The sequence below is a fragment of the Sorangium sp. So ce176 genome (assembly GCF_051519835.1).
In the GTDB taxonomy this organism is placed as follows: domain Bacteria; phylum Myxococcota_A; class Polyangia; order Polyangiales; family Polyangiaceae; genus Sorangium; species Sorangium cellulosum_G.
Genome location: NZ_CP150371.1, coordinates 1,838,301 through 1,895,210 on the forward strand (window position 1 = coordinate 1,838,301; position 56,910 = coordinate 1,895,210).

Here is a 56,910-nt window from a genome sequence, read left to right on the forward strand (position 1 = left end):
CGATCTCAGCGCGAGGACGCGGAGACCGCCTGCGTCGCGCCCCGCGCCGTCCCGCGGCGGAGCGCCTCCGTGACGCCTGGCAGCTCCCGGAGCCAGTCGCGCCTCGGGCTGTTGCGCATCATCCAGGCGACAGCGTCGTTCACGGTGCTGAAGACCTCGTAGCGCAGCCGCGAGCGGCTCAGCAGGATGAACTCGATGGCCACGTTGCGCACGAGCGACGCCTTGAAGCCGTGCCCCTCGAACACCAGCGCGGCGTACATCCCGTGGGCCGCGAGCTCCCTGGAGAGCTCCGCCAGCGAGAGCCGGGCCTCCTTCCCGACCGGGATCATGTTCTCCTCGAGGAGGACCAGCGTCGCCTGCAGCCCGCCCCCGTGCTCGCGCAGGACGCTGCGGACCCCGCGCACCGCCGCCGGCGTCGTGTCCCGGTGCCAGATCTGGAAGAGGACGCCCTTCCACGTGGCCACGCAGTGATCGTCATCCATCGCGTGGAGGATCGGCTCCGTCGCCCCGCCGCTGCCCTGACCGCGGTACAGCGCCGAGCTCGCGGGGGGCGCGGGGTAGGCGGACTCCGGCCGCGCGCGCTCCGCATCCCCGGGCCGCCGCTCCGCGGCGCGGGTGTCGTCCGGCGCCGCCGGTCGGCCCGCGCCGTCGAGGGGGTCGGCGTCCGGCGCCGCGCGATCGCCGTGGTCCTGAAAGCACGAGACAGCGACGGTCTTGCTGTGGGCGTGGCTCGGCGGCGGCGTCGGCGCCGCGTCCGCGCCGTCGAAGGAGGCTCCCGGTTGCGGGGGCCCGCTGCGGCGGCGTGCCTCCGCGGCGCCGGGCGGGGGCGGCTCGGCCGGTGGCGCGAGCGAGGCGGCGTCGAGGAGGCGCTCGAGGGCGGGCCACATCGTGGAGGCGCCGGTGAACCGGGCGAACGGCTCGCGCGCCACGCACCGGGCGAACCACGCGTCGAACCCGGCGAGGAGCGGCGGCAGCCCGAGCTCGGCCGCGCGCCGGCTCGCAACCGGGATGGGGTCGAGCGCGATCTCCCGGAGCAGCGCCGGGAGCCCGCGGCCTTCCCAGAACACCTCGCCCGTGAGGACGAAGAACGCGAGGAGCCCGTAGGCCCAGACGTCGCTCTGGGGGAGCGCCGCGTGGCTCATGCCCGCCTGCTCGGGGGCCATCCAGAGGGGCGTGCCGACGGCGCCCGTCATGGAGTCGCGCGCCTGGTCGATGATCTTGGCGATGCCGAAATCGAGGAGCTTGACCCGCGGCGGGGCGCCGTCGCCGACGTCCTCGAGGAAGACGTTCTCGGGCTTGAGGTCGCGGTGGACGATGCCCGCGTTGTGCGCGGCCTCCAGGGCGCGCCCGAGCTGATCGAGGACGCGGCGCGCCTCGGGGATCGGGAGCGGGCCTCTCCGCGCGACGCAGGCCGAGAGGGTCTCGCCGTGGAGGAGCTCCATCGCGAGGTAGGGCAGGCTCGACGCCGGGTCGACGCCGGCGATGAGCACGTCGACGATGTGCGGCGACCCGATGAGCCCGGGGGCCAGCGCCTCTTGCTCGAAGCGGCGGCGCTGCTCGGGGTCGCCGGCGCGCATCGGGTGCATGACCTTCACGGCGCGCTGGCGCGCTGTGCTGCGCTGGCGGCAGAGATAGACGCTGCCCATCCCGCCCGAGCCGAGCGGACGCACGACCTCGAAATCGCCGCCGATGATGCTGCCAGCGTGCAGGCCGTAAGGGGAGTCCATGGCGCAGGTCGAAGAGATCGCGTAGCGGAGCTCTCCGCGCGCGTCACGCGGCGATGTGGGCGATCCAGCGCTATCGGTCGCCGCCTGAGAGGTTGATCACGCCGTGCGAGCTGTATTGTTGCAGTGGTGTCGTCATGGTCCGACCTCGCCGCAACGATGCATGGCAGTCGCTCGAAGCGTGCTTCGCTGTTGCTCCGGGTGGACATAAGAGGTGGGCGAGGGGCGTGGGCGGCGCGCGATGCGGCCCGCGGGCGCGCCGCGACGGCGCGGCGCGTGGGATCAGGCGAGATCGGCGACGACGGCGTTGTGATCGGAAGCGGCGCCCACGTCGATGACGTCGGCCATCGAGAGCCGCCCGGACAGCCGCGGTGAGAGCAGCACATAGTCGGTCCGCGTCTCCACCTGCGCGCCGGCGGGCCCGCGCAGCGCGGTGGCCCAGCGCGAGGAGCTCGGCCGGAGGAGCAGGGCGTCGGTCCAGCCGAACGCCTCGAGGGTGTCCATCGTGTCGAATCGCGGCGGGCTGCCGTACTTCTCGATGCCGGCGGTCGCGAGGCGCGCGTCGAGGTCGGCGGGGTAGGGGTCGCGCCGCGACAGCGCGTTGAGGTCGCCGACGAGCGCCCAGAGGCCCGCGGCGAACCGGGCGGGCGGCACGAGGGAGAGCAGCCAGCGGGCCTCGCTGATCCTGCGGTCCTCGCTGCCGGCGTTGAGGTGGGTGCCGAGCACAACGAGCGGCTCGCCGGCGAGCGAGAGCTCGACCTCGACGAGGCAGTGGGCGAGCGTCTCGGGCGCGTGCACGCGCGCCTGCGCGAGCGGCGCCCGGCTGACCACGACGACGTGGTTGCGCCGGCCGTTCGGCCGCGGGTTGGCGCGGCCGAGCACCGCGTGCCGCTCGCCCGCCGGCGCGCCGACCGCGTCGGCGACGGCCCGGAGCCGGGCGCCGTCCTCCCAGCCCACGCACTCCTGGAGGACGAGCAGGTCCGGCCGCGCGGCGGCGACGATCGCGAGGATCGCGTCGAAGCGGTCCTCGCCGCCGAAGAGGATGTTGAAGGTCATGATCTTCATGTCGCGATCAGGCTAGCTCGTCGTGGTAGAGCGGCTCCAGGGCCTGCTGAATCCGGTGGACGCGGCGTTCGTGACAGCGCACGAAGCGCCCGCGGCCCGAGCGCGGGGCCGCCTCTGGGCTGTAGGACGTGCGTCGGACGTACGTGATGTAAATGGAGCCGAAGAGATGAGCACCGAGATCGTCCCGATCCGCAGCGACTCTCCGCTGTACGCGGGCGCGCTGCGCCTGCGCCACGAGGTCTTCGTCGTCGAGCAGGCCGTGCCGGCGGACATCGAGGTCGACGAGCTCGACGAGGGCGCGCAGCACTACGTGGTCCTGGAGGGCGAGGAGGTCGTCGCGACGATGCGGATCGTGCCGTACGGGGGCGCGCTCAAGGTGGGCCGCGTCGCCGTCCGGAAGGACCTTCGCGGCGCCGGCCTCGGGCGGCGCCTGCTCGAGGAGGCGATCCGCATCGGGGCCGCGCAGGGCGCGCGCGCGCTGGTCCTGAGCGCCCAGGTCGTCGCCGCGCCGTTTTACCGCAAGCTCGGATTCGTCGAGGAAGGGCCGATCTTCGACGAGGCGGGCATACCGCACACGCGCATGGTCCGGGTGATGGCCTGAGCCTGGAGCGGCCTGCGGCGCGCGGGCGGCGCGCCGGCCGGCGCCGCGGTGAGACCCGCCGGTGCCCGCGGCCCGCGCGCGCCTTGACGTCGACGCGGACATGCTCGAAGGCTTGTCGCGGCGGGGCAGGCGCGTGGCGGGGCGCTCCCGGGCGTCGCGCGAAAGGAGCGGTGAATCGATGACTGTGCAGCGGATCCTCCTCGCCGGCGCCACCGGCGCGGTCGGCCTCGAGCTCTTGCGCCTGCTCCGCGCGCGAGGGGGCTTCGTGCGCACGCTCTCCCGCGCCGAGGGGAACGCCGCGCGCGTCCGCGGCCTCGCCTCCGAGGTCGTCGTCGCCGACGCCGCGGAGCCGGGGGCCGTCGCCGGCGCGCTCGACGGCATCGAACTCCTCGTGTCGTGCCTCGGCGCGAATGTATCGATGTCGCTGCGCGAGCGCAGGAGCTATCATGAGGTCGACGTGGTGGCGAACACGCACCTGCTCGAGGCCGCGAAGCGGGCGGGGACAAAGCGCTTTGTCTACCTCTCGGCGCACCCGGGCCCGGGTTATGCCCACACCCGTTATCTGTCCGCGCACCTCCAGATGGAGGAGCTGATTCGCGCCTCGGGCATCTCGTTCTCGTTCGTGCGCCCCACCGGCATCTACACCTCGCTGAGCGACATGATCACGATGGCCCGCGCCGGCCTCGGCGTGGTTGTCGGCGACGGCCTGGCGAGGACCAACCCGGTGCACCCCGTCGACGTCGCGGAGGCGCTCGCCGAGGTGCTCACCGGGGGCCCTGACGTGGTGCCCGTGGGCGGGCCCGACGTCATGACGCGCGACGAGGTGATGCGGCTCGCCTTCGACGCCGTGGGCAAGGAGGGGCAGATGGTCCATGTCCCGGCGGGGGTGTTCCGGGCGACGAGCGTGCTGCTCGCCGGGATCCATCCGCGGCTATCGGATCTGCTCGAGTTCGTGGCGGCCGTGACGGCGTCCGACTCGGTGGCTCCCGCGCGCGGGACGCGCCCGCTGCGGGCCTGGTTCGAGGCGCTCGCGGGCGTGCAGGCGGGCCGGCAAGGCGACGGTTGATCCAGCGACGACCGGATCCACCCCTGTCGCCGCGCCCCGGGGGCCGGGCCCCGCCGGGTCACCCCTTCTGCCGGACGCCCTTCGACTTGCGATACTGCTCGAGCTCCTCGCGCCCCGCCTTCCCGCTCCGATCCAGCGTCTCCAGCCATTCGTCGCGGTGCTCCCGCATCGCCTCGGCCACCGTCTCGGCGACGACGATGTTGCGGTACCACTTGGCGTCCGCCGGGACGATGACCCACGGCGCGTGCTTGGAGGCGCAGCGCCGGAAGACGTCCTCGTACGCCTCCGTGTACTCGTCCCAGTGCTCCCGCTCCTTCCAGTCGTTCACGTTGAGCTTCCAGGCGGTCGAGGGGTTCTCCTCGCGCTCCAGGAGGCGCTTCTCCTGCTCCTTCTTGCTGATGTGCAGGAAGAACTTGATCACGATGGTCCCGTGCTCGGCCAGGAGCTCCTCGAAATCGTTGATGTGGTCGTAGCGCTCGCCCCAGCGCGACTTCGGCTCCAGATCGTGCACGCGCACGACCAGCACGTCCTCGTAGTGGGAGCGGTTGAATATGGCGAACTCCCCTGCGCGCGGCGCCTGCCGGTGGATCCGCCACAGGAAGTCGTGCTCCCGCTCCTCCTTCGTGGGCACGCCGAACGAGCTCACCGAGACGCCGCGCGGGTTGAGCGCGCCGACAACGTTCTTGATCGCGCCGTCCTTGCCGGCCGCGTCGCGGCCCTGGAGGACGATGAGCACGCTGTGCGTCCGCGCCCCCCACATGAGCTCCTGCAGCTCGAGCAGCTCCTTGCCAACATCGTGGAGCCGCTCGGCCGACTCCTGCTTGCTCGCGTCGCGGGGCGGGTCGGTCGAGACGTCGTCCAGGCGAAACTTCGAATCGGACTTCGTGAGTCGCGTGATGGGCATGCGCGTCAGCGTACACCATCCCTCCGCACCCTTCGCCGGCGCGCGTCCCGGGCGCGCAGGCGAAGGGCGCGCTCGGCGTCACGCCGCCCGCTCACGCCGCCCGCTCACGCCGAGCGCAGCGCCGCCGCGCTGACGAGCCCGCCGCGCCGCGCCGCGAGCTCCCGGAGCAGCGCACTCCACGCCCGGGGATCATCGAGCGTCAGATCGGGCTGGACCCGCGGCGCCGGCCGCTCCGACGAGGCGACGTACACGCCCACGCCCCCGTTCGCCCGGGCGTGGGCGATCGCCGGCTCGTCCGTCGTGTCGTCGCCCGCATAGACCACCAGCGTCCCCGGCGGCAGCCGCGCGAGCACGAACGCGAGGGCCCCGCCCTTGTCGTGCGCGGCGTCGCGCGCCTCGTGGATGCTGCGCCCCTCCATGACAACGAGCCCCCTCCGCCGCGCGGTGCCCGCCCACGCCTCGAGCGCGGCGAACGCCGCCGGCCGGTCGTCGGCCGCGACGAGCCGCCAGTGCAGCGCGATCGAGCAGCGCTTGCGCTGGACCCAGAACGCCGGCACCCGCCGCGCGATCTCGTCCGCGTCGCGCTCCAGCGCGTCGAGCAGCTCGACCGGCGCCTCCGCCTGGTACACGAGCGCCCCGCCCGGCGCCGCGATCTCGGCCCCGTGCTCGCCCACGAGCCATACCGCATCGAGGGCCGCCGTGCGCGCCGCCACGTCGTGGATCGTCCTGCCCGTGACGACCGCCACGGCCGTCCCCGGCGCGCGCGAGAGCGCGTGGAGCGCCTGGAGCGCGACCGGCGCCGCCGCCGCCCCGCCCGAGACAGCGGTGATCTCGGCGATCGTCCCGTCGAAGTCGGTCGCGAGCAGCAACGACGGCGCGGCCGCCGCGCGCTCGATCAACTGGATAACGTCCATGCTGTCCCGGATCGTACCGCCAGCGGCCGGGGGAAAGCGATTTCAAGCCGCCAGGTCCGGAATTATTGTAATTTGAATTACTTAACTAGGGCCAACCTTCGGCCCTCCGCGATGTCGTGGAGCGTTGCGCTGGCGCTCGTGTCCTGGGGGGCGCGCCCCGACCGCGGCGCTGCGGCGGGGGCCTGCTCGTGACGGAGCAGCGGATCATCACCGGCTGTTGCCAGGGCAGCAGCGAGCCCGCGCGAGGCGCCGCCGTCGCGCGAGGGACGGCGCGGCATGCGTGTTGCTGCGCTGGGAGCTGCTGCGGTTGGAGCGCTGCGCGCCGCGCGCGAGGCGCCGGCGCGACAGGCCTGATCCGAGCCGCCTCCCGAGGTCCAACTGCGATCCTTCATCGACAAGAACCGCTTTCTTCTGGTGTTCGCGGCGCTCTCCTCGGTCATGGGCATCAGCGTCGGCGTGGCCAAGGTGACCACGACGCTGTACGCGCTGGACCTCGGGGCGAACGAGGCGCTCCTCGGGCTGATCGCCGGATCGCAGAGCATCGGGGTGCTGCTCATGAGCATCCCCATCGGGCTCCTCGTCGATCACCTCGGGCCCTCGCGGCTGTTCGTGCTGGGGAGCCTCGTGGCCGGGGCGCTCTACATGGCCTTGCCGGCGGTCCCTTCGCCGGTGTTCCTGCTGATCTTCACGACGGCGATCAGCTTCTTCATGCCGATGCGCTTCGTGTCGCTGAGCACCGTGTTCATGCAGCAGCTCGAGACGGTGGGCGAGGGCAAGGCCGGCTGGTACCGCGCGACCCACATGATCGGCATGTTCCTCCTCGGCCCCATGCTCGCGGCCGGCCTCACCAGGGTGCTGGGCTTCCCGGGCACCTACCGGCTCATCGGGCTCTCGTTCCTGGTCACCGTGCTGATGTCGCCGCTCGTCTTCGGCCGCTACGCGGCGTGGTCCACGCCCGCGCGAGCGCTCCGCCTCTCGGGCGTCCGGTCCGATCTCGCCCTGCTCGCGCGGGACGTCGAGCTCCGCGGCGTGTGCCTCATCGAGTTTGCGGCCCAGTCGGTCAACTCGTTCTTCATGTTCTTCATCATCCCCATCGGCGTCACCGTCGCTCATCTGACGGCGGCCGACGCCGCCGGGCTGCTCGCGTGGCAGGGCGTGACCTATATCTTCGCGCTGTTCTCGCTGGGCGGCCTCGTGGGCCGGGTGGGCCACGAGCGCGTCTATCTCGCCAGCCTCGTCCTCGTCCCGGGCGCGCTCCTCTTGCTCGGCCTGTCGCGCGATCTCGCCCCGCTCCGCGCCGGCGGCCTGATCCTCGGGCTCGGCCTGGGCCTCCTGCAGATCGCGAACCTCACCCGCATCGCCCGGATCGGCGCGCGGGCGGGGCGGGGGAAGGTGGCCGGCCTGCACGCGCTCGTGGGGCCGTCAGGGGGGCTGTTCGGCAGCACCGTCGGCGGCCTCGTGGGCCGGACCCTGGGGCTCCAGGCCATGTTCCTCCTCCTGTCCGTGATCTTCGGCGCCCTCCTCGCCATGGCGCGGAGGACGTCGGGCGCGGTGGCGGTGCCCTCGACATCGACCGAGCCCGCGGCCGCCGAATAGCGACTCAAGAGAAGACGCGAGGAGCAGAGGTCCCGAGTCATGCGCGATTCCCACACGACAGCTCGTTTCACCGTCGCCCGCCGCTCGCTCGTGGCGGCGCTCTGCGCGGCGCTCTCGCTCGCGGCCTGCGCGAAGGCCGAGCCGGGCGGCGGCCCGGGCAACGGCGACGGGGCCGCCGGCGGCTACGAGGTGCTGGAGCTGCGGTATCAGGGGTTCGTCGGCGCGGTCTCGGTGCTCGAGCTGGCGGAAGACCTGGGGTATCTCGCCCCGATCAAGCTGAATTACGTGGGCAACACGATCAGCGGGCCGCAGGACATCCAGACGGTGGTCACCGGCGACACCGATGTAGGGCACGCGTTCAACGGCGCGGTGATCAAGCTGATCGCCGCCGGGGCGCCGCTCCGGGCGGTGGTGGGCAGCTACGGGGTCGACGCGAAGCGGTGGAGCGGCTTCTACGTGACCGAGGACAGCCCGATCAGGAGCGCGCGGGATCTCATCGGCAAGAAGGTCGCCATGAACACGCTGGGCGCGCACCACGAGCTCATGCTGAAGGAGTACCTGTCGCGCCAGGGGCTGACGAGCGCCGAGATCGCGCAGGTCACGCTGGTGGTGCTGCCGCCCGTGAGCACGGAGCAGGCGCTCCGGCAGAAGCAGGTCGACGTCGCGGTCCTCGGCGACGTCCTGCGCGACAAGGCGCTCGAGCGCGGCGGCATCCGGGCGCTGTTCTCGGACTTCGAGCTGTTCGGCGAGTTCACCGCGGGCAGCTACGTGCTGACGACGCGCTTCTTGAGGGAGAACCCGAACAGCACCCGCAAGCTCGTGGAGGCCGCGGCGCGCGCGATCGAGTGGGCGCGCGCCGCCCCGCGCGACGAGGCGGTGGCCCGCCTGCGGAGCATCATCGAGCGCCGGCAGCGCAACGAGGACGCGTCGGTGGTGAAGTACTGGACCAGCATGGGCGTCGCCGGCAAAGGGGGGCTCCTGTCGGCGAAGGAATACAAGATCTGGATCAACTGGCTGGTGAAGGACGGCGAGATCAAGGCGGGGCAGATCAAGCCGGAGGACCTGTACACCAACCAGCTCAACCCGTTCGCGGCGACGCCGGCCCAGTGACGGCGCGTCAGCGCCCGCGCGCGTCCGCCGCTACCATTTGCGGTAGGGCAGGAACTTGCCGTGCATCTCGACCCTCACGCGATCGCCCTTCGGATCAGGCATCCTCTCGATGCTCATCTCGAAGTCGATGGCGCTCATGATACCATCACCCATCTTCTCGTGGATCAGCTCCTTCAGCGTCGTGCCGTACACCTGAACGATCTCGTGAAAGCGGTAGATGAGCGGGTCCGTGGAGAGCGCCGGGCCGAGTGACCCCTTGGACGGCGGCACCTGGAGCAGGAGCACCGCCTCCGCGGACAGGCCGAGCAGCTTGCCGGCCGCGGCCGCCTCGTCGGCGCTCATGCTCTGTTGCCCGAGGAGCGCCGAGGTGGTCCACACCTCGCTGCGCCCCACCGCCTCGGCGAGCTGCCTCCACGTCAGCTTCCGCTCCAGCTTCGCCGCGACGATCTGCTCGACCAGCTCCATGCGCGTCATGGCGCCACGGTAGGAGGGGCCAGGTTTCGCGGAGCGCTCCGGACGATGAACTTTCGAGGAGCGCCGCGCCGGCTCACCGCGCGCGCGCCGGAACGCCGGGACGAGCCCTGCCGCTCATGGCCGCGGAGATGCCCGATTGCAAGGTGCTGTAGGTGGCGATGCCGCCCAGATCCACGCCGAGCTCCACCAGGACCTGCGCCATCGACGGCTGGATGCCGGTGACCAGCACGCGGGCCCCGAGGAGCCGCAGCGCCTGCGCGGCGCGCGCCAGGGCGTTCGCTGCCTGCGTGTCGATCGTCTCCACGCCGGTGACGTCGAGGATCACCATCGAGGCGCCCACCTTCGCGACCCCCTGGAGCAGCCCCTCCAGGATCTGCTCGGAGCGCCGGCTGTCGATCGGCCCGATCAGCGGCATCGCGAGCACGTCGTTCGCCAGCGGCAGGAGGGGCGTGCCCAGGGCGCGGATCGTCTCCTGCTGCGCCGCGATCAGCTCGGCGCTCTTCCGCAGCTCGTCGGCCTTCGCCTCCGCCGCCTGCCGCGCCTGCACCTGCTCGGTGATGTCGACGCCATAGTGGCACACGCCGACGATGGCCCCCGTCCCATCGCGGACGGGCGCGTACACGGCGTTGAACCAGCGCTGCTCCTCGCAGCCTCTCTCGGCGTTGTACACCTTCACGGGCAGCTCGCTGCCGATGAACGGCTTGCCGGTGCGGTAGACCTCGCCGAGCAGGCCGAGGAACCCTTGCTCCACCGCCTCGGGGAGCACCTCGCCGAGCGGGTTGCCCAGGAGCTGACGCTCAGGGAAGAAAGCGCAGTAGTTCTCGTTCACGAGGGTGAACACGAAGTCGTCGCCCCGCCACATGCAGATCGGTGTGCGTGCATGCATGAGCATGTCGTGAAGGCTCTGGTAGGTCGACCTCATGTCCGCCAGCTCGGCCTGCGCCTTCGCGAGCGCCCTCTCCAGCGCTTCTATCCGCTGCTCCGTGCTCTCGGACGAGGAAGCACCTGCAGGAGCCGTCTCTTCAACCATGCATTCACCCATGACGCTGACGCGAACTCTGATGCCGTGAGGCGCCGGTGCTCCCTCGCTTGCCGTGAGAAACGAGCGCTGCTCAGGCCAGCGGTGGCGCTGCTGCGGGGGAGCGTAGGCGAGCGCCCGCTCGGAGTAAATTGGCGCTACAGGCGCAGGGTGGCGTGTCCTGCCCGGGCGATGACGCGCCGCGACCCCACAGCGCGACGCCTGAGCCACGCGATGCGCGCGGCAAAGCGCCATCGGTTTCCGCTCGACGGTGAACTGCAGAGCTTGCTAAACTGCTTCAGTTGGCCGGCGAGCGCCCAGGGCGCTCGTGAGCGCGAGAGCCCGTGCGGACTGGACAGCGCGCGTGACGCCAGGGACGCCGCGCCGACGAGCGAAACGCCATCTCCCCAGCATACCGAGAGGAGCTTGAAATGAGAGCAACCACGAGCCTTTCCATCGCCCTCGCGGGCTGCATGGCCGCGCTGCTCTGGACAGGCAACGCGGCCGCAAACGACCGAGCGCCGGGCGCGGGCGACAACGCGGCGCGCAAGGTCGCCTGCCACGAAGACACAGAGAGCGTGTTCGTGCTCGCGCCCATCGGAGAGGACCAGGTCCTGAGCTACCAGCGGGTGCTGATCGACGCTCCGATCGGCGAGGTCTGGCCGGTGCTCCGCGACGTCGAGCGGTTCGTCGATGCCGTCCTCCCCGACCTCGCGCCGACGTTCATGTGGCTGGACGGCGGAGGCCCGGAGACGATCCCGTCGCGCTTCCAGTTCAGCGCGGGCGCCGACACGCTCGTCGAGGAGATCATCTATCGCTCCGAGACGGAGAAGCAGATCCTCGTGCGCCTCGTGGAGCCCGTGCTCGGGATGCAGGAGTATTACGCGTTCGGGGACCTGACCCGGGCCTGCGGCAACAAGACCGTGCTGGAGTACACCCGGTATCTCGCGCTGGAGCCCGGCACCGACATCGAGTTCTTCAGGGCGCTGTTCACCCAGGAGTTCATCGACATTCCGGCGTACTTCGCCGACTAGCGGGTACGAGAGCCCGACTCGAGACGCCGCGAGAATCGGCGATCGTCTCCTTCCGCCCTGGCATTCACGCTCTCCTTGCCGCGCCCCCCCCGCGCGGCGGCGGGCGATCACGGAACGACCTCGACGGCCATCCCGTCGGCGAGCTCGGCGCTCGCGAGCTTCACGATGCGCTCGCTCCCGTCGAGCCCGGTCGCGATGTGGAGGGTCGCGCCTGTGTCGCGCTGGATCGTGATGGGCACGAAGCGGATCTTGTCCCCGGGGTCCACGACGGCCACGCGGAGCCCCTTCGCGTCGTTGTAGAGCGACGTCGCCGGGATCTCGAGCGCGCGGTGCGGCGTGGGCAAGGTCAGCGCGACCTCCGCGTACATGCCCGCGAGGAGCTTGCCGTCGGGGTTCGGCACCCGCACCTCGGTGTTCATCGTCCGGGTCGCCGCGTCGAGCGCGCCGGCCGTTCGCGCGACCGTGCCCTGGAACGGATGCGCCGCGAACTCGCGCACCGTGACCTTCGCGGGCGCGTCGACGCGCACGCTGGGCGCCACGTCCTGCGGGACGCCGACGAAGACGCGCACCGGGTCGGTGGCCGAGATCTTGAAGAGCGGCGTCGCGTTGCCCGCCGTGACCAGGGCGCCGCGATCGATCGTGCGCGAGGTGACCGTCCCGGCGAACGGCGCGGCGATCTTAGCGAACTTCTTCAGGTCGAGGAGGCGCTGGATGCTCGCCTGCTGCGCGGCGATCGCCGCCTGCGCCACCGTGACGCTCGCCTCGGCGACGTGCGCCTGCCCCTGCCGCTGCTCGAGCTCCTCCTGCGGCGCCACGCCCGCGGGCACGAGCTGCTCGTAGCGCTTCACGCTCGACATCGACAGGTCGCGGTTGGCCCGGGCCTGCACGAGGCCCGCGTTCGCCTGCACGAGCTGCGCGCGCGCCTGCGCGAGCTCCTGATCGAGCTCGGGCGTGTCGATCTCGGCGAGGACCTGGCCCTCCTCGACCCTGTCGCCGATGTCGACGAGCCACTTGCGCACGTAGCCGCTCACGCGCGGGTAGACGACCGTCTCCTCGAGCGGCTGGACGCTCCCCGGGAGGACGAGCGCCCGGTCGCTCGACACGGGCTGCGCCGCGATCACCGCCACGCGCGGGGCGGCGCCCTCGCCGGCGCGCACGCCCTCCTCGAGCGCGGCGCGGGCGCTCCGGCGGGGCAGGTAGGACGAGGCGAACGCCGCGCCGAGCACGACGAGCACGCCCACGCCGAGGGCGACGCCGCGCGCCCGCGTCATCACGGCGGGCGGGGGGAGCTGGAACCCGAGATCGTCGGCAGGAAGGCCCGGGGGCGGAGCGGGGAGGGGATCGGGGGGGCTCATAGGTCCTCTGCGAGCGGGTCTCTGGCCGGCGCCTTGTTCCGGAGGATGCTGTACATCACGGGCACGAAGAAGAGCGTGCTGCTCGTCGCGACGATCAGCCCGCCGACGACAGCGCGGCCCAGCGGGGCGTTCTGCTCGCCGCCCTCGCCCAGGCCGATCGACATGGGCAGCATGCCGAAGATCATCGCGAGCGCGGTCATGAGCACCGGCCGGAGGCGCGTCATGCCCGCGGCGAGCGCCGCGGAGCCCGCGTCGCGGCCGATCTTGCGCTGGTCGTTCGCGAACGTCACGACGAGGATGCTGTTCGCTGTCGCGACGCCCACGCACATGATCGAGCCCATGAGCGCGGGCACGCTCAGCGTCGTGTGCGTGATGAAGAGCATCCACGCGATGCCCGCGATCGCGCCGGGGAGCGCCATCAGGATGATCAGCGGGTCGAGCCACGACTGGAAGTTCACGACCATCAGCAGGTAGACGAGGACGACAGCGAAGAGCAGCCCGTAGCCGAGCCCCCGGAACGAGGACTCCATGCTCTCCGCCTGCCCCTTGATGGTGACCCTCGTCCCGCGCGGCAGCTCGGGCCGGAGCTCGTCGACGACGCGCGCGACGGCGTCCGCGACCGACCCGAGGTCGGTGCCGTCGACGTTGGCCTGGACGTCGAAGGTCCGCGCGACGTTGTAGTGGGTGATGTTGGCCGGGCCCGTGCTGCGCGACATCGAGGCGACGTTGGACAGGAGCTGGGGGCGGCCGTCGCCGGTCGAGAGCGGCGTGGCGTTCACGTCGTCGATCGACCCGATCGCGTGCTGGGGGGTCTGCACGGCGACGAGGTACTGCACGCCGCGCTTGTCGAGCCAGTAGGTCGGCGACGTCTGACCGCTCGACGAGAGCGAGACCAGGACGTCGCTCGCCACGTCGCGCTGGGTGAGCCCCAGCTGGTCGGCCATGGTGCGGTCGACGTCGATGCGGAGCTGCGGCCTCGCCGGCACCTGCGCGAGGTGGACGTCCACCGCGCCCGGGATCTTCTCCATGCGATCGGCGATCCGCTGCGCCACGGCGAGGGTGTCGTCCTCCTTGCCGATCGGGCCCACGACCTGGACGTTGATCGGCGCGGCGAGGCCGAAGTTCAGCACCTGCGTCGAGATGTCGGGGGCGAGGAAGAAGAACGTCGTGTCGGGGTACGTCGCGTTGAGCTTCGCCCGGAGCCGCCGGACGTAGTCGGCCGTCGGCCGGTGGTGCTCCTCGAGCGCGATGAAGATCTGCCCGTCGGCCGACGAGATCTGCGCGCCCTCGCTCAGCGACAGGTTGATGCCGCTCGCCGGGATCCCGATGGTGTCGAGCATCGTGCGGATCTCGTCCGGCGGGATCACCTCCCGGATGGTCTGCTGGATCCGGGCGAAGCGCCGCTCGCTCTCCTCGAGGCGGGTGCCCGGCGCGCCGCGCACGTGGAGCTTGATGAGCCCCGCGTCGACGCTCGGGAAGAAGTCGCGGCCGAGCAGCGGGACGAGCGCGACCGAGGCGGCGACGAACGCGAGGAACACGCCGACGAACCCGGCGCGGTGCGCGAGCGCCCACGCGAGCCACCCGCCGTAGGCCGCCCGCAGCCGGTCGAAGGCGCGGTTGAACGCGGCGAAGACGCGCCCGAACAGGCTCTTCGGGGCCTCCGCATGGCCGTGCGCGTGCTCCGCCGCCTCGCGCTCGAGCAGCAGGCGCACGAGGGTCGGGACGAGCGTCCGCGACAGGAAGTACGACATCAGCATGGCGAAGACGACCGCCAGGGCCATCGGCACGAAGAGCGACCTCGCGGCGCCGGTGATGAACGCCACCGGCACGAACACGATGCAGATGCAGAGCGTGGCGACGAGCGCCGGGACGGCGATCTCCTGCGCCCCGTCGATGATGGCCCGCAGGAACGGCTTCCGCTGCCCGAGGTTGCGGTGGATGTTCTCGATCGCCACCGTGGCGTCGTCGACGAGGATGCCGACCGCGAGCGCCATCCCGCCGAGCGTCATCACGTTGAGCGTGTAGCCGAGCGCGTTCAGGGCGATGATCGAGACGAGGATCGAGAGCGGGATGCTGATGACGACGATGAGCGTGCTGCGCCAGCTCCCGAGGAACAGCAGGATCATCAGCGCGGTGAGCCCCGCGGCGATGAGCGCCTCGTGCACGACGCCGTCGACCGCCGCGCGCACGAAGATCGACTGATCGAAGAGCAGCGAGACCTTGAGCTCCTTCGGGAGCTTCTCCAGCGTGGCCGGCAGCGTCGCGTGGATGCGCGAGGTGACGTCGAGCGTGCTCGCGTTCCCGTTCTTGAGGACGCTGAGGAGCACGCTGCGCTTGCCCTCCACGTGCACCATGTTCGTCTGCGGCGCGCTCCCGTCGCGGACGCTCGCGACGTCGCGGAGGTACACCGTGGTGCCGTTGACGGTCCTGAGCGGCAGCTTGCCGAGCTCCTCGAACGCCTCGGGGCTGCTGTTCATGATGACGGGGTACTCGTTCTCCCCCATCTTCGCCGTGCCGGAGGGCAGGATGACGTTCTGCATCCCGAGGGCGGCGTTCACGTCGCGCGGCGACAGCCCCCAGGCGAAGAGGCGCTGCGGGTCGATGTCGACCATGATCTGGCGCTGCTTCCCGCCGTAGGGCCACGGGATCTGCGTGCCGCGGATCGTGGCGATGTCCGCGCGGATGAAGTTGACCGCGTAATCGAAGAGCTGCTGCTCGCTCAGCGACTCGCTCTCGAGCGCGGCCTGCAGGATCGGCACGTTGGAGGCGCTGTAGCGGATGATGAGCGGCGGGCTGATGCCGGGCGGCATCATGCGGATCGCCGTCTGCGAGACCGCCGTGACCTGCGCCGTGGCGGCCTCGATGCTGGCGCCGGGCTGGAGGAAGATCTTGATGATCGAGATGCCCGTGAGCGACTGGCTCTCGATGTGGTCGATGTCATTGACGGTGGTCGTGAGGAAGCGCTCGTAGTTATTGACGATGCGCTTCTCCATCTCCTCGGGGGGGAGGCCGCCGTAGTTGAAGATGACGGACAGGACCGGGATGTCGATGTCGGGGAAGATGTCCGTCGGCATCCGGGTGATCGTGAACACGCCCAGGATGACGATCAGCATCGACATCACGATGAACGTGTAGGTGCGTTGAAGCGCGATCCGGACGAGCCACATGGGCGACTTCCCGTCCCCCTCCGGAGCGCCCCGGCCGGGGGACGAAGCCTGGGGCAGGCTCCGCTTTTAGGGTGCCCCAGACGTTCGTCCAATCTATTATTTCGTATCACACGATACCTTCAAGGTATGGATCTACGCCACCTCCGGTACTTCACGGCCGTCGCCGAGGAGCGGCATTTCGGCCGCGCGGCGCGGCGGCTGGGCATCGCGCAGCCCCCGCTGAGCCGGCAGATCCAGGATCTCGAGTCCGAGCTCGGGTTCTCGCTGTTCGACCGCTCGCGGCGGCGCGTCGAGCTGACGCCCGCCGGCGCTGTGCTCCTCGCCCACGTGCGGCGGGTCTTCGACGCGATCGAGCTCGCGGTGCACGAGGCCCGGCGCGCGAGCGTCGGCGAGACCGGGCGGCTCGTCGTCGGGTACCTGTCGTCGCTCGCCTACAGCGGCATCACCGAGCTGGTTCGCGGCTTTCGCACGGAGTTCCCGTCGGTGGAGCTCGCGCTGCGCGAGATGGCGCCGCAGGAGCAGATCGAGGCGCTCAAGGACGGGCGCATCGACGTCGGCTTCGTGAGGGCGCCGCTCGACGACGCCAGGCTCGCCTCCGAGCGCGTGCGGCGCGAGCCGCTCGTGGTCGCCCTGCCGGCCGATCACGCGCTCGCCGCGCGCAAGCGCATCCCGCTCGAGCTCCTGTCGCGCGAGCCGTTCGTCGTGTTCCCGCGCCAGCGCGGGGCGGCCTTCTTCGACCTCGTGATGGGGCTCTGCCGCGAGGCGGGCTTCTCGCCGCGCGTCGTGCAGGAGGCGCTGCACCTCGACATCCTGAGCCTTGTGGCGGCGGGCTTCGGCGTCTCCATCCTGCCGGAATCCATCAAGAACATCCGGCGCTCGGGGCTCGCGCTGCGGCCGATCGTGGGCGCGCCGTCGACCGACCTCCTCATCGCCTGGCGCGCCGACGACGCCTCGCCCACGCTCGGGCAGTTCCTTGCGTTCGTGCGGCGCGTCGGCGTCGACAAGCCGCGCGCCGCGCGCCGCGCCGCGCGCCGCGCCCACGGAGCGGCCGAGGCGCGGCCGGGGACCGAGGAGTAGAGGCGCCGCGCGCTCCGCCGAGGTGCCTCTCTAGCCGCGCTTCGCCCGGCGCTGGCGCAGCGCCGAGAGCGCCCTGCCGAGGGTCGAGTGGAGCGTCATGCCCTCGAGGTCGACGCCGAGCTGGGTGAAGCCCTGCGCTACCTGCGGCCGCATGCCCACCACGATGACCTCGGCGCCGAGCAGGACGGCGGCGCGCGCCGTCTTCATCAGCGACTCGGCGACCTGCATGTCGGCGAAGGGCACGCCGGTGATATCCATCAGCAGGACGTCGGCTTCCTGGCGGCTGATCTCCGTGAGCACCACCTCGAGCACCTGGCGCGCGCGCCCGAGGTCGATGGCGCCGACGAGCGGCACGAGCAGCACCCCGCCGTCGAGGGGGATGACCGGGCACCCGAGCCGGCGCACGGCGTCGGCCAGGGCGCGCTCGCGCTCGTAGGCGGCGCGCGTCTGCCGCTCCTGCTCGACGAGCGACGAGATGAGCGACGCGCGCTCGAACGCCGCGGTGAGCATCGCCACCCACACGGCCATGTCCCGGTGATCGAGCCCGAGCGGGCTGCTCACCGGAGCGCAGACAGCCATCACGCCGCGATCCTCGTCCTCGCTGCGGAGCGGGATGAGCCGGAGCACATGGTCGCCGTCGTACTGGACCGCGGCGGGCAGCCAGTCGCCGCGCGGGAACTCCGCCGCGGCGACGCGCGTGCCCGGCGCCGGCGAGGCGGCCTTGTCGCCGGGGCAGGAGCTCTCGACGATCCGCAGCACGGGGCCGGCGTCTTCCGGCGCCTCCCACACGGCGAGGCAGCCCCAGCTCATCTGCACGGCGGAGAGCCAGCTCAGCTTGCTCCCGCCGCCGCCCGCGTGCTCCAGCAGCGTCTCCCGGATGACGAGGTTGATGTCGAGAAGGCCGTTCAGGTAGTCGGCGCGCGCCGTCTCGACAGCCACCCGGCTCCGCATCATGGCGCGCCGGGCCTCCCGGACGTACGCCGCGACGCGCGCCGCGGCGGCGGCGTCGGCCGCGCCGGCGAGCATCGTCTGGCCTGCTCGCTCCAGCCTGTCGACCATCGCGAGGAGCAGGTCGATGTCCGGCATCTGCTCCACGGCCTCTCGCCACGCCCGCTCCAGCGCCGCCGCAGCGGGGCCGGGCCGGCCCTGGACGGCGGCCTGGAGCCCGAGGACCACCTCCGTCACCCCGGGCCAGGCGTCCGCTTCCGAGGGCGGCGCCGCGCTCCGGTCGAGCGTCGTCGAGAAGCTCGCGAGGGCGACCAGGTCCCGGGCCAGCGCGTCGGCCTCGCCGGCGGCGCCCCCGGGCGGCGCCGGCTCTGCCTGCGCCAGCGCGGGCGAGCAGCCGCAGGAGCGGCGCACGACCAGGGTCGTCGGCCCGATGTGCCCCGCGCTCGGGACATCCCGGCCGGCGAGCCGATCGATGAGGAGCTGGGCGGCGGTGCTGCCGAGCCAGTCGAACTGCTGGCGGACGGTGGTGAGCGGCGGGGAGGCGTACCTGGCCGCCTCGATGTCGTCGAAGCCGACGAGGGCCATGTCCTCGGGGACGCGGACGCCTGCCTCGGAGAGGGCGTCGAGGGCGCCGAGCGCCCCCTGGTCGGTGGCCATGAACAGCGCGGTGCAGGAAAGCCCCGCCTCGAAGACGCGCTGTACGGCGAACCGCCCGCTCGCCCTCTCGTTGCTCGGAAGCTCGATGACGAGGGCGGGATCGAAAGCAATCCCGCCCTCGTCCAGCGCGTCCCTGTACGCCTGGAAGCGCTGCCTGATGTCGTCATGGGCCATGTGGCCCGCGAAGAGGATCCGCCGGTGGCCGTGCTGGATCAGGTGACGGACGGCCGCCAGGGCGCCGCCGTGGTTGTCGGGCAAGACGTGGGGGCAGCGCGCGTCTCTCGCGCAGGTGCTTAGGGTCACGACCGGCCGGCCGTCGTCGAGGAAGCGCTCGATATCCGTGGGATCGATCAGGGCGATCCACCCGTCGATCTGGTCTCGCGCGAGCTTCAGCTCGTGGACGTAGCGCGGGGACGCCTTGATGGCGATCACCCGGTATCCGGCGCGCCCGGCGGCCGACTGGATACCGCCGAGGAGCTCGCAGAAATACGTGCCCCAGATGTCGGGGCACATGATGCCGATGGCTCTGTCGAGCGACATGGTGGCAGGATCCTCGGTGGTCCTCGGCGCCAGGGTCACGCCGCGCCGGGGTCACAAACACACAAATCTAGCATGGGATATGCGCGCGGTCACCCCCACCCGGCCCGGCGGCGCGCGCGCGTCGGCTTCTCCGGTCATCAGAGCAATGCATATCTCCGGACGGCGGCGGAGCCTACTCTTCTGCGCCCTTCGGGTCGGGCGTCAGCCACTCCCGTCGTTCCGGCGTTTGCGCAGCGCCTTGGCCAGGCGCGCCGCGCCGCGCGCGTTGTGTGGCGCCTCGCCGGGGCTCACGCGCCGTGCGGCGGGCGCTGATCGGCGTCGCTCGCGAACGGGAGCGCCTGCTGCTCGACGACCACCCGCCCCCTGCGCTTCGCCCGGCGCGGCGCACCGGCCTCGGCCGGCTCGTTCTCGGGCCGCTCGGCTGCCTGCTCCGTTGCCCGTCGGGCGTGTCGCTCGGTCGCCCGCTGGGTCGCCCGCTCGGCGCAGCGCGGGCACACGGCCGGCGGCGGCTCGCCCGGCTCGGGCGACGCGGCGGCGGGCGGGGGCGGCGCGGGGGGCTCCGGCGCCGCCTCGGGCTGCGGCGGCTCGACCGGCTCCGGCTCGGCCCTCTCCAGCTCGGCGCGGCCGCGCGCGTGCTCGGCGGCCACCAGGGCGCGGAGGGCGCGGGCCGCGGCCCGGTGCTCGGCGGCGGCCCGGCGCAGGCGCGCGACGAGCTCGAGCGCCGCCCGCGAGGGCGCCTGGAAGCGGGCGCGCTCGCTGTGCGCGCAGCCGTCGTGCCCGCCGCCGCCGCTGCTGCCGCAGTCGACGCAGATCCGATCGAGCGAGAGCGGCCCGCCCCCGGAGGAGAACGCCTCGTCCGCCGCGGTGTCGTCGGGCGGGAACGCGTCGACCGGATCCTCGGACGGCGGCAGCTCTTCGACGACGACGGCGGCGGCGGCCTTGCGGGAGCGCATGCACGTCGGCTAGCAGATGAATGAACGGATGTACAGTGCTGGCCTGCGCGCGATCGCGAGGCGACAGCTCGCCGCAGGGTCAGCTCAGGGGCACGCTGTCTCGTCGCTCGCGGTGCCGCACTCGAGCGGGCCGGCGGCGATGGACTCGAACTGGTTCGTGCACCACGCCGCCGTGTCGCACTCTCCGCTGGCCTTGATCGCTGTCCCCTCGCTGTGCCGGAACACGCTGTTCGTGATCCGGGCCGACGGCGGCACCCAGAGCAAGGTCGGCTCGTTCGAGCCCAGGCAGCCCTGACCGTTGCCGCCATACTCGATGACGGCGTGATCGATCGTCGGCGTGAGATCGCTCGCGCTGCTGTAGACCACGCACCCCCAGTCCCCGGCCTGCGGCTCCGGGTGAGCCGACGTGATCACCACGGGCTCTTCCTCGGTGCCGGCGAGGTTCAGCGTGGCGCCGAACGCATCGATGCTGCCGCCGGTGAGCTCGATCCGCGTCCCCGCCTCGATGGTGACCTCGCTGTCCGGGTTGATCTGGAAGCCCGCCGCGCGGAACGGCACGGCCTGCTTGCGCCACGTGCCGTCCGCCTCCAGGGAGAACTTGCTGTCGATCTCGATGAAGTCGTCCGCGTCAGAGAACGTGTTCGGCGCCCCGAGGCTCAGCACCTGCTTGAGCGCCACGTTGATCGACGCCTCGCCGTTGCGAGAGAACGTGTTCTGCTCGAACGCGCGCACGCCGGCGTCGGGCCCGATGAGGATGCCGTGATGCTGGCTGTCCTCGACAGTGACCTGCGCGATCCTGCGCACCGGCGCCATCACCACGAGGGTCGCCTCGGGGTTCGCTCCCGTCGCCGCGCAGGGCTGCCCGCCGTGCGCGAACGTCGCGTGTTCGAGCTCGGAGGCCGCGGCCCCGTTGCCCAAATAGACGCACTGCCAGTCGCCCGGCGCGGGCGAGTCCGCCGCCGACCTGAAGACGATGGGGTCGTCCTCGGTGCCCCTGGCGACCAGGGTCGAGCCGCTCTCGCTGCCCAGCGACAGGTAACCCGACGGCTCGACGAGGACCGTTGTTCCCGGGGCGATTGTCAGCGTTGCGCCTCCCACCGTGGTGCGATCGAGGCGCACGCACCCGGGACCGACGGCCGTGTCCGTATCGATGATCTCGGGCAGGAGCTCGCACTCGCCGCCGCCGCCGGTCGTGGTGCCCGTCGCGGCGGTGCCGCCAGCGCCCGAGGACGTCGTGTCCTCACCGGACGAGCCGCAGGCGACAAGCGCGGCGGCGACAGAGGAAGAAACCAGAACAAGCAGGCGTGTTCGCATCGGTCGACTCCATATCTATCTCTCTCGTGACGAGGAGAGGATGAATGGGATGGATGGTTCGAGGACAGCCCGAAGAGCGTCAATCCCCGCGTGCTCTCCGGCCGGGAAGTGTGCGCGCGCAGCGGCTCGTCGGCGCACGTTAGCACACGGGCTCGCCCGCCCCGCCACCTCCCTCCCCGCGAGGTGGCGGGGGGTGACGCTCACGCCTGCCGCAGCAACCCGTAGCGCGCGAGCTTGCGGTAGAGCGTCGTCCTCGGGATCCCGAGGCTCCGCGACACCTCGCACACGTTCCAGCGGGCGAGATCGAGCGCGGCGCGGATCCGCTCCTCCTCGGCCTCCCGGTGCTCGGCGCGCGAGCGGCCCCGCGGCGCCGGGGCCGCCGGCGGGAGCTGGATGTCGGCCGGGCCGATCTCCGGGCCCGGCGCGAGCACGCACGCGCGCGCGAGCACGTTCTCGAGCTGCCTCACGTTGCCCGGCCAGCCGTACGACGTGAGCCGCCGGAGCGCGCCGCGGGACAGACGGAAGGCCGGGCGACCGTGGCGCGCCGCGAGCTTCTCGACGATCGCCTGCGCGATCGCCGGGATGTCGTCCGGCCGATCGCGCAGCGGCGGCAGGCGGATCTCGATGACGCTGACCCGGTAATAGAGATCCTCGCGGAAGCGCCCCCGCGCGACCTCCTCCCGCAGGTCGCGGTTCGTCGCGCAGACGATCCGCGCGTCGGTCACCGGGATGCTCCTGTCCGACCCGACAGGCCGGATCGTGCGCTCCTGGAGCGCGCGCAGCAGCTTCGCCTGCAGGGCGACAGGCATCTCGCCGAGCTCGTCGAGGAAGAGCGTCCCGCCCCGCGCGGCCAGGAACAGGCCGCCGTGGTCCCGGACGGCGCCGGTGAAGGCGCCCTTCACGTGGCCGAACAGCTCCGACTCGAGCAGCGCCTCGGGCAGCGCGGCGCAGTTGACCGCCACGAACGGCCCCTCCCGCCGGGGCCCGCCCGCGTGGAGGGCGCGCGCGACGAGCTCCTTGCCGGTGCCGCTCTCGCCCGTCACCGTGACCGTGACGTCGCTCTCCGCGACGCGCTCGCAGAGCGCGAGCACCGCGCGCATCGGGGCGCTCCTCCCGGCGATCTCCGGGAAATCGCGGCGGGCGTCGGCGCGGCTCCGCTCGAGCTCGTGCGAGAGCCGCTCGATCTCGTCCGCCTGCGAGCGCATGAGCTCCGCGACCCGGCGCTGCTCCTCCTCGAGGGCGCGCGTGCGGTCCCTGAGCTCGGCCATCAGCCGGCCGTTGTGCAGCGCGACGGCGATCTGGTCCGCGAAGGCGCCGAGCAGATCCGCGTCTCCTTCCGCGAACTTGCCGCGCTGGAACCGGTTGTCGAGGTAGACGGCGCCGAGCACCGCGCCGTGCGCGCGGATCGGCACGCACACGATCGACCGGAGCCGCAGGCCGTGCACGGACGCGTTCCCGTGGAACCGCTCGTCGGCCAGCGCGTCGACGGTGAGCACCGCCTCGCCGCGCTCGACAACCCGCTTCGCGATGCCGTGGCTGAACTTGAGCTGGCTCTTGCCCACGCGCTCGCGATCGAGGTTCCGCGCGACAGCGACCTCGAGCTTGACCTTCGCCCGCCCGTCCGGCGGGGTCGAGGCCGGCGACGGCGACGCGAGGATCACGAAGCCCCGCTCGGCGCCTGTCAGCTCGATCGCCGCGTCCATGGCGAGGCGGAGCACCTCCTCCGCGTCGAGCGTCGAGCTCAGGCGCCTGTTGATCTCGAGGAGCCTCAGCACGAGCTCCATGCGGGCGCCGCCCGCGCTCGCCGCCCGCGCGGGTCCGCCGCGGAGCGCGGCCCGCCGGGGGTGCCGCCAGAAGACCTCGGCGAGCTCCGCGGGGAGCGTGCTCCCGATGCGCTCCCAGCACTCGAGCGCGGCCGTGCGGTGCCGCTCGGCCAGCGCCGCCGCCGACCGGAGGCGGAGCACCTCGGCCGACACCTCCTCGTGCCGCGCGTGGAGCTCGAGCTGCGAGACCCGCGCCACGAGGCCCGCGCCCCGCTGGACCTCCGCGAACGCCGCGTCCGCGTCGCCGAGGGCCAGCGCGAGCTCCGCGCCCGCCGTCGCGTGGCGCAGCGCGAGATCCGCCGCGTCGGCCTCCCGGAGCAGCGCCGCGGCCTCGGCCAGCCGCGCGCCCGCCGCGGCCCCCTCCCGCGCGGCGAGCGCGATCTCCGCGGCGTGGAGCGCCGCCTCGCACGCCTCGCGCTTCGATCCGCGCGCCGCGTGGCCCGCGCGGGCCTGCTCGATCAGCCGCGCCGCCTCGCCGAGCGCGCCGCGCGCGGCGGCGATCTCCGCGGCGAGCCCGAGCGCCGCGACGGCGATCTCCTCGGGGACGGGGGCGCGCAGGTCGGGGACGGGCGCGCGCAGGCGGGCGACGCCGAGCTCGGCCCGCTCGAGCAGGCCGATGTCCGCGTGGAGCTTGGCGAGGTTGAAGCGCAGGGTCGCCTCGGTCCGCTCCTTGGCGAAGGCGATGGCGGCCCGCAGCCCGCGCTCGTAGCAGCGCAGCGCCGCGCCCCAGTCGCCGAGCTGGTGCCGCGCCGTCCCCAGGTTGAGCGCGGCCGTGGCGAGCAGGTCGCCGAGGCCCTCCGCCTCGGCCAGGTCGAGCGCCTCCTGGAACCCGCGCGCCGCGAGGGCCGTGTCGCCGGCGCGGTAGGCGTGGAGCGCGTGGTAGCTCAGCGCGCGGGCGCGGGCGCGGGGCGAGCCCGACGCCGGCCGCAGCGCGACGGCGCGCGCCAGGCTGCGGAGCGCCCCGGCCTTGTCGCTCAGGTACCCGAGCGCGAGGCCCAGCGTCTCGGCGAGCTCCGCGGCGGCCGACGCGGCCGCCTCGCCGGCCGGCGGCGCGGCGGCCTTGCCAGGAGGCAGCGCGGCCGCCTCGCCGGCCGGCAGCGCGGCCGCGGCCTCCGCGAGCGCGAGCGCGCCCTCGGCCTCGCGCCGCGCCTCGTCGTAGCGGCCGAGGCGCAGGAGGCAGCGCGCGGACAGGCTCGCGAGCCGCACGTCGACGGCGCCGCGCGACAGGGCGCGCGCGCGCTCGAGCTGCCGGAGCGCCCGCGCTACCTTGCCGAGCTTCTCGTAGCAGCGCGCCGCCCGGTACGAGAGCTCCGCGCCGGCGTCGGGCGGCGGCCCGCTCCGCCTCGCCCGCGCGAGCAGCGACAGCGCGCGCCGCGGGTCGCCGGCGGCCTCGACCGCGGACGCGGCGGCCACGAGCGTCCGCGCCGCCGGCAGGGCCGCGCAGGCGGCGTCCGCGGCGCGCACCCAGGCGCGCGGCGCCCACTCGAACATCGGCTCGGACGCGAGCAGCGCCCGCCGCGCCCCCTCGTGGTCGCCCGCCAGGGCGAGCGCCCGCGCCCTGTCCGCGGCGCGCTCGCTGCGGAGCGCCGGGGCGGTCGCCCCCTCGCCAGCGCCGCCGAGGTGCTCGGCCAGCGCCCGGGCGACCCCGCGCACCACCTCCGCGTCGAGGAGCGGCAAGAGCGCCCTCGCCTGCCCGGGCTGGCCCAGGCCGAAGCCCTCGCCGTCGAAGCGCGCGAGCCCCGCGGCCTCGAGCGCGTCGAGCGCCGCGCGCCCCACGCCGAGGGCCGCGGCGGCGTCGGGCCCGAGCCGGTCCGCGACGGCGAGCGCCGCGAGGGCGCGCGCCTCGTCGCGCGGGAGCGCGGCCACGCGGCGGCGCCAGAGCTCCGGCGTGCCCGTCGTGTGCACGAACCCGTCGAGCTCCGCCTCGCTCAGCCGGCGCTGCGCGAGCGCGGCGCAGAGCTCCTTGAGCGCCCGCGGGCGGCCGCCGCTCGCGCGCAGGAGGTCGGCGACGCGCGCCGCGGTGGCCAGCGGCGCCGTCCAGACCCGCACCGCGGCCTCGTCCAGCGGGCCCAGCGGGAGCTCGACCGCCGCGCCGCGGCGCACGTCGAGCCGGTCGAGCGGATCGGCGGAGGCGATGAGCCAGAGGAGGGCGTCGGTCGGCTCGGTGGCCCGCACGAGCGCCTCGAGCAGCGCCCTGTCGTGCGCGCCGAGCCGGTCGGCGTCGTCGATCGCGAGCACGCGCGGGCGGCGTGAAGGCGCCGGAGGGGGCGCCGCGCGGGGAGGGGCCGGCGCGTCGATCGACCCCGCCCGCGCCAGCTCGGCGCGGGCGCCGAGCAGCGCGTCGACGCCGGCCGGGAGCGAGGCGCGGCCGAGCGCGCGCAGCAGGAGCGCGCGGAGCGGGTCCTCGCCGCGCGGCGCGCCCTCGACGACCTCCGCGCAGAGCTGGGCGCGCCACTTGAGCTCGCGGAACAGCCGCGACTTGCCGGCGCCCTCCTCGCCCGTGATCACCACGGCGCGCGGCCCGCGCTCGCCCCGGAGCAGCGCCTCGAGCGCCGCGCCGAACGCCTCGACCTCGCGCTCCCGCCCCACGATCTCGCCCGGCTCGCTGACGACCGCGGGCGCGCGCCGCGGCAGCCCGCCGGCGGAGAGGGTCTCGAGGACCTCCTCGACGCCGGAGGGCCGGCTGGCCGGATCCTCCGCGGTGAGCCGCTCCGCGAGCCGGCGCGCGGCGGCGGGGGGCGCCCCGGCGAGGAGCGGGAACAGGTCCTCGAGCGTGCGCCCCACCGCGAAGAGGTCGGAGCGCGCGCTCGGCGGGGCGCCCTGGAGGAGCTCGGGCGCGAGGAACCGCGCCGTGCCCGCGAGGTCCCCCGCCGCTGCGCGCATCCGGCGCGCCGCGCTGAGGTCGATGAGCACGCCCGCGCCGTCGTCGCGCACGAGCACGTTGTCGGGCTTGAAGTCGCCGTGGACGATGCCCGCGCCGTGGAGCCAGCCGAGCGCGTCGAGCGCGTCGAGCAGGACGGGCAGGGCCGCGCGGAAGGCGCGCCCCCGGGCGTGCTCCGCGAGCGTCCGGCCCCGGATGAGCTCCGCCGTGGCGTACGTGAGCGGCGCGCCGCCGCAGGTCGTCCGGGCGAAGTCGTACGCGCGCGGCAGGCGCGGGTGGACGCACCCCGCCAGCAGCGAGAACTCGCGCCGGAACGCCTCGACAGCGCGCGCGCCGTCGAAGCCGCCGAAGCGCAGCGCCTTCAGCGCGACGTCGCGCTCGAAGAGGCGATCGCGCGCCTCGAAGACGGAGCCGAGCCCGCCGCGCCCGAGCGCGCGCACGACGTCGTAGCGGCCGTCGATCACGGCCCCTGGCGCAATGCGGGGCTGTACCATCGGTACAGAGTGGAACAGAACGGTACAAAAAAAGCGACCGGAGCCTCCGGAAATCCGGGCGAACGTGCTGGCACGGCTGTTGAACAGCCTGGCGGCGTGATGCGTGGGATCGCGGTCCTTCTGGCGGCGTGCGTGGCCGGGTGCGGGGTGAACCCGATCCCGGAGCCGCCGGCTGCGCCCGAGCTAGGCGACGTGAGCGGCGACCTCTGCATGGCGTGCGACACGTGGACCGTCGATCTCGCCGGCGGACCTGGCAGCGCGAGGAACGCCGACGAGGTCTGGGCGGTGAGCCTCGACAAGACAGCGCCGCCCGCGGTCGCCGAGGTCGGCGCCGACGGGAGCTTCGCCCTCCAGGTGGAGGCTGACCTGGGCGACGAGGTGCGCGTCCAGGCGCGGCGCGGCGAGCAGCGCTCCGCGCCGGCCGATCTCGTCGTCGCGCAGGGCGTCCTCGAGCGCGCGCCGCGCCCGCTCTCCGATTGCTTCGACGTCGCGCCGGAGCTCGAGCTGCCCGACACGGCGGCCGGCGAGGTGTCGGCCGCCGTCCTCCGCCTCGAGCACGGCTGCGCGGAGCCGCTCGTGATCGACGCGATCGCGCTCCGCGCGCCGTCCGCCGATGTCGGCGTGGAGGACGTGTCGGCCCCCGTGGTCCTGGCGCCCGGGGAGCCCCGCGACGTCCGCGTGGAGCTCCGGTCGAGCGCGCCTGGCCTGCGCGAGGAGGTGCTGCTCATCGAGGTGTCCTCTCCCGCGGCCACCCGGCGCGCGGTGACGTTGTTCGGGCGCGGTGTGCCCTGAGTCGACAGAAAGCTCACAGGCCCCCTCCTGGAGGCCCGGAAGGGGCGTCCAGAGGGGGCGCGTTCCCACGTCCAGCACTCTTGTGACAAGACCCATGGAGATGAACATGCGAGCACATATCTTGTGGATTCTCTCGGTGTCCGCGATCTTCGGACAGCTAGGTTGCGACCCCCAGGTGAGCGGCGGGGACTGCCCGGATCCGCGCGATCCGGAGGTCCGCTATGTCTCCCACGATCCGGAGGAGTGCGCCCGCATCGACTTCGATTGCTCCCCGCCGCAGACGCTGTTCTCCGACGAGTGCGGCTGCGGCTGTATCGGCCCCGAGGCGCCGTCCTGCCCCGACCCGGCCGACCCGGAGGTCCATTACGTGTCGCACGATCCGCGGGAGTGCGAGCTCCTCGATTTCGCGTGCTCCCCGCCGCAGACGCAGTTCGGCGGCGAGTGCGGCTGCGGCTGCATCGGCCCCGAGGCGCCGGCTTGCCCGGACCCGAGCGATCCGGACGTGCGCTATGTCTCCCGCGACATCGAGGAGTGCCACCTCATCGACTTCATCTGCGCGGAGAGCCAGACGCAGTTCGTCAACGAGTGCGGCTGCGGCTGCGTCGGCCCCGAGAAGCTGGCCTGTCCGGATCCGGGCGATCCGCGCGTGCATTACGTGTCCGACGATCCGGCCCGCTGCGCCGTCATGCTGTTCAGCTGCGACGAGGGGCAGACGGCCTTCACCGACGGGTGTGGCTGCGGCTGCCTCGATCCGAAGCTCCCCCTCGGGCACGCGCGTCAAGGCTCCTGACAGCGTCGCGCACGGCCACTCGAGGCGAGCGGCGGCGGCCGCGCTCGCACGCCCGTACAGGGTGAATCACATGCGCGCACCCGAGGCGCGCCGCGCCCTAGCGCGCGATCGCCGAGAGAGCCGGCCCGCTCCCATCAAAGTTCTCTGCTCGCTCCGTCGAGGCCGGTGATAGGCTCGCCCGAAGGGCGCGCGTGAGGACACGAACGGGATGAGGACGGGGCATGTCGAACAGCGCACCTCGCATGTGATCGGCGTCGCGTCGCTCTTCTGTGACAACTCCTTCAACGCCGCGGTGTTCGGCGGCATGCACCGCGCCGCACGGGTGCGCGGCTACCAGCTCCTCGTGTACTACGGGCCGCCCCGGACCGCCGCCGAGCGCGGGGTAGGGCTCCACCTTGTCGCCGGCTGGATCGCGATGTACTCCACCGACGGCCTGGAGGCGCTGATCTCCGGCGGGACGCCGGCCGTGATCTTCTGCGCGCCCGCGATCGACCCGCGCTGCCCGGTCGTGCGCGCGGAGAACCATGACTCGATCCGCCGGCTCGTGGATCACCTCGTCGGCCTCGGCCACCGCCGGATCGCGTACATCGGCAAGTCGACGTCGGGCGACTTCGTCGAGCGGGGCGCGGCGTTCGATGAGGCGATGAGCGCGCACGGGCTCGAGGCCGATCTCAACCTGCTCTCCAGCTTCCATGAATGCACGATCCTGCATGCCGAGCGGCGCCTCGGGGAGCTGCTCGATCGCGACGGCAAGTTCTGCGACGCGATCGTCGCGGGCAACGACGAGATGGCGATCGGCGCCCTCCGCGCGATCCAGGCGCGCGGCTACCGCGTGCCCGAGGACATCGCGGTGGTGGGGTTCGACGACATCAGCCTCGCGCAGCACTGCGATCCGCCGCTCACCACGGTGCGGCAGAGCCCCGAGCTGCTCGGGCGCATGGCCGTCGATCTGCTCGCCGATCTGCTCGACGGCCTCCCGCCTCCGCAGCCCGTGACGCGCGTCCCCGCCGAGCTGGTGGTGCGGCGCTCGTGCGGCAGCGCCGCGTGGGACGCCGGGCTGCTCGCGCCGGAGGAGCTCGACGCGCCGGGCGGCGACTGGCAGCGCGACATGTCCCGGCGGCTCGACGCCGTGCTCGCGGGGGCAGCGCTCTCGCCGTCGGGCGACAGGCCCCTCGTCTGGCCCGAGGCCGAGGTCATCGCGCGGGGGCTGGGCGCGGCGCTCGCCGGGGCGGAGACTCCGGAGGTGGCCGAGCTCGAGCGCGCCTTCGACAGCGCTGTCGAGCACAGCGACCGGATCGAGGTCCTCCTCGCCGTGGTGGGCCACATCGAGGACACCGCCGCCGGACGGCTCGCCGGCGCGCCCGCGCCGGACGCCGCGCGCCGGGTGGAGACGTTCCTCCACCGCGCGCGGCTCGCGCAGCAGCGGGCGCTCGCGGCGTCCGAGCGGCGCGGCGCGAGGAGCATCGAGCGGCTGGTCCGCGCCAACATGGCCATGGCCGGGCTCCTCGCTTCGAGGGAGATGTGGGCTGACGATCGCCTGGGCTGGCTGCGGCACACCTCCGTGCGCGTCGGTTGCCTCGCGATCCGGGCGGACGATCAGGGCCCGGGCGGGCCCGAGCTCATCATCGACAGCGTGCATACCAGCGAACCCGACACGGCCGCGCTCACGGGGTGCCGGTCACGGGCCGGCCTCTTCCCGCCGCCCGAGCTGTTCGAGGCCGCCTCGCCGGACGAGCCGAGCGGCTATCTCGTGCTGATCCCGATCGCGAGCGCGCAGCGCGACTGGGGGACGCTGGTGCTGGGAGGGCTGTTCACCGAGAGCTTCGCGGACAACCTCCAGCCGATGTCCATGTGGGTGTCGCTCCTTGTCGCGGCGTTCGAGCACCACGCCACGGAGACCGCGCTGCACGCGGAGCGCGACATGCTGGCCGCCGCGTACGAGCGCGAGCGCGCGCTGTCGAGCACGGTGCGGGAGCTCGGCTGTCCGGTGATACCGCTGCTCCCGGGGGTGCTGCTGATCTCGCTGATGGGCGCGATCGACGGGGCGAGGGCGCGGCAGATCATGGAAGCGGTGCTGTCGGGCGTGGCGCGGGAGGGCGCCCGGTGGGTGCTGCTCGACGTGACGGGCGTGCCGCTCGTCGACGCGGAGACCGCGGCGGCGCTGGTGCAGACGGCGCAGGCGACCCGGCTGCTCGGGGCGCGGGTGAGCCTGGTGGGCGTCGGGCCCAGGATGGCGCAGAGCATGGTCGAGCTCGGGATCGAGCTGCGCGGCATATCCATCTTCCAGTCGTTGGCCGCCGCGATACACCAGCTCACGAGGAGACAACCGGGATGATGGTGGGGTCTGTCGACCAGCGCACGTCGAATGTGATCGGGGTCGCCTCGGTATTCCTCGACAACTCCTTCAACGCCATGGCGTTCGCCGGCATGCACCGCGCCGCGCGCGAGCGCGGCTACCAGCTCCTCTTGAGCTACGGGTCGCCTCGGTCCATCGTCGAGCGCGGGGCGGCGCTCCGCCGGGTCGCGGGCTGGATCGCGATGTACACCATCGACGGCCTGGAGGAGCTGATCTCCGACGGGACGCCGGCCGTGATCTTCTGCGCGCCCTCGATGGGCGCGCGCTGCCCGGTCGTGCGCGCGGAGAACCGCGACTCGACCCTTCGCCTCATCGAGCACCTCATCGGCCTCGGCCGCCGCCGGATCGCCTATATCGGCAAGGCGTCGTCCGACGATTTCATCGAGCGGGGCGCGGCGTTCGATGAGGCGATGAGCGCGCGCGGGCTCGAGGCCGATCTCAACCTGCTCTCCAGCTTCCACGAGTGCTCGATCGTGTACACCGAGCAGCGCCTCAAGGAGCTGCTCGAGCGCTACGGCAAGCTCTGCGACGCGATCGTGGCGGGCAACGACGAGATGGCGATCGGCGCCATCCACGCGATCCGGGCGTGCGGCTACCGCGTGCCCGAGGACATCGCGGTGGTGGGGTTCGACGACATCAGCGCCGCGCAGCACTGCGATCCGCCGCTCACCACGATGCGGCAGGGCCCCGAGCTGCTCGGGCGCGTGGCCGTGGAGCGGATCATCGATCTCATCGAGGGCCGCGCCCCGGAGCAGCTCGTGACCCGCGTCCCCGCCGAGCTGGTGGTGCGGCGGTCGTGCGGCAGCCCAGCGTGGGAGGCCCTGCTGCCCGCGGAGGCGGCCGGCGAGGACCCGGGCGAGTGGCAGCGCGACCTGCTCCGGCGGATGAACGCCGTGCTCGAGGGGCCGACGCACCTGCAGCCCGGCGAGCGGTCCCCCGTCTGGCCCGAGGCCGAGGTGATATCGCGGGGGCTCGGCGCGGCGCTCGCCGGGGCGGAGATGCCGGAGGTCATCGAGCTCGAGCGCGCCTTCGCCGCCGCCGTCGCGTACAGCGACCGGATCGAGGTCCTCGTCGCGGTGGTGGGCCAGGTCGAGGAGGCCGCCGCGCGGCAGCTCGCCGGCGCGACGGCGCCGGACGTCGCGCGCCGGGTGAAGACGTTCCTCCACCGCGCGCGGCTCGCGCAGCAGCGGGCGCTCGCGGCGTCCGAGCGGCGCGGCGTGAGGAGCCTCGAGCGGCTGGTCCGCGCCAACATGGATATCAGCAGGCTCCTCTCGCCCGGGCAGGCGTGGTTCGACGAGCGCCTCCTGTGGCTGCGGCACACCGCCGTGCGCGTCGGGTGCCTCGCGCTCTGGGCGAACGATCGGGATCCCCACGAGCCCGAGCTCATCATCGACAGCGTGCACACCAGCGATCCCGGCGTGGCCGCGCTCGTGGGAAGCCGGTACCGGGCTGGCCTCTTCCCGCCGCCCGAGCTGCTCGCGGCCGCCTCGCCGGACGAGCCGAGCGGCTATCTCGTGATGGTCCCGCTCATGAACGGGCGGCGCGACTGGGGGGCGCTGGTGCTCGGCGGGCTGCACGTCGAGAGCTTCGCGGACAACCTCCAGCCGATGACCATGTGGGTGTCGCTCCTTGTCGCGGCGTTCGAGCGCCACGACATGGAGGCCGCGCTGCACGCGGAGCGCGACATGCTGGCCGCCGCGTACGAGCGCGAGCGCGCGCTGTCGAGCACGGTGCGGGAGCTCGGCTGTCCGGTGATACCGCTGCTCCCGGGGGTGCTGCTGATCTCGCTGATCGGCGCGATCGACGGGGCGAGGGCGCGGCAGATCATGGAATCGGTGCTGTCGGGCGTGGCGCGCGAGGGGGCGCGGTGGGTGCTGCTCGACGTGACGGGCGTGCCGCTCGTCGACGCGGAGACCGCGGCGGCGCTGGTGCAGACGGCGCAGGCGACCCGGCTGCTCGGGGCGCGGGTGAGCCTGGTGGGCGTCGGGCCCAGGATGGCGCAGAGTATGGTCGAGCTCGGGATCGAGCTGCGAGGGATATCCATCTTTCAGTCGCTGGCCGCCGCGATACACCAGCTCACGCGGCGTGCGGGCTGACAGGCGAGCGAGGCAACATGGCGATTCGTACCCGCGGCGACAATGCGTTCACGGCCCAGTCCCTCACCGGCGCCTCGTCCGAGCCGATGTACGCGGGCGCCCTCTCGTTCCTGCGCCGGAGGTACTCGCGCGATCTGACGGGCGTCGACGTCGCGGTCACCGGGCTGCCGCTCGACACGGCGACGTGCCACCGCCCCGGCGCGCGCTTCGGTCCCCGCGCCGTGCGGGAGGCGTCTGCCCAGCTCGCCTGGGATCGCCCGCACGGCTGCGAGTTCGACCCGCTCGAGCGGCTGGCTGTCGTCGATTACGGCGACTGCGCGTGGGATTACGCTCGGCCCATGGACGTCCCCGCCGCGATCGAGGCGCACATCGCCGGGATCCTCCGCGGCGGGGCCGCGCCGCTGTCGATCGGCGGCGACCATTTCATCACATTGCCCGTGCTGAGGGCGCTGCACAGGCAGCACGGCACGCTCTCGCTGATCCACTTCGACGCCCACTCGGACACGTGGGGCCGCGACGACGACGCGGGCAGGATCGATCACGGCACGATGTTCTTCCACGCCGCCCAGGAGGGCCTCGTCGATCCGGCCCTTTCGGTGCAGATCGGGATTCGCACGTACAACCCGGACACGCGCGGCTTCCAGATCCTCGACGCCCCCTGGATTCACCGGAACGGCGCCGCGGCCGTGATCCAGCGCGTCCGGGAGGTCGTCGGAGGGCGCAAGAAGGTGTACGTGACGTTCGACGTGGACTGCCTGGACCCCAGCTTCGCGCCCGGCACGGGCACCCCCGTCTGCGGCGGGATCAGCACCGCGACAGCGATCGAGATCCTGCGCGGGCTCGGGGGCATCGACGTTGTCGGCATGGACGTCGTCGAGGTCGCGCCGGCCTACGACCACGCGGGCATCACGGCGCTGGCCGGCGCGACCATCGCCTACGAGCACCTCATCCTGTACGCGCGCCGGCCGGGGGCATCGCCCAGCCTCCAGGGCGGCTGAGCTACCATGGTTGCAAGCGCCGATCTCACGAATGAAAGGCGTCGGGCGTTTGCCTCAGGGAAAACCCCGGGAAAGCCTCAAGGATGCCCCTGGCCCGCATCCTGCTAACTCGGTAGACCAGAGCGCCCGTGACGGCTTCCCCCCCCCCGCCGTCGAATGGGCGCTCTTTTTTTTGTCCTGTCACGGCCGCGGGCTCCTCGTGGCGCGCCGGGCTCCGGCCGGACTGGCCCGGCCTGCCAGCGCGCCCGCGCGTCCGAGCGATCGCCGCGCCAGGGAGGGCCTTGCGGAGCGTGGCCGCCGCTCGTCTGCTGAGCGGCGGCCTCTCGTTACCTGGTCAGGATGCTGGCCGCGGCGAGCCCGACGGCCTGGGTCAGGCGACGCATGTAGTCCCAGTTCAGGCGATCTACGGTGTCGCAGCGCGCGTGGTAGCAGGGGTTGCCGTCGCCGCCGAAGAAGTCCTGCGACACGGCGACGGCCGGCGCTCCGTAGCGCCAGAACGCCGCGTGATCGCTGCGGTTCGTGCAGGCCTCCACCCGGACGAGGCCGAGCCCCGCGCGCGTCGCCGCGGCCTCGACCGAGGCGCCGAGATCGGCCGAGGTGTTCTCGTCGCAGTGGATGATGTGATAGCGCCCGTCGTTGTTGGAGTCGTAGGCTGTCATCTCGAGGTCGAGGACGCCGACGACCTGCGCGAGCTCTCCGTTTCCGTCGAGCATGCGGGCATAGGCGTTCGATCCGAGGAGCCCGTCCTCTTCCTGGTCGAAGGCGACGATGCGGAGCCCGATGTTCAGGGGCGTGTCCTTCAGCGCGCGGGCGATGGCGAGCGACGACACGATGCCGGAGGCGTCGTCGTCGGCCCCGGCGTTGTTCACGGAGTCGTAGTGGGCCGAGAGGATGAGGACGCGTGACGGGTCGGCGCCGGCCCTGTCGGCTGTCACGTTGACGCCCTGGCTCCAGCCGCTGCGATAGGTGTGTTCCTGGACGTTGAACCCCAGCGCCTGGTACTGCTGTCGCAGCCATGTGCGGGCCAGCGAGCGCCCGTTCTCGGAGCCGCGCTCGCGGATGACGACCGACCTGCCCCCGAGCTTGACGGGCGTGGCGCCCGAGAGCTCCTTGAGCCGCGCCTCGAGGAACGCGGCGTCGATGGTGATGTCCGGTGTCTCTGCCTCGAACGCCGTGCGCTGCCCTTCCCGACCTGCCGCGCGCTGCCCTCGCGGCGCGCTCGACACGACCGTCTCGTGCTCAGCGATCGGCTCCGCGTACACGTGGTGCGACCCGAGCCAGTCGTGCGGCTCTCGCCCTGTCGGCACGGCGACGACGGCGAACCCGCCGAGGCGCGCTCTCTCTCCCGGGAGCGCGGCGTCGGGCAGCGGTCCCTCGACGAGGTGCAGCGAGGCGTCGTGCTCTTCCTTCAGCGCGATGCTCTGCCGGGCGCCGTCGACGGCGGCGCGGGTCGCGACGACCTGCCCTTGCGGCGTGGCGAGGCGGTTCAGGAACGTTGTGACGGTGTCCTTGCCCACCAGCGAGACATGAATCTCCTGAGTTGCCGGCGCGGTCGGATCTCCGTCGGCGCACGAGATCGAGAGCAGCGCAAACATCGCACATCCCGCGGCCGTGGCCCAGGAGCGATTACGGCGTATCGCCATGTCGTCTTCCCCTTCTGGCGCCACCCTACGGATCTCACCTCGAGGATCCAAGAACTATCTCGCGATGAGGCCGGCGCCGGATCACGCCATCGAATGGATGGAAGAACACAGAGTTGATTGTTGTCGCTGCCATTCATGGCCCCGCTCGTCGGGCCGGAGGCGTCCCGGGAAGAGGCCGCTCGTCCTGTTCGCGTGAATGGCGCGATCACCTGGCTGGAGCGCGAGTGGTTCGAGAGAACAGAGATATTGAACCACAGAGGCACAGAGGGCACAGAGGGAGAAAGATTTGAATCTCTCTCTCCCCCTCTGTGCCCTCTGTGCCCTCTGTGGTTAATCTCTCTTCTCTTCAGCCGAACGATGGTCTAGTGAGCGCCCGATGTGGGTGCTGCGGTCGCACTCGGCGCCGCCGGCACCGCGGATCCCGCCGGCGCCGCCGACCCTGCGGCCGCCGCAGGCGCCGCGATCGCGGCTCCGGGCGGCGCCCCGTCGCGGAGCGCGAGCTGCCCGCTGCGGCAGGTGTCGATCGCGGACGCGAGGATGCGCATCGCCTCCTGCGGGGCGTGGAAGCCGGACGAGTTCTCGGCCTCGGCGAAATCCAGGAAGAACTGGCACTTCCGCTGCGCCGCCCGCGCGCCCGCCAGCGCCTCGTCCGACATGCCCGCCTCCTTCGCCCGCTTGATGTCCCCGATCAGCGCCGTCACCGCGTCGAGCGCCCGGTTGCGCGTCTCGAAATGGCGCTCCTGGATCGTCTCCACCCGCTGCCGGAGCTCGTCCTCGGGCCACCTGTGGCACGTCTGGCACGCGCGGTTGATGTTGAGCAGCGGGCTCTGGATGTGGTGATCGCTCACCTTCGCCGCGCCCACCCGCTGGTACGGCATGTGGCAGTCCGCGCAAGCGACCCCGGAGCGGGCGTGGACGCCCTGATTCCACATCTCGAACTCCGGGTGCTGCGCCTTCAGCGCCTTCGCCCCCGACTCCGCGTGCGTCCAGTCCGCGTGGCCGTTCTCCTCGTAGTAGGCGTAGATCTCGTCGACCTTGATCCCCTTCGCCCACGGGTACACGAGCCGCTTCTCCGGCCCCTTGAAGTAATACTCCACGTGGCACTGGCCGCAGACGTACGAGCGCATCTCCTGGCGCGTGGCCATCGTGTTGACGTCGTAGTTCTCCTGGCCCTGCGACGCCTTGAGCGCGCGGATCCCCTCGAGGAACCCGGGCCGCGTCACCCGGAGCTGCATCGACTGCGGATCGTGGCAGTCGATGCACGAGACCGGGTGCGTCACGAGCTTGCGCGCCTCCGGGAACGGCATCTGGTTCATCGCCTCCCACCCGCGGATGAGGTCGCCGCCGCCGAGCTTCTTGTACGGCACGTACACGGAAGCGTGGCAGTGGATGCACGTCCCCGGCTGCTTCGTCGCGATTTGCCGCTCGGTGTACACCTGATCGTCGAGCATGTACGCGTGCCCGCGCTCCTCGCGGAAGTCGTGCGCGAACGCGTAGCCGGCCCACATCGTCTTCAGCCGACCGTCCTCCTCGAGCTTCGACTGCGCCACCACGCTGCGCGGATCGGCCTCGGTCGGCGTGCGCGGCACGGCCTCGCTCCCGCCGAAGCGCGTGCGCTTCTGGTCCACCGTGCGCCTGTAGCTGTCGTACTGGATGGGGAAGTTCTTCCCCCAGACAGCCGGGTCATCTATCGTGTCGTCAAGCTCGACGACGCGATAGAAAGGGTTCTTCGCCTCCTGCTTGTGCTCGAAGATGTTGACGAGCAGCGCGGCGAGCCCGCCGGTGGCCACCGCCGCGCCGATCGCGATCAGCGGCAGGTAGCGCCGGAGCGCCGGCCGCCGCGGGCTCTTGGTCGTGGATCCTTCGTCCATGGGCTCCGTCATCGTGGTCATCCCTAGAGCGGCGGGCGCGCCTCAGTGCAGGTGCCCCACCGATTGATGGCAGCGCACGCACGAGAGCGCGCCGCGGTGATCGCTGTCGCTCGCGTGCTCGCTGTCGATCGCGTGAACGATGTCGTCGTGGCACCCGCGACAGGCCCCCTCGGTGACGCGGAGGTTGCCCGGCTTTATCCGGATCGGGTCCGGGAAGCGCCCCGTCGTGAAGGCGAACGAGTGCCAGAATCCGTTCGTCGCCTTTGTGACATATTTCCCCACGGTCGTGTGGGGTGCATGGCAGTCGTTGCATCCTGCCACAGCGCGGTGGCTGGAGCGCTGCCACCCGTCGAACTGCTCGTTCATGATATGGCAGTTGGCGCACGCCGACGGGTCGTTCTGCAGGTACGACGCGCCCTTCGCGTACACGAAGGTGTACCCGCCCAGCCCCGCGGCGGCGCCGATCGCGACGCAGAGCACGAGGGGCAGGGCCCATGTCCAGCGCCACCCGGCGCGCGCGCGCTCGGGGGCGGCGGGCTCGCTCGGCGTGCTTCGCTGTACTTCCCCTTCTGCCTCGCGGTCCGCCTGACGGGTCATCGGTCGCCGCGCCGTGTGCAATTCAGGTGCCACGACGCGCCGGGCAGGAGCGGTGGGCGAGGGCGCGGCGATGTGACCGCGTCGCATCGACTCGGCGCGAGGCGCGCGCAGCGCGTGCGTCGAGGCGCGCGCAGCGCGTGCGTCGAGGCGCAGGTTCCGCGCCGCCGCGCGCGTCCGGCGGGGCGGCTGTTCCCGCCGCGACCCGGCTGCGCTAGTGAGCCTCGAGGAGACGCCCTCGTGAACGCCCCGCGCGATCTGCACGCCGGCTCGACCTCGACGCCGCCCGTTATCGCGTCGGCGAGCGCCCGCTCGGGCGGAGGGAACAGGAGACATGACGACAGCGGCCCCGGCCCCGAAGACGCCGTTCACGCCGTACCAGCGGCGGCTGTTCTGGTTCCTCAGCGTGGCCTCGTTCTTCGAGGGCTACGACTTCCTGGCGCTCACGCAGATCCTGCCGAACTTCGGCGAGGAGATGGGCCTCGCCGCCCGCCACGAGGGGCTCCTCGTCGGGTTCATCAACGCGGGGACGATGATCGCCTATCTGCTCGTGCGCAAGGCGGACGCGTGGGGCCGCCGGCGGGTGCTCACGGTCACCATCGCGGGGTACACGGTCCTCTCGGTGCTCACGGGGTTCGCGCCGAACGTCTATGTCTTCGCGGTCTTGCAGCTCCTCGCGCGCATCTTCCTCCTCGGGGAGTGGGCGGTCAGCATGGTGATCGCGGCCGAGGAGTACCCGAGCGACAGGCGCGGGATGGTGATCGGCGTCATCCAGGCGTTCTCGAGCCTTGGATCGATCGTGTGCGCCGGGGTCGTGCCGCTGCTCCTGACGACCTCGTACGGCTGGCGCAGCGTGTATTTCGTCGGCGGGATCCCGCTCTTGATCATGGCGGTGGCCCGCCGCGGCCTGCGCGAGACGGCGCGGTTCGAGCAGGCGGCGGCCGAGCGGCAGGGGGAGGGCGCGCAGCCGTTCACGCGCATCTGGCGTTCCCCGTACCGCGCGCGGATGCTGCAGCTCGCGCTGATCTGGGGTCTGACGTACGTTTGCACGCAGAACGCGGTGACGTTCTGGAAGACGTTCGCGCTGCGGGAGCGCGGCTTCACCGACGCCGAGGTGGGCGCCAGCATCACGTTCGCCGCGGTGGTCTCGATGCCGCTCATCTTCGTCTCGGGCAAGCTGCTCGACGTGGTGGGCCGCCGCAGGGGCGCGGTGATCCTCTATGTGCTGGCGGCGGCCGGGGTGCTCGGCGCCTATTCGCTGGGCACGCGCGCCGGGCTCACTGTCGCGCTGGTCTTCGCCATCTTCGGCGCGAGCGGCGTGTTGCCCGTGCTGAACGCGTACATGACCGAGCTCTTCCCGACGAACCTCCGGGGCGACGCGCTCGCCTGGTCCAACAACCTGCTCGGCCGGATCGGCTACATCCTCTCTCCGGTCGCCGTCGGCCTCGCCGCGGAGGAGATCGGCTGGGGACCTGCGGTGTCCCTGACATCGATCTTCCCGCTGCTCGCGCTGGCGCTCATCCTGTGGCTCCTGCCGGAGACGCGCGGCAAGGAGCTCGAGGAGACGGCGCGGGTGTAGGGGCGGTGGCCAGACGTCTGGCTGCGGATGGCCAGACGTCTGGCCGTGGATGGCCAGACGTCTGGCCGTGGATTGTCGGACGGCTCCGCGCGGCGCTCCAGGCGTGGTAGAAGGCGGCCCCCATGAGCAGGCTCTCCGAGCGCGCGTTTTCCGAGTTGGTCGAGGCGGGGTGTCCCTCGTGCGGGGGGCGAGAGCTGCACCTGCGCTCGTATGTCGACGCGCTCGTGCCGCTCATGGAGGGCGAGCCCGTCGGACCGGTCAAGTGGGTCTACAAGGGCGAGATGTTCGTCGACGGGCTGTACGAGATCGCGTGCGGCGCGTGCAAGCACCTCCTGTTCAAGGACGATCGCTGCCCGCGCTGCCACGACGAGGGCGGCCTCGCGCGCGGGCTCACGACGACCAACGCGTATCCTGTACCGGAGCGGTGCCCGCGGTGCGAGCACATCGAGGTGCGCTTCATCGCCTTCGTGCCAGCGCGCGTGAAGTACGAGGGAAAGCGCGCGGACAGGGCGCAGACGAGCGTCGAGCTGCACGACCCCGGGTTCCACGGCTACCGCGTCGACTGCAAGGACTGCGGCAAGGTCGCCGAGCGCGCGGACGCGTGCCCGATCTGCGAGAGCCCGGCGCCGATCCGGGCGCGCTTCAGCCAGTCCACCTGAGCAGACGCAACGCTACTCGCCGAACGCGAAATACGTCGCCGAGATCCTCCACACGCCGCCCTCCGCCACCGTCGATATCCTCCACGCCAGCGTGTGCTCCCCCGGCGCCCGCAGCGCCTCCGCGTCCCAGGTGAACGCCCCGTCCACCAGGATCGTGTGGTAGAACTCCTCTGCCGGTCCGACGCACCCGGACCCGGAATCGCCGCCCCCGTGGCCTGTCACGCGGTACTCGACGCGCGAGCTCACCGTCCCCTCGGGCACCTGCACGGCGAGCGGCCCCGGCCCGTCCGCGGTCGTCTGCGACCCGTTGAACAGCGGGATCACCGCCAGCACCTTCCGCTGCGGAGGCCCGGGCACCGCCTCGATCACGGCGCTCACGTTCCAGCCGCCGTTCGAGCCGCTCACTTGACCGCTCGCGTCGGACCACGTCGGGATCACCGCCCTCAGCCGGTGCTCGCCGGCGGCCAGCCCGTTCGCCACGTCCGTGATGTCCACCTCCAGGCGGAGCGGCCCCCCGAACGGCGTGATCGCGCGCACGAGCTCGATCCCTGGCGGCCCGATCCGCCGGCCCCTCCGGCCCCCGACTGCGTTCCTCCGGGCGGCCGTGCAGCGTCCTTCCCGCAGCCCCCCGCGATCGCCGCGGAGAGGAGCGCCCCGGCGAGGGCGCGTCGCGCGCAATGTGAACCCGACATGAGATCCTCCGGGTCATGCCTGGTGGAGAGTCTCCACCGTGGCCCGCGTGGGGCCTGCCGCGGTAGCATACGCCCCGCCATGACATTCCACGTCGATCATGTCGTCCTCTGGGTCGAGGATCCCCTCCGGGCGCTTGAATTTTACACCCAGGTAATCGGGCTCTCCAGCGTCCGCGCCGAGGAGTTCCGTGCGGGGAAGGCCCCGTTTCCGAGCGTCCGCCTGTCCGAGGTCTCGATCCTCGACCTCATGCCGATCGCCTCCGCCGAGTCCATCCGCAAGTACACAGGCGAGGTGAAGCCTTCCGCCGCCGGGCGGCCCATCAACCACGTCTGCTTCGCGATGACCCGCGACGATTTCCAGGCCCTGACCGCCAGGCTCACCGCCGCCAGCGTGGCGATGCACACGACGAGCAGCCCTTCGTTCGGCGCGCAGGGCTCCACCCTGCACTGGTTCTACTTCCAGGATCCGGACGGAAACACGCTCGAAGCGCGGTATTACGAAGAACTGTAGAGATCGAGCCGAGGGCGCGCCGCGGGCGCTGGCGAGGTCAGCCGGCGCCGGCGCCGTCGGCTCGACGTCCCACGTTGCCGTCGTGTCTCCTCTGTCGCCCGTCGCGCCGCCGCGTCACTCCGCCCGAATGAACGCCTCGAGCGCCTCGAGCACGCGCGGCACGACAGGCAGGCTCGGATCGCTGTACGCTGCGTTCTGCGATGCAGCCGAGAGCGTCGCGGCCTTGAGCGTGTGGCTCATCCCCTCGACAAGGACGAGCTCCGCGTCCGCCCGCGCCCTGGCGAGCAGCTCGGCGTCCTCGACCTTGACCTGGATGTCTGTCGTCCCTTGCATGATGAGGACCGGCGCCGCCAGGGCCTGGATCTCCGCCGCGGGGTCGTACTTCATCCACGAGATGACATACGGCTGCACGCTGGGTCGAAAGGCGCTCAGGAGCGACGCCGGCACGTCGTCCACGGGCTGTCCGAGCTCGAGCTTGTCGATGATCCCGTTCGCCGCCTCGAGCAGCGCCTCGTCCTGCTGGAGGGCGCTCGCGAGCTGCTCGCGCAGGACATCGCCGATGGGGCGCCCCGCGCCGGCGATCGAGACATGGCCGTCGATGTCGGTCCGCGCGGCCACCAGCATCCCGAGCAGCGATCCCTCGCTGTGCCCCACCACCGTGACGGTCGCGAACCGCCCGCCGCCGCGGAGCTTCTCCACCCACAGGGCGGCGTCGTCGGCGCCCATCTCGAAGCGCAGCTCCTGCTCCGCGCGGGGCGCCGCGGAGACGCTCGCGCCGATGCCGGCCTTGTCGTAGCGAATCGACGCGATGCCCCTGTCCCGGAGGCCCTCCGCAAGGAGCCTGTACGAGTCCGTGAGCAGCCCCGCGGCGGTCTGGTTGCCGTCCCTGTCCGTCGGCCCCGACCCGGGGATGATCACGACGGCGGGGAACGGCCCGCACCCGGCCGGCACCTCGAGCGTGCCCGCCAGCGCGCCGCGCGCGTTCTCCACCGTGACATCGACGCTGGCCGCCTCCGGACACGCGGGCGCGCCCGGAGACCCACCATCGCCCTCGCCGGCCCCGCAGCCCGCGCCGAGGAGCGGCCACGCGAGCGCGGCCGCGCAGGGAAGAGCAAAGCCGGCGCGGCGCGCCGAGCCCACGAGACGGGATCGCAACGACATGATGAGTCCTCCGAACGAGCAGTGGAGTTGTCCAGCGCGGCGCGAGCGCACCTCTGCGCCCTCGCCGCCGGGCGAGCACGGATGAGCGCGCGCCGCGTGAGCCGCGCGGCGCGCCGGGGAGCCGGATCAGCCGAGGTGCGCGAGCGCGACCTTCGAGACGATCTCCGAGGCGATCACGAGGCCGATGAACCCCGCGATCAGCGCGGCGCCGCGCAGGCCAGAGGCGTTCTTGAAGGCCTGATAGAGCAGCGCCAGGAACCACGCGAGGCACAGCGTCGCCGCCACGGCGAAGACGGCCAGCTCGGGCGTCAGCCTCGGCACCGCGCCGGCCGGCGCCTCGGGGGCGAGCAGGCCGAGCGCGAGCCCCGCGAGCGCGAGCGGCGCGCGGGCGAGCCCGGTCACGCCGACGAAGTCGATGAGCCGCACGCGGCGCCGCAGGAGGCGCGCGTACGACCAGAAGAGCAGGGCGGGCGCGAGCCACGCGACGACCTGCTCGAGGAGCGCGGTCCTCATCGGGACGACGTCCGGCGCCGCGTGCAGATCGAGGAAGCCGTCGAATCGGACGCCGAGCCGCGTGATGGCGAGGCTCAGCCCGGCGACGGCGAGCCCCGCCGCCGCGGCGACCCCGCCGCCGAAGCGCTCGAACGGGTTCAGCGCGAGCCGCCATCCGCTCCGGGAGGGCCGCGGCGACAGGGTGGCCAGCAGCCGCTCGCCTTCCGCAGGCTGGATGACGTTGTCGCGCACGAGCGCGCGCACTCTCTCGTCGGGCGTTGTCATCCTCATAGTCCCACCTTTCGCAGCGCCTCCTCCGCCTCCTTCGCGGAGAGCCGCCCATTCTCGAGCGCGTCAAGGATCTCGTGCCGGCGCTTCTGGACCCCTTGCTCCAGCGATTCGAGCCGGCCAATGACCTCATCGAGCCGGTTGCGCACGGTCGGGTAACTGACCTGAAGGAGCTGCGCCATCGCCTTCAAGCTCCCCGACGAGCGCACGAACGCGGTCACGAACGCGAGATCGTCCGGCGAGAGCTGGAGCAGCGCCGGGATCTCGAACTGACCATCCAGGTTGGTTCCGCAGGTCTGGCAGCCGAGCCGCGTGGCGCGCAGCTCGCCGTCGCAGCTCGGGCATCGAACGACAAATCTTGCCACGGGATACGTCTAGTATCGATCCGGGCTCAATTTTGTCAACGCGATGCTAACAAAAATTGATTCGTGAATTGATTTTGTTGAGCAGGGGACCGGACCCCGCCCGGCTGGAAGGGGCGGCGTGAGGCGAGCGGGCGCCCGGCCCCACGCCGCGCATCGGTGGCGCGGCCGACGCGGCGCCGCCCGCGCCGCCGGCTCAGCGCCGCGCGAACCGCCGGCTCAGCGCCGCTCGCGCCGCCGCGCGAACGCGAGCGCGGCGACGAGGCCGGCGAGCGCCAGGGGCCCGGGCGCCGTCGGCGACCCGGCCGCGCTGCAGCTGCAGCCGCCCTCGTCGCCCTCGTCTTCCGGCTCGTCGGTCCCTCCCGAGCCGGTCGAGCCGGCGCCGGAAGCGGCGGAGGTCGACGCGCCCGAGCCGCTCGTCGCGGCGTCGCCGCCGCCCGAGCCGGTGCCGGTGCCCGCGCCGCCGGTGCCGCCGGTGCCGCTGCCGCTGGTCGCAGCGCCCGCGCCCCCGGCGTTCTCGCCGCCGCCCGTGCCCCCGCCGCCCGCGCCCCCGGCGCCGCCCTCCCCGGACGAGGGCAGGGCGGGACGCACGTCCTCGAGCGTGTCGCCTTCCACGGCGTCATCGAGGAGGAGGATGGGGCTGTCCGTGAACTCGGCCGGGTTGCGCAGCAGGCCGAGCTGCGTGAAGTGCGCGTTGCCGTCGGCGAGGGTCTGCGCCTGGCCGGCGGTGACCACCTGCTCGCCGTCGAACCACACGTCCACGGAGCCCTGGCTCGGGTTCGTCGACCACCGGACGTGCAGCGCGATGCGGTGCCACACGCCGGGCGTCACCGCGCCGTTCGCCTGCCACTGCACCTTGTTCGCGGGCTTGCGGGTGGCAAAGCTGATGTTCTGCCCCGTGACCTCGAACGACATCATCTGATTGTACGTCGCGTCGGACTCCCAGTACCCGATCTGCGTCGGCGGGTTCGCCGCGAGCGCCTCGGGGAGATAGAAGCTCCAGGCGAAATACGTCTCCTTGCCCTCGGCCGTGCGCCCCGCGGCCGGCTTGTGGTTCAGCTCGACGCGCTTGATGCCGTTGGGCCACGTGGCGTCGTTGGTGAGCTGGATCCGCCCGGCGCGCGTGCCCTGCAGGACAGGCGACGTCACCACGGAGATGCGCTCGCCGTTCAGGCTCGTGTTCCACTGCGACAGGTCGCCGGTCTCGAAGTCCCCGGTCCACACAGGCGCCGCGGCGGCGCCGGTCGTGACGGTCATCGCCAGCGCGGCGGCGGGCAAGGCGGAGAGGGCGGAGAGGAACCTCGGCCGCCGCCCGAGCAGCGCTCGGCAGCGGGCAAGCACGGTTCGACGTTCGGTAAGGATTGCTGTAGAAGTCATCGGCGGATTCCACGCCTGTTCCGCCTGGGCGTCAACCGTGAAGCGTGACCCGCAGGAGCGCAGACTCAGGCGGAGTATTCGACCCAGAGCGACAGCGTCTGCCGCGAGGGCAGGTGGATGAGGCGCTCTCCTGTGTTGAGGGCGTCGCCGGGGCAGGTCCAGGGCTCGAGGCAGACGAAGTCCTTGCCTTGCAGGGTCCACACGACCCAGTGGGTGAACTCGGGCGAGGCGCGGACGGCGACGCGCAGCCCGGCCTCGCCCCCGATCGCGAGCGCGCTCTCGGCGGCGCCGTGATCGATCAGGTGGAGATCGACCTCGGGCCGGGTCAGGTCGAAGCCGGAGAAGGGCGCTTCCTGCTTCGTTGTGTTGTCGAACGCGCGCGTCGCCCGCGTCTCGATGGTGGTCCGGGCCTTGTCGGCCTGGGAGACGGCGAAGTAGGGGTGAAACCCGGCCCCGAACGGCATCGGCGGCGCGCCGCCGCCGGTCTCGTTGGTGATGCAGAGATCGATGCGGAGCGCCCTGCCACGCAGCGTGTAGGTGAACTCGGCGCGGAAATCCCAGGGGTACTGCGCGCGCGTCGCCTCGCTCGAGCGGAGGACGAGGCGCGCGTAGGCGCCGCCCGACGCGAGCGTGCCATGGTCGTCGAGCGACCACGGCAGGGTGCGGGCGAAGCCGTGCTGGCGCATCTGGCCCGCCGCGCCGGCGGCGGACCAGGCGTCGCCGGCGAGCTTGCCGGGCGAGGGGAAGAGCACCGGGTTGCCGCCGCGCACGTTGGCGGCGCGATCGTCGAACGTGGCGCGATCCAGGTAGAGCAGCTCGCGGCCGCCGACGGTCAGCCCGGTCAGGATGCCGCCGCGGGCCGGGGCCAGCACCGCGCGGCTCGCGGCGTCGCTGTCGGCGAGCTCGACGGTGGGGATCGCTCCTTCGATTTGCTTCACGCTGAACATGACGCCTCCGGTCCCTTCATTTCCTTTGCAGCCACTCGAGCAGCGCGACGAGCCCCGCGAGCGCCGCGATCGGGAGCGCGATCCACCCGAGGACGGTCGCCCAGCCCCGGCGCAGCGAGCGGCCGCCGCGGTCCTCGCACGCGAGGCAGATCGCCCACACCCGCGCGCCGCCCTCGGTGAGCACGCAGCAGTCGCCGCACACGGGCGCACGGCAGCGCGCGCACGGCCCCGCCGCCTCGGCGCCGCAGCGCGCGCAGCGCGCGACGGGCCCGCCGCCGCCGTCGTGGAAGATCAGGCCGCCGGACATCGGGCTGCGCTCTCGGGCGGCGGCGCCGCGGCGGGGGGGTGGACGGGCACGGGCGTCTGCTCCGGCCCGATTCTGCAAGCTCCGGGGGCTCGAGACAACCGGGAGCGCCGGGACCCAGGGCAGGCGGGCGCGCGGCGCGCCGGGCGCGAGCCGCGCACGCCTCGGCGCGGGGCCGACGCCGCCCCCCGTCGTCACGGCTGCGGCGCCCAGGGAACCTGGTAGGTTCGCGTCGAGGAAGCCCATGCCGTACGCCAGCTCTCGGGCGGTACGTGCGAGGCGGCGCTGCGAGCTCGTCCTTGCCGGGAGTGCAACGATCGGGGCTTTCGCTATCCTTGAACCATGATCGTCGGTGAGGATCTCGAGCAGCTCCGGCTGCTCCTCTGGAACAGGGAGGATCACGCGATCACGGAGGAGGAAGCCCTCGCGTTGTACGAGGCGAACCGACAGTGGGTCGATCGCGCCTCGATGAACGAGCACGAGCGGCGGTTCTTCGATTATCTTGTCACCCGTTACGGCCGAGGCGTGTTTCATGGCTGAGCGACACGAGCACCGACGGATCATCGACTTGCTCGCGTCCCTCGACGCTGGTCTTCTACAACGGGCGGAGTGCTGGTTTGCTGGTGGAACGGCGATATCGCTCCGCTGCGACGAGTTCCGGCTCTCGCGCGACGTCGACTTTCTCTGCGCCTCACGTGAGGGATACAGGATGATGCGGCACCGCGTCTACGAGGCCGGTGTTCGCGGGCTCTTCACCTCCGATGTCACCGTTCGACGCGAGCTACGCGCAGATCGCTACGGCATCCGCGTCGTGCTCGATGTGGCCGGCGCGCCGCTCAAGCTCGAGATCGTCAGCGAGTGCCTGGACTCAAAGCCTGTCGGGCGCCTCGCCGTCCGGAGCACCGGTGGGCCGCGTCATCTCACGCGAGCCCCGCCTCCAGCATGCCGAGCAGCATCTGCGCCTCGTGGCGCCGGCCCTCGGGCAGCCGGCCCTCGCCGTCGCACGCAGCGAGCAGCGCCTCGGCCGCCAGCCGCCCCTGCCGCGCCTGCGGCGCCAGCTCCTCGAGCGCACCCGCCAGCCCCACGAGCAGCCGCAGCGAGGAGGCGTCGTCGCGCGCGCCGCGCAGGAACGGGACCCGCGGCTCCGGGCGCGCGCAGGTCTCGCGCACGAAGCGCTCGATCCAGCGCGACGTCGCCTCCATCTTCGCGAAATCGAGCTTCTCCGGCGTGTCCTCTGGCGTGTGGTAGACGCGCGACCGCCCGCACGTCAGGAACAGGAACGGCACCTCGCGCTCCCAGAAGGCGAAGTAGTCGGAGAGCGGCGGGATCACCTCCGCGTCCGCCCGCCGCACGATCACGCCGGGCTCGGCGCGCGCGATCGCGTCGACGTGCGCCGCCGTCCCCGCGCTCCGCTCGGCCCCGAGCGCGATGAGCGACCGGCGCACCTCGTCGGGCGTGCCCTCCGGACCGAGCGCGTGGCCGACGAGATCCATGCACACCATCATGTCGATGCGGTCGAGCGGGACGGGCGAGCGCTTCGCGAAGTGCACCGAGCCCATCGTGCCCGAGAGGAAGTGAGGCGGCTCCTCGCCGTCGAACGCCGCGACGATCACGCCGCGGCCCGCGGGGCGCGCTGCCGCGAGCGCGCGGGCGACGTCGACGAGGATCGCGACCGCCGCGGCGTTGTCGTCCGCGCCCCAGAAGACCTGCTGTCCGAGGCTCCCGAGGTGATCGAAGTGCGCGCCGACGAGCGTGTACCGATCGGTATCCCCCGCGAGCGTGGCGAGGACGTTCGCGCCGCCGAGGCCCGGCACCGGCTGCTCGAACGGGTCGAGCCCGGCGGCGCGCAGCGCCTCGACAACGACCGCCCGCGCGGCCGCCCCCTCCTTCGTCCCCGGGCGGCGCCCCGCGCACCGGGGCGAGCACAGCTCCCCCACCACCGCTTGCATGTCCGGCATCGCGCCGAGCGTATCACGGTGATCTCCGCGACCGCGGCGATCAGGGGGATCGCGCGGCAGCGGCCCGCGCGCGGGATCGCGATCGAGGGGTGGCGTGGGAGCGCCCGGGCGCTCGTTCAGCGCAGGCCGGGGAGGCCCAGGCCGGGCAGCGAGTTCCCGATCGCCGCCATGAGCTGCTCGTGCGTGATCGTCCCCGCGAGGCGGAACGGCAGGTCCACGTTGAGCGTCTCGCCGCCGATCGCGACCGTGCCGTTCACCTGGTACGGGACGCCGCGGCCCTGCGCCCCCAGCGCGGCGATGCTGGTGAGATCCTGCCACTTCACCGACAGCGGCACCTGGATCGGCGTCCACTGCTTCGCGGACAGCTTGAGCGGCGCGGGCACGGTCACCGTGCCGACGTCGTACTTGCCGTCGAGCAGCACGTTCGCCTTCATCGAGCGCGTCGTGAGGTCGATGCTGTTCGGGTTGTACGCCTGGATCTGGACCCGGAGGTCGATGCCCTGGGCGGTGACGGCGGTCACCACGGCGGCCTCGGGCCTGAGCGTCGGCGGCTCGGGGCGCGAGCACGCGACCAGGGTGACGGCGGCGGCGAGGAGCAGCGATCGCACGGGACACATGTGGCGCGGAATCCCATGGAGCTCAACGGAAATCGGGCCCAGCGCCGCGCGCGGCAGCCCGAGCAGCGCCCCCTTCCACCGCCCGCTCCGCCGCCCTTCCGCCCGCGCCGGGATCTCCCCGATCTGCTATGCCCGGCGGATGGGCATCCTCCCGCTCGCCGAGCGCCTCGCCAAGAGGGCGCTGAACAGATCCGGAGTGCAGAGCCGCTGGGTCGAGACGTCGGTCTGCAGGCTCCACCTCTACGATGCCGCGGGCACCGGCCCGCTCCCGACCGTTGTCCTGCTCCACGGCATCGGCTCTTCGGCGCTCCCGTACGCGCCGGTGCTGCAGCGCCTCCGGCGGCGCGCCCGCCGCGTCATCGCCGCCGAGGCGCCGGGGCACGGGTGGAGCGCGACGCCGGCCTCGGCGTTCACGCCGGAGTGCCTCAGCACCGCCATGAACGAGCTGCTCGACAGCGAGCTCGACGAGCCCGCCATCGTCGTCGGCAACTCGCTCGGCGGCGCGGTCGCCGTGAACTACGCGCTGAGCTCGCCGGACCGCGTGCGCGCCCTTGTGCTCGCGTCGCCGGCAGGCGCCTGCATGGAGCAGGCCGAGCTCGCCGCGCTGCTCGGCACGTTCAAGCTGCGGTCGCGCGCCGACGCGCGCGCGTTCTTCGCGCGCCTCTACCACCGCGTCCCCTGGTTCACCCCCCTTGTCGCCGGCGACGTCATGCGGATGTTCGCGCGCGAGACAATCGTCTCCTTCACGAGCTCGACCCGGTGCGACCACGCCTTCACCCCCGAGCAGCTCGGCTCGCTCTCGATGCCGATCCTGCTCATCTGGGGCCGCTCGGACCGCCTGATGCCGGGCGCCAACCTCGAGTACTACCGGCGCCACCTGCCGCCGCACGCGGAGATCGAGGAGCCGGAGGGCGTCGGCCACTGCCCGCACGTCGACGACCCGCGCCGCTTCGCCGCGCGGATCGCCGCGTTCGCCGAGGGGGTGCTCGCGAGGGGAGCGGGCGCGGCGGCGCCGGAGGCCGCCGCCGCGCCGGCCGCGTCAGGCGTCGCCGGGGAGCGCGCCGTGCCGCTGGAGCAGGGCACGGGTCAGGCTGCGACGTAGCGGCATGAGCCGCTTGCTGTCGCTGTCCTTGCCGAGCAGCACGGTCGCGTAGAAATAGGTGTCCGCCCCGCGCTCCACGGAGCCGACAAGCCAGCCGGTGGTCGTCCGCTCGTCGACCGCCAGCCCTGTCTTGCCGCGCAGCGTGTAGGCCGGCGTCTGCTCCAGCACGATGATCCGCTTCACGATGTCGAGGCTCCGCGGCGAGCAGGGCAGCGCGCCGGCGTGGAGCCGCCGCTGGAAGTCCACCTGCTCGTGCGGGGTGATGCGCAGCCCCCCTGTCAGCCAGAACCTGTCGATGCCCCCGGAGATGTCGCGGTTGCCGTAGCCGAACGCGTCGAGGTGCGCCTTCATGCGCTCGGGCCCGATCCGGCGCGCGACCTCCTGGTAGAACCAGAAGACCGAGTACTTCATCGCCGACGCGAGGTCGTGATCGCGGTTCCAGTCGGGGATGCTGCGCTTCACGCCGTTCCACCGCAGCGAGAAGCGCTCGTCCGGGATGACCCCCGTCTCCAGGCCGATGATCGTGTTCGGGATCTTGAAGGTCGACGCGGGCATGTACCCCGCCGCCGCCCGGTCGGGGTTCACGACGTGGGTGACGCCCCGCGCGGCGTCGAGCAGGACGAACGCGCCGTCCACGCCCTCGGCGCGGAGGAGCGCCGCCCCACCCTCGTCGACCTCGGTGCGCATCGCGGGCGCCGCGGCGGCCGGCGCGCCCGCAGCAGGCGCGGCCGGCGCGCCCGCAGCAGGCGCGGCCGGCGCGCTCGGCGCTGGTACCGGCGAGGCCTCGCCGGCGCTCGGCGGCGGAGGGGGAGGTGGTGGTGACGGCGGCGGCGCCGTGGCGCAGGCGCTCGCCGCCGCGAGGGCCGCCAGGAGCGCGCAGCAGAGGAGGGCACGCGCCGGCGCGAGGGGGCGCCGCGGGACGGCTGACGAAGGCGGAGTCGGCATGGCGCCCGCAACGCCGCCGTGCGCCGCGGTTATTCCCGCGCCGTCGCTGTCGCCGTCGCGGCGGTCGGCGTGCCCGCGGCCGGCGCCGCCTCGATCCCGCCCTCCGCGTAGTCGAGGTCGATCCCGACGATCTTCATCAGCCGCAGCGCGTTCGCGCTCGTCACCACGCCGGGCTTCAGCGTGTAGTCGAACGTCATCTTGTCATCGACAACGAGCTCCTCGAAATGCATGTTGCGCACCCGGCCCGAGGTCTCCTGCTCCAGCACGGCGAGCCCCATGTCGTGCGACGACACAGCGCCGATCGCCCCCTGCTCCACGAGGTGGCGCACGACAGCCCTCGCCCCGATCTGGCGCTCCCGCGCGTTCGTGCCGTGGAGGATCTCGTCGAGGAGGAACAGCACCCGCTCGCCCGCGTTCACCCCGTCGACAACGCGCTTCAGGCGGGTCAGCTCGGCGTAGAAGTGCGAGACGCCGTGCTCGAGCGAGTCCTTGATCCGCATGCTCGTCCGGACGCGGACAGGCGACAGCGCCAGGGACGACGCGCAGACAGGCGCGCCCGCGAGGGCGAGCGCGGCGTTCACCCCGATAGCGCGGAGGAGCGTGCTCTTGCCCGACATGTTCGAGCCCGTCACGAGCAGCGCCGCGCCAGCGCCCTCCAGCGAGACGTCGTTCGTCACCCGGCGGTCGCGCGGCAGGAGCGGGTGCCCGAGGCGCGTCGCCGTGAAGCGGGGCGCGCCGTCCCGCACCTCGGGGTAGGCGTAGTCGGGGTTCTCGTGCGCGAACGTCGCGAGGCTCGCGAGCGCCTCGATCTGCCCGAGCGTCCGCATCCACGCCTTCACGTGCCGGCCCGCGCGCAGCTTCCACCGCTCCAGGGCGAGCGCGCACCACACGTCCCAGAGCAGGAAGATGTCGGCGACCAGGTGGATGAGCCCGCTGTGGCGCAGGTCCGCGTAGCCCACCCGGGTCTCGAGCGCCGTCATCTCCCGCGAGGCGAGCGCGCCCGAGGGCCCCGCGAGCGTCGCCTTGAGCTCGTTCAGGAGCGCCGACGAGAACGCCTGCTGCTCGATGCGCGCGAGCAGCGGCCGGTACCGCGCGAACGGCGCCTCGCGCGACGACGCCGCGGCGATGATCGGCGCGATCGCCGGCCGCAGCATCACCAGCACGACGAACTGGGCGCCGAGCGGCAGGAGCCACGCGTGGCGCAGCAGGCCGAGCTCGGCCGCGGGGAGGAGCCGCGGCGCCGCGAGCAGCGCGAGCGTCAGCGGCACGAGCACCTTCGCCGCCGTCACGAGCGCGCCCACCGGGAGGCCGCCGGCGCGCGCCCCGTCGCCGATCAGCGCCGAGGGCGCCTCGGCCCACGCGATGAGCGGGGCGGCCTCGCGCCCGCGCGCCCCCGCCTGCATGCCCACCACGGCGAGGTCCTCGCGGAACGCGCCGAGGCCGGCGAGCTCGCGCACCGCCTCCTGCCGCGCCGCCACCTCGGGCGCCGGGGCGGGCTCCGTGAGCCAGGCCGCGAGCGTGGCCTCCCCCTCGCCTGTCTGGGCCACGTCGAGGAGCTGGAACAGCGACGCCTGCCCGAACACGTCGAGATCGCCCGCGTAATCGTGGTCCGGCGCGGCGAAGCGGTCGCCCCGCTCCGGGAAATCGGCGAAATCGCCGGCCACGCGCCGCTTGCCGCGCACGTAGAGCCCGATGCGCTGCTCGACCTCCGTCATCCGGGTGACGAGGCGCGCGTGCGCCACGAGCAGCCCGAGGAACAGCGCTGTCACCGCCCCGGCGGCGTACGGGACCCACGGCGGCACGCCCCCGAAGAGCGCGTACCCCCCGGAAACGGCCGCGGCCACGAACGAGACCCCGCGCAGGAGCGAGAACGTCCTCGACCGGCGCTCGAGCGCGCCGGCCTCGGCGCGCAGGACCGACAGGCGGTCGTCGTAGGCGGACAGGACGCGTTGCGCGACGGAGGTGGGGGGCGGCTCCACGGGGCGCTGTCCATAGGCCACCCCCGGCCGTGCTTCCAGCGGGAGGGGCGGCTCCTCACACGATGGTCACGAAAGCCTGGAGGCGTCCTGCCCGGCTGCTCGTACAATGGCGCCATGGACCAGAACCTGCTGGAGCGCCTCAAGGCGTACACCGTCGTCGTCGCGGACACCGGCGACATCAACTCGATCGAGAAGTTTCGCCCGCAAGACGCGACGACCAACCCGTCGCTCATCACGGCGGCGGCCCAGATGGCCGAGTACACCGACATCGTGGGCGGCGCGCTCGCGTGGGCCCAGAAAGAGGCGGCCCGCGGCGACGAGCCCGGCGACGCGGTGAGCCTCGCCTTCGACCGGCTCGCCGTCGACTTCGGCCTGCGCATCCTCAAGATCATCCCCGGCCGCGTCTCGACCGAGGTCGACGCGCGCCTCTCCTACGACACCCAGGCGACCATCGAGAAGGGCCGCCGCATCATCCGCCTCTACGAGGAGGCCGGCGTCTCGCGCGAGCGCGTCCTCATCAAGATCGCCTCGACCTGGGAGGGCATCCGCGCGGCGGAGGTCCTCGAGAAGGAGGGCATCCACTGCAACCTGACCCTGCTCTTCGGGCTGCACCAGGCGATCGCGTGCGCCGAGGCGGGCGTGACGCTCATCTCGCCGTTCGTCGGGCGCATCCTCGACTGGTACCTGAAGGACACGGGCCGCGCGAGCTACGCGCCGGCCGAGGACCCGGGCGTCGTCTCGGTCACGAAGATCTACAACTACTACAAGAAGCACGGCTACAAGACCGAGGTCATGGGCGCGAGCTTCCGCAACATCGACGAGATCAAGGAGCTCGCCGGCTGCGACCTCCTGACGATCTCGCCGAAGCTGCTCGCCGAGCTCTCCGCCGCGCGCGGCGAGCTTCCGAGGAAGCTCGACCCCGCGGCCGCGCGCGCCATGAACATCGAGAAGATCACGATGGATGAGGCGACGTTCCGCGCGATGCACACCGCCGATCGGATGGCGAACGACAAGCTCAGCGAGGGCATCGACGGCTTCGCCAAGGCGCTCGCCGCGCTCGAGGTCCTGCTCCGCGAGCGCCTCCAGAAGACGGCCGCTTCCTGAGGGCGGGCGAGGCGCGCGCGGGCGCGGGGGCCAGGCCCGGAGGGAACGGGCTTGACGCTTCGTCAACCCGCGCGCGACGCGCGCACCTCACCGTAGACGCGCCGCGCTGGAGACGCGCCGCGCTGGAGACAGAAGAAGGCGGAGGGCTCGCTTGCGTGCCGCCCTTGCGGTCTTCTAGGATTCCTCAACCTGGATTGCTCTCGGGGCCGCATCGGGCCGCGCGCGACGGCGAGCGCGGCCCGACGCGGTTCTCTATCCCGGTCGCCGGTGGAGCTGTCCCCGGCGCAGGTCATCGAGGAGGCGGCGCTTGAGGCTCACGTCACAGGAGTACTGGGAGAATCACTGGAAGGGCTACCTCGGCACCGAGGACCTGGGCGGCGGCTGCGAGATCTACGACGACGTCGCTCCCTTCCTGCCGCGCGGAGAGGGTTTGTCGTTCCTCGAGATCGGGTGCGCGCCGGGCCGCATCCTCGCCGACTTCTGCGGGCGCCTCGGGTACACGGCCAACGGCCTCGACTACGCCTGCGACCCGGCGATCGTCGAGCAGGAGCTCACGAAGCGCGGCATCCGGGTCGGCCGGATCGAGAAGGGGGACTTCTTCTCCTGGAAGCCCGCGGAAAAATTCGATATTGTTGCATCCTTCGGGTTCATCGAGCACTTCCAGGACGCGGGGTCGGTGGTGGATCGGCACTTCGAGCTGGTGAAGCCGGGAGGCACCGTCGTCGTGGGGATGCCGAACTTCGCCGGCGGGCAGAAGGCGCTCCACTGGCTGTTCGACCGCAAGAACCTGAACGGTCACAACACCCGCATCATGAACCTGCCGTTCCTCGAGGCCGCCGCCCGCCGGAACGGCGCCGAGATCGTCCAGGCGCGCTACACGGGCGGCCACTTCGACTTCTGGCTGGACGATGAGGCGCCGCTCCTGGCGCGGCGTGTCGTCCGGAAGCTCGTCTCGGCCACCAAGGTGCTCGCGCGCCGCGTCGTCCCCGGCGAGACGAACCCCTGGTTTTCTCCCTTCCTCTTCGCCATCTACAGGGCACCGGCGTCGGCCGTGAACGCGCCTGACGCCTGACCTCCCCGATGACCGAGACCACCGAACCCATCATTTCCCCGCCGGCCGTCCTGGACGCGGACGCCGACCGTCGCTTCCGCGAATGCGCGCAGCGCCACGGCTGGGATCCGGAGGACGCGTGGGTGGGGGGGTACGTCGACTGGGAGTGGCGGCACAGCCGCCACGCGTTCGACGACCTCTTCACGTCGGTCCGCGGCAAGAAGGTGCTCGAGTTCGGCTGCCACCTGGGCGGGACGTCGGTCGTCCTCGCCGCCCTGGGCGCGGACGTTACAGCGATCGACGTCGACCCCCAGTACGTCGAGCTGACCCAGCTGAACGTCGAGCGCCACGGGGTCGCGGACAAGGTGCGCGTCCTGCACGTCCCCGACACGACAGCGTTGCCGTTCGCGGACAGGGAGTTCGAGCTCGTCTCGTGCAACAGCGTGCTCGAGTACATCCCGCCCGCGGTCCTCGGCGCCGTCCAGCGCGAGCTCGACCGGGTGCTCCAGCAGTGGGGGTTCATCGTCATCCTGGGCACGAGCAACCGCCTCTGGCCGGTCGAGCAGCACAGCCGCCGCGTGCTGATGAACTACGTGCCTCGCCCGCTGCGCCCGCTCTTCCCGGGCAGGTCGATCTACAGCGTGTTTCCCTGGGAGCTCCGGCGGGGGTTCGGCGATTATGCGGACATATCGCAGCAGGATCGGGGCCGGCTCATCGTCGACCTCAAGGCCAAGATGGGCATGTCCGGGCCGAAGCTGATGGCCTTCTCCGGGGCGAACCGGGTGCTCGGCCCGCTCGGGATGCACGTGGGCTACGTGGCGCCGACGATCACGATGATTCTTCAGAAGCGCGGTGAGGGAGGTACAGGCGATGTCTGACGGGAGGACGCGGGTATACATTACCGTGGACGTGGAGTGCGCCGAAGAGCGCATCACGGGCGACAACGTCTCTCCCGCGATGGGCTACGATCTCCGCATCTGGGGCCGCTTCGTCAACCAGCGCGACCCCCTCGGCATCGAGCTCATCATGCGCGAGCTCGAGGCGTACGGGCAGCGCGGGACGTTCTTCGTCGAGGCGATCGGCTCGTACAGCTTCGGGATGGAGGGGCTCACGAACGTGTGCCAGGCGCTCCACGGCCGCGGCCACGACGTGCAGCTCCACGTCCACCCGGTGCAGCGGCGCGCGGACTGGCACTCCCGGGGCGAGGCCCGCGTCTCGGACGACATCGCCGACTACCCGGTGGAGGAGCAGACGCGGCTGCTCCTCGAGGGGCGCGACCTGCTCGTGCGCGCGGGCGTCCCGGCGGGCGAGCTGCTCGGCTACCGCGCCGGCAACTTCGGCGCGAACAACGACACCTGGCGCGCGATGAAGCGCGCGGGGCTCGTGCTGAGCAGCAACTACAACCCCTGCTACTTCACCAAGAACTGCAAGATGCAGTATCCCGGCGCGCGCCTCGGCCTGTTCGAGACGCCCGAGCCCGGGGTGTACGAGCTGCCGGTCACGAACTTCATCGAGCCGACGAAGCGCTTCAGGCACCTCCAGATCACGGCGGTGACGCTCGACGAGATCAAGCATTGTCTCCTGCGCTATCGCGCGCTCGGGGTGAAGGAGGTCACGCTGGTGACCCACTCCTTCGAGTTCTACTTCCTCGACTCCGCGGCGGAGCGCCGCGGCTACCCGAACCGGCTCAACGTGGAGCGGCTCCGCGGGCTTTGCCGCTTCCTCAAGGAGAACTCGAGGGATTTCGAGGTCGACACCGTGGGCGCCCTCGCGCGCCGGCTCGCCGACGCGGCGCCCGACGCCGACGAGGGCGCGCCGCCCTCCCTGCAGTTCCCCCAGTCGAACGCCATCCACCACGCCCGCCGCGTCGTCGAGCAGGCGTACAAGCGCGTCGCCCAGCGGTTCAACTTCGGCTGACCGCGGCCCG

46 protein-coding genes and 1 pseudogene are annotated in these 56,910 nt (G+C 72.4%); 21 read left to right on the top strand and 26 right to left on the bottom strand.

Annotated features, from left to right (window positions below; translation table 11 throughout):
* Positions 1-5: 5 nt before the first annotated feature.
* The gene (locus tag WMF42_RS06995) at positions 6-1,727 is read right to left on the bottom strand and encodes a serine/threonine-protein kinase (RefSeq protein WP_437691033.1); all 1,722 of its coding nucleotides are present in this window, start codon (positions 1,725-1,727) and stop codon (positions 6-8) included.
* A gap of 279 nt (positions 1,728-2,006) precedes the next feature.
* Complete coding sequence (locus WMF42_RS07000) at positions 2,007-2,789, bottom strand: endonuclease/exonuclease/phosphatase family protein (RefSeq protein ID WP_437691035.1); 783 nt, start codon at positions 2,787-2,789, stop codon at positions 2,007-2,009.
* Positions 2,790-2,955: 166 nt separating this feature from the next.
* On the opposite strand from WMF42_RS07000, the gene WMF42_RS07005 reads away from it, so the two are divergent.
* Positions 2,956-3,390, top strand: a complete 435-nt coding sequence (locus WMF42_RS07005) for a GNAT family N-acetyltransferase (RefSeq protein ID WP_437691037.1) — start codon at positions 2,956-2,958, stop codon at positions 3,388-3,390.
* A 178-nt stretch (positions 3,391-3,568) separates the two neighbouring features.
* Complete coding sequence (locus WMF42_RS07010; RefSeq protein WP_061610499.1) at positions 3,569-4,456, top strand: SDR family oxidoreductase; 888 nt, start codon at positions 3,569-3,571, stop codon at positions 4,454-4,456.
* Between the two features lie 58 nt (positions 4,457-4,514).
* Here the strand turns inward: WMF42_RS07010 and WMF42_RS07015 are convergent, their stop codons facing one another.
* On the bottom strand, positions 4,515-5,360 hold the full coding sequence (locus WMF42_RS07015) for a polyphosphate kinase 2 family protein (protein WP_437691040.1): 846 nt from the start codon (positions 5,358-5,360) through the stop codon (positions 4,515-4,517).
* 104 nt (positions 5,361-5,464) lie between these two features.
* Complete coding sequence (gene otsB, locus WMF42_RS07020; RefSeq protein ID WP_437691042.1) at positions 5,465-6,274, bottom strand: trehalose-phosphatase; 810 nt, start codon at positions 6,272-6,274, stop codon at positions 5,465-5,467.
* A 414-nt stretch (positions 6,275-6,688) separates the two neighbouring features.
* Between otsB and WMF42_RS07025 the strand changes: the two genes are divergently transcribed.
* Both WMF42_RS07025 and WMF42_RS07030 read left to right on the top strand, forming a co-directional pair.
* Positions 6,689-7,870, top strand: a complete 1,182-nt coding sequence (locus WMF42_RS07025) for an MFS transporter (RefSeq protein ID WP_061610502.1) — start codon at positions 6,689-6,691, stop codon at positions 7,868-7,870.
* A gap of 39 nt (positions 7,871-7,909) precedes the next feature.
* The gene (locus WMF42_RS07030) at positions 7,910-8,980 is read left to right on the top strand and encodes an ABC transporter substrate-binding protein (protein ID WP_437691045.1); all 1,071 of its coding nucleotides are present in this window, start codon (positions 7,910-7,912) and stop codon (positions 8,978-8,980) included.
* 30 nt (positions 8,981-9,010) lie between these two features.
* Here the strand turns inward: WMF42_RS07030 and cynS are convergent, their stop codons facing one another.
* Both cynS and WMF42_RS07040 read right to left on the bottom strand, forming a co-directional pair.
* A complete protein-coding gene (cynS, locus tag WMF42_RS07035) occupies positions 9,011-9,454 on the bottom strand; it encodes a cyanase (protein WP_437691047.1) in 444 nt (147 codons plus the stop codon).
* Positions 9,455-9,527: 73 nt separating this feature from the next.
* Positions 9,528-10,484: an STAS domain-containing protein gene (locus WMF42_RS07040; RefSeq protein WP_437691049.1), complete on the bottom strand. Its 957-nt coding sequence runs from the start codon at positions 10,482-10,484 to the stop codon at positions 9,528-9,530.
* A gap of 419 nt (positions 10,485-10,903) precedes the next feature.
* On the opposite strand from WMF42_RS07040, the gene WMF42_RS07045 reads away from it, so the two are divergent.
* Positions 10,904-11,506, top strand: a complete 603-nt coding sequence (locus WMF42_RS07045; RefSeq protein ID WP_437691051.1) for a hypothetical protein — start codon at positions 10,904-10,906, stop codon at positions 11,504-11,506.
* A 107-nt stretch (positions 11,507-11,613) separates the two neighbouring features.
* Here the strand turns inward: WMF42_RS07045 and WMF42_RS07050 are convergent, their stop codons facing one another.
* Together WMF42_RS07050 and WMF42_RS07055 are read right to left on the bottom strand one after the other, a co-directional pair.
* Entirely contained in the window at positions 11,614-12,861 is a 1,248-nt protein-coding gene (locus WMF42_RS07050) for an efflux RND transporter periplasmic adaptor subunit (protein ID WP_061610507.1), read from the bottom strand.
* Positions 12,858-16,028, bottom strand: coding sequence for an efflux RND transporter permease subunit (locus WMF42_RS07055; protein WP_061610508.1), 3,171 nt, complete (start codon positions 16,026-16,028; stop codon positions 12,858-12,860). The genes WMF42_RS07050 and WMF42_RS07055 overlap by 4 nt, the downstream gene beginning before the upstream one ends.
* 126 nt (positions 16,029-16,154) lie before the next feature.
* Here WMF42_RS07055 and WMF42_RS07060 point away from each other — a divergent pair, with 126 nt between their 5' ends.
* Positions 16,155-17,105, top strand: coding sequence for a LysR substrate-binding domain-containing protein (locus tag WMF42_RS07060; RefSeq protein ID WP_437691054.1), 951 nt, complete (start codon positions 16,155-16,157; stop codon positions 17,103-17,105).
* A gap of 30 nt (positions 17,106-17,135) precedes the next feature.
* Here the strand turns inward: WMF42_RS07060 and WMF42_RS07065 are convergent, their stop codons facing one another.
* From WMF42_RS07065 to WMF42_RS07080, 4 genes are all read right to left on the bottom strand, one after another.
* On the bottom strand, positions 17,136-19,250 hold the full coding sequence (locus WMF42_RS07065; RefSeq protein ID WP_437691056.1) for a substrate-binding domain-containing protein: 2,115 nt from the start codon (positions 19,248-19,250) through the stop codon (positions 17,136-17,138).
* A gap of 287 nt (positions 19,251-19,537) precedes the next feature.
* The gene (locus WMF42_RS07070) at positions 19,538-20,203 is read right to left on the bottom strand and encodes a hypothetical protein (protein ID WP_437691057.1); all 666 of its coding nucleotides are present in this window, start codon (positions 20,201-20,203) and stop codon (positions 19,538-19,540) included.
* A gap of 84 nt (positions 20,204-20,287) precedes the next feature.
* Positions 20,288-21,517, bottom strand: coding sequence for a hypothetical protein (locus WMF42_RS07075; RefSeq protein ID WP_437691059.1), 1,230 nt, complete (start codon positions 21,515-21,517; stop codon positions 20,288-20,290).
* Positions 21,518-21,717: 200 nt separating this feature from the next.
* Positions 21,718-26,715, bottom strand: coding sequence for a sigma 54-interacting transcriptional regulator (locus tag WMF42_RS07080; RefSeq protein ID WP_437691061.1), 4,998 nt, complete (start codon positions 26,713-26,715; stop codon positions 21,718-21,720).
* Positions 26,716-26,814: 99 nt separating this feature from the next.
* On the opposite strand from WMF42_RS07080, the gene WMF42_RS07085 reads away from it, so the two are divergent.
* The 5 genes from WMF42_RS07085 to speB all read left to right on the top strand — a co-directional run bounded on the left by WMF42_RS07085 (position 26,815) and on the right by speB (position 33,747).
* The gene (locus WMF42_RS07085) at positions 26,815-27,507 is read left to right on the top strand and encodes a hypothetical protein (RefSeq protein WP_437694221.1); all 693 of its coding nucleotides are present in this window, start codon (positions 26,815-26,817) and stop codon (positions 27,505-27,507) included.
* Between the two features lie 106 nt (positions 27,508-27,613).
* Positions 27,614-28,297, top strand: coding sequence for a hypothetical protein (locus tag WMF42_RS07090; protein ID WP_437691063.1), 684 nt, complete (start codon positions 27,614-27,616; stop codon positions 28,295-28,297).
* Between the two features lie 208 nt (positions 28,298-28,505).
* On the top strand, positions 28,506-30,632 hold the full coding sequence (locus WMF42_RS07095; RefSeq protein WP_437691064.1) for a substrate-binding domain-containing protein: 2,127 nt from the start codon (positions 28,506-28,508) through the stop codon (positions 30,630-30,632).
* Positions 30,629-32,749: a substrate-binding domain-containing protein gene (locus tag WMF42_RS07100; RefSeq protein WP_437691066.1), complete on the top strand. Its 2,121-nt coding sequence runs from the start codon at positions 30,629-30,631 to the stop codon at positions 32,747-32,749. The genes WMF42_RS07095 and WMF42_RS07100 overlap by 4 nt, the downstream gene beginning before the upstream one ends.
* 17 nt (positions 32,750-32,766) lie before the next feature.
* Positions 32,767-33,747, top strand: a complete 981-nt coding sequence (gene speB, locus WMF42_RS07105; protein WP_437691068.1) for an agmatinase — start codon at positions 32,767-32,769, stop codon at positions 33,745-33,747.
* A gap of 326 nt (positions 33,748-34,073) precedes the next feature.
* Here speB and WMF42_RS07110 read toward each other — a convergent pair whose 3' ends face one another.
* The 3 genes from WMF42_RS07110 to nrfH form a co-directional block, all read right to left on the bottom strand.
* A complete protein-coding gene (locus tag WMF42_RS07110; protein ID WP_233562670.1) occupies positions 34,074-35,342 on the bottom strand; it encodes a M28 family peptidase in 1,269 nt (422 codons plus the stop codon).
* Between the two features lie 410 nt (positions 35,343-35,752).
* Positions 35,753-37,273: an ammonia-forming cytochrome c nitrite reductase subunit c552 gene (locus WMF42_RS07115; RefSeq protein WP_437691071.1), complete on the bottom strand. Its 1,521-nt coding sequence runs from the start codon at positions 37,271-37,273 to the stop codon at positions 35,753-35,755.
* A 30-nt stretch (positions 37,274-37,303) separates the two neighbouring features.
* The gene (nrfH, locus tag WMF42_RS07120) at positions 37,304-37,858 is read right to left on the bottom strand and encodes a cytochrome c nitrite reductase small subunit (RefSeq protein ID WP_081427096.1); all 555 of its coding nucleotides are present in this window, start codon (positions 37,856-37,858) and stop codon (positions 37,304-37,306) included.
* A gap of 331 nt (positions 37,859-38,189) precedes the next feature.
* Between nrfH and WMF42_RS07125 the strand changes: the two genes are divergently transcribed.
* Together WMF42_RS07125 and WMF42_RS07130 are read left to right on the top strand one after the other, a co-directional pair.
* Positions 38,190-39,434 (top strand): MFS transporter, encoded by a 1,245-nt coding sequence (locus tag WMF42_RS07125; protein WP_061613101.1) that lies wholly within the window; start codon positions 38,190-38,192, stop codon positions 39,432-39,434.
* 122 nt (positions 39,435-39,556) lie between these two features.
* Complete coding sequence (locus WMF42_RS07130; RefSeq protein WP_061613100.1) at positions 39,557-40,093, top strand: hypothetical protein; 537 nt, start codon at positions 39,557-39,559, stop codon at positions 40,091-40,093.
* 12 nt (positions 40,094-40,105) lie between these two features.
* On the opposite strand, the gene WMF42_RS07135 is transcribed toward WMF42_RS07130, so the two are convergent.
* The gene (locus WMF42_RS07135; protein WP_437691074.1) at positions 40,106-40,630 is read right to left on the bottom strand and encodes a hypothetical protein; all 525 of its coding nucleotides are present in this window, start codon (positions 40,628-40,630) and stop codon (positions 40,106-40,108) included.
* A gap of 234 nt (positions 40,631-40,864) precedes the next feature.
* On the opposite strand from WMF42_RS07135, the gene WMF42_RS07140 reads away from it, so the two are divergent.
* Positions 40,865-41,296: a VOC family protein gene (locus WMF42_RS07140; protein ID WP_437691076.1), complete on the top strand. Its 432-nt coding sequence runs from the start codon at positions 40,865-40,867 to the stop codon at positions 41,294-41,296.
* Between the two features lie 114 nt (positions 41,297-41,410).
* On the opposite strand, the gene WMF42_RS07145 is transcribed toward WMF42_RS07140, so the two are convergent.
* From WMF42_RS07145 to WMF42_RS07170, 6 genes are all read right to left on the bottom strand, one after another.
* A complete protein-coding gene (locus WMF42_RS07145) occupies positions 41,411-42,457 on the bottom strand; it encodes an alpha/beta hydrolase (RefSeq protein WP_437691078.1) in 1,047 nt (348 codons plus the stop codon).
* A gap of 126 nt (positions 42,458-42,583) precedes the next feature.
* On the bottom strand, positions 42,584-43,240 hold the full coding sequence (locus WMF42_RS07150; RefSeq protein ID WP_061613097.1) for a YIP1 family protein: 657 nt from the start codon (positions 43,238-43,240) through the stop codon (positions 42,584-42,586).
* On the bottom strand, positions 43,237-43,602 hold the full coding sequence (locus tag WMF42_RS07155) for a DUF2089 domain-containing protein (RefSeq protein WP_434046152.1): 366 nt from the start codon (positions 43,600-43,602) through the stop codon (positions 43,237-43,239). The genes WMF42_RS07150 and WMF42_RS07155 overlap by 4 nt, the downstream gene beginning before the upstream one ends.
* Positions 43,603-43,818: 216 nt before the next feature.
* Positions 43,819-44,940: a polysaccharide lyase gene (locus WMF42_RS07160; protein ID WP_437691081.1), complete on the bottom strand. Its 1,122-nt coding sequence runs from the start codon at positions 44,938-44,940 to the stop codon at positions 43,819-43,821.
* Between the two features lie 101 nt (positions 44,941-45,041).
* Entirely contained in the window at positions 45,042-45,923 is an 882-nt protein-coding gene (locus tag WMF42_RS07165) for a galactose mutarotase (protein ID WP_437691083.1), read from the bottom strand.
* Positions 45,924-45,939: 16 nt separating this feature from the next.
* Positions 45,940-46,230, bottom strand: a complete 291-nt coding sequence (locus WMF42_RS07170) for a hypothetical protein (protein ID WP_061611618.1) — start codon at positions 46,228-46,230, stop codon at positions 45,940-45,942.
* Between the two features lie 339 nt (positions 46,231-46,569).
* On the opposite strand from WMF42_RS07170, the gene WMF42_RS07175 reads away from it, so the two are divergent.
* Both WMF42_RS07175 and WMF42_RS07180 read left to right on the top strand, forming a co-directional pair.
* Positions 46,570-46,767, top strand: coding sequence for a hypothetical protein (locus WMF42_RS07175; protein WP_437691085.1), 198 nt, complete (start codon positions 46,570-46,572; stop codon positions 46,765-46,767).
* A pseudogene (locus tag WMF42_RS07180) lies at positions 46,760-47,116 on the top strand (nucleotidyl transferase AbiEii/AbiGii toxin family protein); the annotation flags it as partial. The gene WMF42_RS07175 and the pseudogene WMF42_RS07180, both read left to right, overlap by 8 nt.
* Before the next feature lie 31 nt (positions 47,117-47,147).
* Here the strand turns inward: WMF42_RS07180 and WMF42_RS07185 are convergent.
* Both WMF42_RS07185 and WMF42_RS07190 read right to left on the bottom strand, forming a co-directional pair.
* Positions 47,148-48,185, bottom strand: coding sequence for a M28 family metallopeptidase (locus WMF42_RS07185; protein ID WP_437691087.1), 1,038 nt, complete (start codon positions 48,183-48,185; stop codon positions 47,148-47,150).
* Between the two features lie 116 nt (positions 48,186-48,301).
* Positions 48,302-48,793 (bottom strand): LEA type 2 family protein, encoded by a 492-nt coding sequence (locus WMF42_RS07190; protein ID WP_061611629.1) that lies wholly within the window; start codon positions 48,791-48,793, stop codon positions 48,302-48,304.
* Between the two features lie 148 nt (positions 48,794-48,941).
* Between WMF42_RS07190 and WMF42_RS07195 the strand changes: the two genes are divergently transcribed.
* Positions 48,942-49,904 carry an alpha/beta fold hydrolase gene (locus tag WMF42_RS07195; RefSeq protein ID WP_061611615.1) on the top strand — a complete coding sequence of 321 codons (963 nt, stop codon included), beginning with the start codon at positions 48,942-48,944 and terminating at the stop codon, positions 49,902-49,904.
* Here WMF42_RS07195 and WMF42_RS07200 read toward each other — a convergent pair.
* Together WMF42_RS07200 and WMF42_RS07205 are read right to left on the bottom strand one after the other, a co-directional pair.
* On the bottom strand, positions 49,842-50,849 hold the full coding sequence (locus tag WMF42_RS07200; protein WP_437691090.1) for a penicillin-binding transpeptidase domain-containing protein: 1,008 nt from the start codon (positions 50,847-50,849) through the stop codon (positions 49,842-49,844). The two genes, WMF42_RS07195 and WMF42_RS07200, sit on opposite strands and share 63 nt — an antisense overlap.
* Before the next feature lie 29 nt (positions 50,850-50,878).
* Positions 50,879-52,828, bottom strand: a complete 1,950-nt coding sequence (locus WMF42_RS07205; RefSeq protein ID WP_233561956.1) for a MutS family DNA mismatch repair protein — start codon at positions 52,826-52,828, stop codon at positions 50,879-50,881.
* A 114-nt stretch (positions 52,829-52,942) separates the two neighbouring features.
* Between WMF42_RS07205 and WMF42_RS07210 the strand changes: the two genes are divergently transcribed.
* From WMF42_RS07210 to WMF42_RS07225, 4 genes are all read left to right on the top strand, one after another.
* Positions 52,943-53,932 (top strand): transaldolase, encoded by a 990-nt coding sequence (locus WMF42_RS07210; RefSeq protein ID WP_437691092.1) that lies wholly within the window; start codon positions 52,943-52,945, stop codon positions 53,930-53,932.
* A 307-nt stretch (positions 53,933-54,239) separates the two neighbouring features.
* Complete coding sequence (locus WMF42_RS07215; protein ID WP_081426708.1) at positions 54,240-55,004, top strand: class I SAM-dependent methyltransferase; 765 nt, start codon at positions 54,240-54,242, stop codon at positions 55,002-55,004.
* Between the two features lie 8 nt (positions 55,005-55,012).
* Complete coding sequence (locus tag WMF42_RS07220) at positions 55,013-55,861, top strand: class I SAM-dependent methyltransferase (RefSeq protein WP_061609977.1); 849 nt, start codon at positions 55,013-55,015, stop codon at positions 55,859-55,861.
* Positions 55,854-56,900 carry a polysaccharide deacetylase family protein gene (locus WMF42_RS07225; RefSeq protein ID WP_437691094.1) on the top strand — a complete coding sequence of 349 codons (1,047 nt, stop codon included), beginning with the start codon at positions 55,854-55,856 and terminating at the stop codon, positions 56,898-56,900. The genes WMF42_RS07220 and WMF42_RS07225 overlap by 8 nt, the downstream gene beginning before the upstream one ends.
* Positions 56,901-56,910: the final 10 nt, after the last annotated feature.

Bases quoted from the DNA above. Each gene is read 5' to 3' on its own strand.
- WMF42_RS07040 (WP_437691049.1), bottom strand. From the start codon at position 10,484: ATGGTTGAAGAGACGGCTCCTGCAGGTGCTTCCTCGTCCGAGAGCACG.
- WMF42_RS07060 (WP_437691054.1), top strand. From the start codon at position 16,155: ATGGATCTACGCCACCTCCGGTACTTCACGGCCGTCGCCGAGGAGCGG.
- WMF42_RS07015 (WP_437691040.1), bottom strand. From the start codon at position 5,360: ATGCCCATCACGCGACTCACGAAGTCCGATTCGAAGTTTCGCCTGGAC.
- WMF42_RS07185 (WP_437691087.1), bottom strand. From the start codon at position 48,185: ATGCCGGACATGCAAGCGGTGGTGGGGGAGCTGTGCTCGCCCCGGTGC.
- WMF42_RS07055 (WP_061610508.1), bottom strand. From the start codon at position 16,028: ATGTGGCTCGTCCGGATCGCGCTTCAACGCACCTACACGTTCATCGTG.
- WMF42_RS07095 (WP_437691064.1), top strand. From the start codon at position 28,506: ATGAGGACGGGGCATGTCGAACAGCGCACCTCGCATGTGATCGGCGTC.
- WMF42_RS07220 (WP_061609977.1), top strand. From the start codon at position 55,013: ATGACCGAGACCACCGAACCCATCATTTCCCCGCCGGCCGTCCTGGAC.
- WMF42_RS06995 (WP_437691033.1), bottom strand. From the start codon at position 1,727: ATGGACTCCCCTTACGGCCTGCACGCTGGCAGCATCATCGGCGGCGAT.
- WMF42_RS07140 (WP_437691076.1), top strand. From the start codon at position 40,865: ATGACATTCCACGTCGATCATGTCGTCCTCTGGGTCGAGGATCCCCTC.
- WMF42_RS07225 (WP_437691094.1), top strand. From the start codon at position 55,854: ATGTCTGACGGGAGGACGCGGGTATACATTACCGTGGACGTGGAGTGC.
- WMF42_RS07050 (WP_061610507.1), bottom strand. From the start codon at position 12,861: ATGAGCCCCCCCGATCCCCTCCCCGCTCCGCCCCCGGGCCTTCCTGCC.
- nrfH (WP_081427096.1), bottom strand. From the start codon at position 37,858: ATGACCCGTCAGGCGGACCGCGAGGCAGAAGGGGAAGTACAGCGAAGC.
- WMF42_RS07070 (WP_437691057.1), bottom strand. From the start codon at position 20,203: ATGCGCTCCCGCAAGGCCGCCGCCGCCGTCGTCGTCGAAGAGCTGCCG.
- WMF42_RS07165 (WP_437691083.1), bottom strand. From the start codon at position 45,923: ATGTTCAGCGTGAAGCAAATCGAAGGAGCGATCCCCACCGTCGAGCTC.
- WMF42_RS07145 (WP_437691078.1), bottom strand. From the start codon at position 42,457: ATGTCGTTGCGATCCCGTCTCGTGGGCTCGGCGCGCCGCGCCGGCTTT.
- WMF42_RS07150 (WP_061613097.1), bottom strand. From the start codon at position 43,240: ATGAGGATGACAACGCCCGACGAGAGAGTGCGCGCGCTCGTGCGCGAC.
- WMF42_RS07130 (WP_061613100.1), top strand. From the start codon at position 39,557: ATGAGCAGGCTCTCCGAGCGCGCGTTTTCCGAGTTGGTCGAGGCGGGG.
- WMF42_RS07030 (WP_437691045.1), top strand. From the start codon at position 7,910: ATGCGCGATTCCCACACGACAGCTCGTTTCACCGTCGCCCGCCGCTCG.
- WMF42_RS07200 (WP_437691090.1), bottom strand. From the start codon at position 50,849: ATGCCGACTCCGCCTTCGTCAGCCGTCCCGCGGCGCCCCCTCGCGCCG.
- WMF42_RS07010 (WP_061610499.1), top strand. From the start codon at position 3,569: ATGACTGTGCAGCGGATCCTCCTCGCCGGCGCCACCGGCGCGGTCGGC.
- WMF42_RS07045 (WP_437691051.1), top strand. From the start codon at position 10,904: ATGAGAGCAACCACGAGCCTTTCCATCGCCCTCGCGGGCTGCATGGCC.
- WMF42_RS07175 (WP_437691085.1), top strand. From the start codon at position 46,570: ATGATCGTCGGTGAGGATCTCGAGCAGCTCCGGCTGCTCCTCTGGAAC.
- speB (WP_437691068.1), top strand. From the start codon at position 32,767: ATGGCGATTCGTACCCGCGGCGACAATGCGTTCACGGCCCAGTCCCTC.
- WMF42_RS07110 (WP_233562670.1), bottom strand. From the start codon at position 35,342: ATGTTTGCGCTGCTCTCGATCTCGTGCGCCGACGGAGATCCGACCGCG.
- WMF42_RS07005 (WP_437691037.1), top strand. From the start codon at position 2,956: ATGAGCACCGAGATCGTCCCGATCCGCAGCGACTCTCCGCTGTACGCG.
- WMF42_RS07195 (WP_061611615.1), top strand. From the start codon at position 48,942: ATGGGCATCCTCCCGCTCGCCGAGCGCCTCGCCAAGAGGGCGCTGAAC.
- WMF42_RS07080 (WP_437691061.1), bottom strand. From the start codon at position 26,715: ATGGTACAGCCCCGCATTGCGCCAGGGGCCGTGATCGACGGCCGCTAC.
- cynS (WP_437691047.1), bottom strand. From the start codon at position 9,454: ATGACGCGCATGGAGCTGGTCGAGCAGATCGTCGCGGCGAAGCTGGAG.
- otsB (WP_437691042.1), bottom strand. From the start codon at position 6,274: ATGGACGTTATCCAGTTGATCGAGCGCGCGGCGGCCGCGCCGTCGTTG.
- WMF42_RS07090 (WP_437691063.1), top strand. From the start codon at position 27,614: ATGCGAGCACATATCTTGTGGATTCTCTCGGTGTCCGCGATCTTCGGA.
- WMF42_RS07125 (WP_061613101.1), top strand. From the start codon at position 38,190: ATGACGACAGCGGCCCCGGCCCCGAAGACGCCGTTCACGCCGTACCAG.
- WMF42_RS07170 (WP_061611618.1), bottom strand. From the start codon at position 46,230: ATGTCCGGCGGCCTGATCTTCCACGACGGCGGCGGCGGGCCCGTCGCG.
- WMF42_RS07100 (WP_437691066.1), top strand. From the start codon at position 30,629: ATGATGGTGGGGTCTGTCGACCAGCGCACGTCGAATGTGATCGGGGTC.
- WMF42_RS07115 (WP_437691071.1), bottom strand. From the start codon at position 37,273: ATGACGGAGCCCATGGACGAAGGATCCACGACCAAGAGCCCGCGGCGG.
- WMF42_RS07085 (WP_437694221.1), top strand. From the start codon at position 26,815: ATGCGTGGGATCGCGGTCCTTCTGGCGGCGTGCGTGGCCGGGTGCGGG.
- WMF42_RS07065 (WP_437691056.1), bottom strand. From the start codon at position 19,250: ATGTCGCTCGACAGAGCCATCGGCATCATGTGCCCCGACATCTGGGGC.
- WMF42_RS07210 (WP_437691092.1), top strand. From the start codon at position 52,943: ATGGACCAGAACCTGCTGGAGCGCCTCAAGGCGTACACCGTCGTCGTC.
- WMF42_RS07000 (WP_437691035.1), bottom strand. From the start codon at position 2,789: ATGAAGATCATGACCTTCAACATCCTCTTCGGCGGCGAGGACCGCTTC.
- WMF42_RS07075 (WP_437691059.1), bottom strand. From the start codon at position 21,517: ATGCGAACACGCCTGCTTGTTCTGGTTTCTTCCTCTGTCGCCGCCGCG.